Source organism: Terriglobia bacterium (assembly GCA_020072815.1).
In the GTDB taxonomy this organism is placed as follows: Bacteria; Acidobacteriota; Terriglobia; order Terriglobales; family Acidobacteriaceae; genus Angelobacter.
Genome location: JAIQGE010000006.1, coordinates 56,951 through 114,621, shown reverse-complemented (window position 1 = coordinate 114,621; position 57,671 = coordinate 56,951). Strand labels below are relative to the sequence as shown.

Below are 57,671 nucleotides of genomic sequence, written 5' to 3'. Positions count from 1 at the left end.
TGGACCACACGGAACTCCAGCCCCGCCCCAGCGGGACGGTTGGGAGTAGCCCGCCGTTTCAACGGCGGGAAAACGAAACGATTCCTTCCTCGCGCCGCAGGCCCGCGCGCAGCCGAAGGCGGAGCGGGCACAGATCTTGCGTGGGCAATCCGCGCATATGTGACAAGGGATCACGGCGCTGACGAGGATAGATCAAATGCATTGCGCGGATTCAGTGGATTCCCCGCAGCGTTCCACGTAGTCGGGGACCACGTCATAGAGGAAGAAGTAATGCACGGGATGCTCCTTCGAGAGTCGAGGGACTTAGGCTCTGTCCCTTATGAACAACCTTCAATATATGAGATAGCTCCGGCAAGGCCCGCGTAAAATCCGTCAATCTTTTTGCCATCGGTTTCAAACCTGATGCCGTACTTGCCATCGTCCGAGTAGGCCGTCAGATAGTGTCCTTCGGGGCCCGTGTAGGCATGCGGTTCAACTTTGAGTTTTCCGCCATACACCTGCAAAGCTCGCTTTTCGGTGTCACCCACCTGAATGCCTTCCGCCGTTTGGACGCCCGGTCCGGTCACGTCGACCCGCGCAACACGTCCGTGTTCAATCATGAAACCGACGTGTGGGTGCCCCTTGGGCTCCACATAAAAGCATTTCCGCTCGTCTTTGTCTTCTGGCAGGACAAACTTTTCCTGGATCGTCGTGTTGAGCTGTGCGAGGCTAATCCCAAACCTTACCGGCCCCACGCTGTTTTTGCGGACGATCCATGAGTCGCTTGCTTGACCGACGACCATGCTGGCCAGAACCACAGCCCTAAGCCCCCTTGTGCGAAGGGTGATCATGTTGACCATTCTATCTCTCGAACACGCGTTTATACTTCTGACGCCACAAGAACAGCCGGGAGAACAATCCATGACTGCATCCAGTTCCTCAAGATACATTCACCAGTTGCTCATCCTATGCTTGTTTTTCTTCTCCACGCCCGCCTTCGCCGCACCTTGTGAATCCCTAAGCATCCTCAAGCTGCCGGACACCACGATCGTCTCCGCGCAAAGCGTCCCGGCGGGCGGTCTGACCGAGCCCACCTCGCCCGCCTTCAAAGACCTGTCCGCGTTTTGCCGGGTGATCATGCGGATCAAACCCGCTGCGGATTCTGACATCAAGGTGGAAGTCTGGATGCCGCTCTCCGGATGGAACGGCCGCCTGCAGGGAACGGGCAACGGAGGTTTTGGCGGGTCCCTTGCCTATTCCGACATGGCCTTCGCTTTGCGCAGCGGCGATGCCGCGGCCGGAACCGACACCGGACACACCGGCACGCCGCCCGACGCCACCTGGGCACTGAAGCACCAGGAAAAGATCATTGACTTTGGCCATCGCGCCATCCACGAGATGACGGTCAAGGCCAAGGCCGTCGTTGCGGCGTTTTACGGCGAGGGCGCCAAGCACTCCTACTTTGTCGGCTGCTCCAACGGCGGACGCCAGGCCCTGATGGAAGCGCAACGCTACCCGTCCGATTACGACGGCATCCTGGCCGGCGCGCCCGCGAATTATTGGACGCACCTGCTCACCGCCGCCGTTTGGAACATCCAGGCCACGGAAGCGAAGCCCGCCAGCTACATTCCGGCGGCGAAAATCCCCGCGCTTAGCGCCGCCGTGCTGGCCGCTTGCGATGGCCAAGATGGACTAAAGGACGGTCTCGTCAACGACCCGCGCGCCTGTCACTTTGATCCCGCCGTGCTGTTGTGCCACAAAGAAGCCGGCGCGGACTCGAATAGTTGCTTCACTGCGCCGCAAGTCGCGGCGCTGAAGAAAATCTACGCAGGCCCGCACGATTCCAAAGGCCGCAGGATTTTTTCCGGCTTCTCTCCCGGCGGCGAAGAAGGCGGAGGCGGCTGGGGCTTGTGGCTGAGCGGCAGCGCTCCTGGAACCAGCCTGCAATTCCTGTTTGGCGCCGGGTTTTACAAGAACATGGTCTTCGATGATCCGGCATGGGACTTCAAGACCTTCAACTTCGATACCGGCGTGAAACTCGCCGACGACAAGCAGGCGCGCGTGCTCAACGCCACGGACCCAAACGTGAAAGACTTTGCCAAGCACGGCGGTAAGTTGATTCTTTATCACGGCTGGAGTGATATTGCCATCCCGCCGTTGAACACCATCGCGTATTACAACAGTGTGGTCCGCGCCATGGGCGCGCAAAGCACCGCCAGCTTTGCGCGACTGTACATGGCGCCCGGCATGCAGCACTGCGGAGGCGGGCCGGGGCCCAATGTCTTCGGACAATGGACCGACACTCGCGACAGTGACGTGCAGTATGGCGCGCTGGCGACGCTGGAACAGTGGGTGGAAAAAGGCACGGCGCCGGACAAGATCATCGCCACCAAATATGTTGTTGACCAGACCAGGGCGTCGGGCGTGAAGATGACGCGTCCGCTGTGCCCGTTCCCGCAGGTCGCCAAGTACAAAGGCGCGGGCGACACCAATGACGCTGCCAATTTTGTTTGCGCAGCGGCAAAGAAATGAACCAAAACTCATGGAATCATCAATCCGCAAATCCTCAAGGAGAAATCAAAGGATGAAACACACGTTCGCGATTGCCGTTTTGGGTTCCCTGTTGCTGGCCGCCGCCGCGGCCACCGGGCAAGACGCCGTGAAAGTCGCGCCCGACCACTACAAAATCCTGAAAGAAAACAAATACGTCCGCGTGATTGAGAACACGCTGGCGCCCGGCGAGAAGGACGGCATGCACACGCATCCTTCCGGATGGTATTACGTGACCAAGCCGGGCAGCATGAAGGTGGTCCACTCGGATGGCAAGAGCGAAATCTGGGAAGCCAAGGCGGGCGAAGCCGGCTGGCTCAACGCGGAAGGCCCGCATACATCCGAAAACGTGGGCAAGACCACCATGGGCTTCATCCTGGTGGAGCTAAAGAACGCGCCCGCCACTCCGGAAGGGGTAAAAAAAGAAGCTGCGAAGGCCGCGCCCAAGAAAAAATAAAAATCTCTCACGCGGACTCGCGGCGCTGAAAAAATCTGGGCGACCTTCGTGTCACTCGCTTGCCTGGGCTCAGGCCGCGGGCCCGAGCGCAGCGCAGCTTTCATGTTTAGAGTGAGAAAAGCAGACGTGAGAAAACCAGAGTGAGAGAATCAGAGTGAGAGAAATCGAGGGAGAAATCCGGCGTACACGCCCATTTGCACACATATGGCAACCAAGTGCACATCGCAAGCTATCCATTTTCAAGCATTTACACTGGCCTTAAGGTCTTTCACTGCTGATTAATACCCTAGTAACTCTTTAGTTCACATATCTCCACCTTAGAGGTAAAATACCTTAAACTGAGTCTAAGGTGCTTGGGGCGTGAGAGGCCGTCTTTTCAAAAGATTGCCTTGGCAAAACACCCGCAACACCGGCCCAGCAGCAGAGTAGGACCAAGGCCTCATCGTCATAAAAAGTTTTGCACGCAGGAAGTGTCAGTGACAGCCGTACCGCCGTTCAAGGAATCGTCGCGGGAAATGATCGTGGAGGTAGCGCGCGCTCTGGAGCCGTACTTCCCGGACATCACCAACAACTGGCGCGAAAAACTAGTTCGCGAATTTGGTTTTGACGGGCGCACGCTCGCCGCTCTGGAACGCCTGACGCCCGCCGCCGGATGCGGGTATTTTCTCCACAACGATTTTCCCGGCTTCCAGGAAAACCTGCACTATTTCGGCACCCGGCTGGCCAAGCTGCAAGTGGACACGCGCGCCGTGGCGCGCAGCCTGGAGCTCTACCTGCTGAGTTGCGATCCTTATCTCGCCGGACTCTTTCCCGATCGCGAAGCAGAAGCCAAAGCCACGCTGGAAATGCTGTCATCGGCGTCGTTCGTGATCATCTCCGGCGCGTACTTTGACGCGCGCACGCTGGAATCCACGGCGCTGCTCTCCGTGCTGGACGCCGAGCTTGCCGCCGGCGACCTGCCCGCGCTGCTGCAAAACGTTTTAGGCATTACCACGCGCACTTTCCAGGCTTCCATGGGCGGCGTGCTGCTGGTGGAGCCGGAAAGCACGCAGCTTCGCGTGGCGTCGTCCATGGGATTGGACGCCGAGTTGCCCGACTACTTCCGCGTGGAGATGGGCAAAGGCTTTGCCGGCAACATTGCGGCCAGCGGCGAGCCGGGCATGGTGCTGGACACCAGCGCGGAAGGCGGGCCGCTTACGCCGATGATCCGCATGAAAGCCAAATCTTTGTGGGGCGTGCCGCTGAAAGTGGAAGGCCAGACCATTGGCGTCTTGATGATTGGCTTCCCCAAACCGTACGAGTGGCTGCCCACGGAACGCGAGTTGCTGCGGGCCATCGCCGAGCGTACCGCGCTGGCCATGGAACGCGCCCGCATGACTGACGCGCTGCGCGAACGCGAACAAAAGATCGCCGACCTCTCCGCCCACTTGCTGCGCGTGCAGGAGGAAGAGCGCAAGCGCATCAGCCGCGAATTGCACGATGAAACCGGACAGGCGCTTATGGTGATCCGCCTGTATCTGGGCATGATGGAGACCGCCGCTACGCCGCGCGGAACGCGCGCCAAGATCAAGGAAACCGTGGAAGTGGTGGACCGCACCATTGACGGCATCAGGAGAATCATAGGCAAGCTCTCTCCCCTGGTGCTACAAGAACTAGGACTGGTGGCCGCGGTGCGCAAAGAGGCCAAGGACTTTGCCAAAGCCACCGGCGTGAAAGCGCGCGTGCTGATTGCGCAAGACGTGGGCCGCCTGGCGGCGGGGACCGAGCAGGCGATTTATCGCGTGGTGCAGGAGGCCCTGCACAACGTGGCCAAGCACGCCCACGCCAAGAACGTGACCGTGCAGGTGGTTCGCGAAGACGACTCGGTGCAGGTGATGGTGGCCGACGACGGCGTCGGGATCCAGGCGCGCAGCCAGGATAACGACCAGTCCTTTGGACTGGCCGGAATCAAGGAACGAATTTCCATGCTGGGCGGAGTTTCGCGCGTGGTCTCCGCTAAAGGAAAAGGAACGCGCATTGAAATAACCGTACCCGCAGGCGAGCCGGCTGCGCCGGTGGAACGTCCTGCGCCGGCACGGGCCGCAGCCCAAGCCGGGGTCCGGCCGAATTAACAAGAAGTGAGAGGAACTCCCCAATGCCGAAGATCAAATGCTTGCTCGTAGATGACCACACGCTGTTTCGCCAGGGCGTGCGGCGATTGCTGGAAACAGAGAGCGACTTCGAAGTCGTCGGCGAATCGCCCGACGGCGGCGATGCCGTGGAAAAGGCCCGCGAACTCCGCCCCGACGTGGTGCTGATGGATATCGGCATGCCCGGTCTGTCGTCCTTTGAGTCGGCGCGGCAAATCAAAAAGAACCGCCCGGAAACCAAGCTTCTCTTCCTCACCATGTATGACGACGAAGATTACCTCGTCCAGTGCCTGGAAGTGGGCGCGTCTGGCTACGTGCTGAAAGACACGCCGGCGCCGCAACTGCTCAACGCCGTGCGCGACGTGTACAAAGGCGGGAAGTATTTGAGCTCGCAGGTGCTGGGCAAACTGGTGGAAGACTTCCGCTCGCGCGCCCGCGACACCACGCGCATGCGTCCCCGCATGTCCACGCTCACCCCGCGCGAACGCGAGATCCTCAAGCTGCTGGCCGAGGGCAATTCAGTCAAGGAAATTGCCGTGATCCTGGGCCTGAGCGTGAAGACCGTGGAAGCCCACAAGTTCAACCTGATGCGCAAGCTGGACATCCACAACAAAGCCCAGCTGGTGACGTACGCCATCCAGAAAAAGATCATCAAGATTCCGGTGAACCAGTAGGCAGTAAGACCCTCCCCAAAGAAAAAGGGCGTCGATGAGGCGTCCTTTTTCTGTTCCCGCTCGACCAGCTCACTGCGGCGGAGCGGGCGTGGGCCTGGCGACCGGCACTGCGGGTGGCGAATTCTCCTGCACTTCTTTCACTCCGGGCAGAATCCGCGACGACGTGGAGAATTTCCTGAAGCCTGTCAGGATGTCCTCCTGCTCCGCCAGTTCGTTCTTGACCAACGCAATTCTGATTCCGCCTTTCACGTAAAACCGCCGCGGCAGCCAGACTTCCTTGTTCACGTGCGTCTTCTCGACCACAAAATGTGATCCGGGATGGATCCTTGCCAGGAACCACCCAAACGAAATCGTATCCAGGACTTCCCCTTCCACCTTCACCCAGTTGTAGCCTTGTTTTTCGATCCACAGTTTCCCTCGGGCCTTGGTGAGGATGTCGGCGTGCGGCTGCGTGGGATGGAAGTCCTTGCGCGGCGTGGCCTCAATCACCCAGACGTCCGCGCCGTCCACCTGATCTTCTGCCGCGATGCGGAAATCGAAGGCCGCCAGCATATCGCGCACGAACAGCCGCCCTTTTTCGCGTTCCTTCTTTTCCTTCGCCAAGCGGTGTTCGCGGTCAGAGTCGCTCTCATTGCGATACTTGGCCAGGAATTTTTCCTGCTTCTCGTCTTCCTTCTTCTGCTCTTTGTCGCTGAGCGGCTTGTCATCTTTCTGCACCAGGCGCGAATACTCCTGGCCGTAGTAAAAGTTCACGTCCCAGGTCTTGATCTCCGTGGACTTCACGTTCCCATGCTTGTCCAGGTTCTTCAGGACTTCGCGTTGCTGGCAGGTATAGCTCCTCGCCAGCTCCAGGGTGCGATGATCAATGTCAATCGCGCGCCGGATGATCTCTTTGGGATCGTTGGTCGGCGGCAGCTCCGGCTCCGCGGCTTTGGCGCTTTCTGCGGTGCTGGTCTCTGTCCCCGTTGTCTGGGCGCCCGCGGCAGGCGATGGAGAAGGGCTGTGCGATGTTGATGGCGCGGCCGTCGGCGAAGGCGTGGCTTGCGGGGTGGCCTGCGGCGCTGCTGATGGCGAAGTTGCCGACTGCGGAGTCGCTTGCGGCGCCGCCTGCGTGCTTGGCGAAGCAGGCGTTGGCTGTTGCGCCGCCAGATTCGCAGCGGTCATCGCCAACCCCAACAACACTGCTGCCAAGCTCGAACCTCTGCTCGTCATCATCCTCATGAAACCATATCCCGAGACGCGCCAAAATTCGCGGTCAATTCCTGCAAACAATTGTTACGAAGGTTCAAGCAATCGCCGCATCGCGATCAGCTGTTACTCTTTCTTCAACTCCATCCTGGACCGCAGTGCCTGCAGGATGTCCGCCCGCGCCAGCATGCCCACCAACTCGCCGTTGGCAAGCACCGGCACCTGGTTGAAGTCCTCTTTGGCCATCAACTCCAGCACGTCGTTCACCGGCGTCTCCGGCGCGACCACGCGCACCTGGTCCAGCGGCTTCATGATCTGCTGCACCGGGGTCATGGGCCAGGACGCGCGTTCCAGGGCGCGCACTTCGTGCGTGGTGATGAGTCCCGCCAGGCGGTCCTGGACCATCACCAGAAAGCAGCGCCGCCCCGTGCGCAGCAAAAACTCATCCACAAATTCCTGGACGCTGATCTGCCCCGGCACATGCGCGCAATCGCGGGACATCAGATCGCCGGCCCGCAGGCCCTCCATGGCGTGCTTGATTTGCACTTCCATGTAGTTGGCGCTGGCCGCCTGCATCAGAAACCATCCGATGAACGCGATCCACAGCCCGCTGATACCCGCGCCGTGGAAAAATTCGTAAATGCCGATGAGAATAAAAATCACCGCCACCGCCTGGCCCACGCGCGACGCCATCCGCGTGGCCCGCTCCATGCTATGGGTGGCGCCCCAGATCACGCTGCGCAGTACGCGCCCGCCATCCAGGGGAAATCCCGGCAGCATGTTGAATACGCCCAGACCAAGGTTGATGTAGCCCAGCCAGTGCATCGTGGCCTGGACGGGAGTCGGTCGCACCGCCGCCATGCCTCCCTGGAATCCGCCGCTGGCCAGGATGAGCGCGGTTCCGATCACTACGCTGGTGATGGGGCCGACAATCGCCACCAGGAACTCAGTCCAGGCGTCCTGAGCTTCTTTTTCGATAACGGAAACGCCACCCAGCGCGAACAACGTAATGCGGCTCACCGGCAACTTGTGCGCCCGCGCCACCAGCGAGTGCGAAAGCTCATGCGCCAGCAGGCACAGAAAGAACAGCAGCGCCGTAAGCGCCGCAGCCGCCCACACGGTTTGTTCGCTCCATTGTTTGTTCATGGCGCGAAATTGCGCGGCAAGAGAAAGCGTGATGAGCAGAGCAATGATGAACCAACTGTAGTGAATGCCAATTTCAATGCCGAAAATCCGCCCCAGCTTGATGTGTGATCGCATGGTCCTTTGTCTTTCCGCTTACAGACAGTAGCTTAGATGCTTTTCCCCTGAGGTCATTATAGAAAGCAGCCTAGCCCTAACCAGGTACTTTCTTTTCTGGTGGCCGACGATGAAAGGTTTGCGCGCCACCGCGTGCGTGTGAAACACTCGCCCTGAGCGATGAGTTCCCCCACCGATCTGACTCCGGCGCCCCAGGAAAACACCGGCCGCTCTTCTTTCCTGGTGGCCGCGGGAATTTTTCTCAGCCGGATCTTTGGGCTGGTGCGCGGCCGGGTATTCGCGAATTACTTCGGCCTCTCCTGGCAGGCGGACGCGTTCACCTCAGCGCTGCGTATCCCCAACTTCTTGCAAAATCTTTTGGGCGAAGGCGTAATCTCCGCTTCCTTCATTCCCGTCTACGCCAAACTGCTGGCGCAAGAGGATGAAGAAGAAGCGGGACGCGTGGCCGGCGCTATCTTTTCTTTGCTTGCGTTGCTGACCTCGGCCTTGGTGCTGGTTGGCGTGCTGGCTACGCCCCTGCTCATCGATCTCATCGCTCCCGGGTTTCATGACGAACGCCGCCCCCTGGCCATCCAACTGGTGCGCATTTTCTTTCCCGGTATCGGGCTGCTGGTGTTTTCCGCGTGGTGCCTGGGGATTCTCAACAGCCATCGCAAGTTTTTCCTGTCTTACGTTTCACCGGTCATATGGAACGTGACCATCATCGTGGCCCTGCTGGTGTGGGGACCGAGCAAAGCTCCTTCCGATCTCGCCGTCTACGCGGCCTGGGCCTACGTGGCGGGCAGCGCGCTGCAGTTCCTGGTCCAGCTTCCCACCGTTCTGCGCCTGGCGCCCGCGCTGCGATTCGCCATCACCACTCTCAGCGACAACGTTCGCGTGGTGGTCAAGAACTTTGTGCCGGTGTTTGTCAGCCGCGGCGTGAACCAGATCAGCGCCTACGTGGACACCATCATCGCCAGCTATCTTCCCGTGGGCGCGCTCGCGGCCATCGCCAACGCGCAAATCTTGTCCACCTTGCCGGTCAGCTTGTTCGGGATGGCCATTTCCGCCGCCGAGTTGCCGGCCATGTCCAGCGCGCTGGGCAACGAGCAGGAAGTGGCGGAAACTCTGCGCCGCCGCATCGCCGCCAGCACGCGACGCATCGCCTTCTTCGTGGTGCCCTCCGCCGCTGCTTTCCTCGCGCTGGGCGACGTGATCGCCGCCGCCATCTTCCAAACCGGGGTCTTCACCCACTCCAACAGCCAGTACGTCTGGGCCATTCTCGCCGGGTCAGCCGTGGGCCTGGTGGCGTCCACCACCAGCAGGCTTTACTCGTCGGCCTATTACGCTCTGCGGGACACGCGCACGCCTCTGCGTTACGCCGTGATTCGCGTTGTACTGACCACTGTGCTGGGCTACCTTTGCGCGCTGCCGCTGCCCAGGCTGATTGGCTATCCCAGTTGGGGAGCCGCCGGACTGACGGCTTCTGCCGGCTTAGCCGCCTGGCTGGAATTCACGCTGCTGCGCCGCGGGATGGAGCGCCGTATCGGACGCATTCCCTTTCCTGCTTCCTACTTCGGTAAGCTTTGGTTCGCCGCCGCGATGGCGGACGCGGTTGGGCTGGGCTTTCAGTTCTTCTTTCATCCCCGCCAGCCACTGGTCGGGGCGTTGGTGATTCTCTTGCCTTATGGGATCGCCTACCTGATTCTGACGGCGATGATGGACATTGACGAAGCGGCTGCTGTGCGAAGAAGGCTCTTTGGTTTTATCAAACGATAAGAAAACCCAGAACCTTTGAAACACGGAGGAACGGAGGAAACGGAGAGGAAGAGTAAGAATAACGCAGAGTTGAACCGAGAATCGCGCCAATGAATCTACGCGAACAAACCAAGCCTCAGATCGCAAACGCGGGGAGTCAAACCACGTTCAGGAACTACAGATTAATGATCCCTCCGCTGCCTCCGTTCCTCCGTGTTTCAAAGGTTTTCGCTTTGCTTCGCTAACAGCTTCCGCTTACGCCGTTCCTCCGTGTTTCAAGGGTTTTGGGGTTGGTTGCGTCTGCCCATCCGCATGTTGTTCCAGTCGTAATCGAACTTGCGTCCGCAATCCAGGCAGACCACGTAGTGATGCGTCACCGCGCCGGGATGGTCCCAATCGGCAGTGACGGCGCGCGCGGGAGCGGGCGCGAAAGCGGCAAACGGCTGCGACAGCTTTCTATGGGCACAGCGGATATTGAGCAATTGCAGGATCCGGTTGAACATCTTGGTCTACTTCCGTTGCCGCCGTCGGCAGAAAAAATCGGGGCGCCTCCTGGCGGAAGCACCCCGGCTGAGTATGAGGAGGCAAATGCAATTCACTTCGTCGGCGGTTTCCGCCAAAATCTTTACGCGCTGATGCTGGAGCGCGATGTTTCTGACGACGGCTCAACCTTGGTTCCGGAGTTCACTTCTTTCAGGCCAGGTTTGCCGATATCAATGCTGCCTTTGAAAAACGCGCCATCTTCAATAGAAATGCGCTGGCACACCACGTCGCCGGTGAGCGAGCCGTCATTGCGGATGTCCACGCGGTCGCTGGCCGTCACGTTGCCTTTGACTTTGCCCAGGACGACGACTTCCTTCGCCTGGATATTTGCCTGGACGTGTCCATTGCGTCCCACGGTCACGCGATGGCCGGGAAGATTCACGGCGCCTTCCACGCGGCCGTCAACATATAGGGATTCGGACCCGGTGACTTCACCTTTGATCACCAGCGATTTGCCGATGGTGGCCTGTTCCTGGCTGCTGACGTTCACCGTGCTGCGCGGCGCCGGAGCGGGCGCTGGCTCGGCGGCGGGCGCAGAGCTGGTACTCACCGCGGGTTTTACGGGTTCCGGAGTCGTGGTCTTGGGGGTTGAGCTGGGCGAACTAGCAGGCTTCCACATTTACTGATACTTCCTTTCGTGAGTCTATTTAGGTTGCTGCGCAGCCAGCATCTAGGTCGCCGTCTGCTGGTATGAATCGGCTGTAGAGAACAGGAGTAACAATGTGTCGCACGTAGATAACCAAACTCCGCGAGCGTGAGCCACATCGCGGAACTGGTGCATTACCGCTGCCTTAGCGGCCAAAAGCGCTTCGCAAGGGCGACTCGGGATCTGTCAAGCTCCGGTAATTATTCCCGCTTTTAGTGCACTTCTTATATTGCAAGGCCCTTAGCCAAAAAGTGGATTCGCGCTTAGCATAGGGTTAAGATGCGACCGACCATCCTTGCCGCTTTGTTCATCGCTCTCGCCGCTCCCACGCGACGATACGAATCCCCGCGCGTCAAGCCTGACTGTTCACCTTACCCGCGCGATGCTACCCCGCATTGCGTGGCCTCCATTCGTGGTGGCGACCTGGCAAAACCGAGCTTTTCGCCGACTGGACGCTATTTGGCTTTCGCGACCGTGACCGTCCGGCCCCCCGCAGCGGCTGCAACCGACGAATTTTCTGAACTGGATGGCACCCTCGTCGCCGATCTGCAAACCAAAGGCGTGCAAGTTCTGGTCAGTCCCGAACAGGCGCGCAAGTACGCCAGCTACTCCGCCTTTGTTGGCGGCATCAAGTGGCGTAGCGATCAGCTCCTGGTGGTCACCTACGCTGACGGCGACGTTGACTGGGACGACCTCACCATCCGCCGAACTGATGCCAAGCTCCTTGCCACGAAACACGGCTCCGCCGATGATGAACCGCTGCGGGAACCGATCAAGCCGCCTGATCCGGACTTGACTCCCGCTCAGGCGCGCAAGCTTCTCCCGCACCTCCCCGCAGAATTGCCGGTGGAGAGCGGCCGGTTGAGCAAAGACCAGAATCTCTTGGCGGTGGTGGCCGGGAAGGAACCTCATCGGCAACTCTTAATTTTCCGCTTACATCCACAAAGGAAACCGTGATCAGCGAACAACAGATCCTCCATTACGTTGCCAAACAGCCCAAGCATCTGGCGGGCTTCAAGCAGATGACCCACGACCTGGCCTTGAAGGGCCGGGACCGCCGCCTGTTGCAGGAACTTCTGCGCGCCATGACGCGCCGCCGCAAGCTGATCGCCATCGGCAAAGAGCGCTGGGGATTGCCAACCTCGGCTTCCAGCCAGGACTTGGTCACCGGACACCTGCGCATGCATCGCGACGGCTATGGGTTCGTCATCCCGGACGCCGATTCGCTCCCCGCGCGGGCCAAAGGCAAGCTGCTGGGTGACATCTTTATTCCACCGCCGGAGACCGCCAACGCCATGCACGGCGACCACGTGCTGGTGGAGATGGGCCGCATACGCCCGGACGGCAAAGGCGAAGGCCGCATCGTCCGCGTGCTGGAGCGCGAGCACGAGACGGTGGTCGGCAAGTTCCACTACGGCAATCGCTACAACTACGTCACTCCGATTGACGAAAAGGTGACCGCGGAGATCATCATCCCGCCAGGCATGGAGCGCCCGCAGGCGGAAACGGACGAAGGCGAAACGCGCGAACCGTCGGACGTCACCCATGCTCACCGGCCGGCAGTTCATGTTCATCCCCGCGTGCCGTCGCCGCATCGCGTGCTGGGTGAAGAAGTCAAACGCCACCAGTGGGACGATCTGGAGGACGTTGTTGTCGAGGTGGAAATCGTCCAGTGGCCGTCGGCCACGCAGAGTCCGCGCGGGCGCGTCCGGGAAATCCTGGGCATGGAAGACGATTTTGGCGTGGACGTGGAAATGGTCATCCGCAAGCACCACATCCGCCACACCTTTCCCGCTGAGGTGCTGGAAGAAGCGCAGGAAATCAGCGCGGTGATTCCGCATACCGAAATCGCCCGCCGAGCGGACTTCCGCGATCTGCCCATCGTGACCATTGACGGCGAAACTGCCCGTGATTTTGACGACGCCGTCCTGGTGCGCAAGCTCGACGGTGGCAACTACGAGTTGCACGTCCACATCGCCGACGTGGCACAGTATGTGGAAGACGGCTCCGCCATTCACGAAGAAGCGGCCAAGCGCGGAACGTCCGTTTACTTTCCCGACCGAGCCGTGCCCATGCTGCCCCTGGAGCTTTCCACTGACATTTGCAGCTTGCGCCCCGAGGTCGAACGCCTGGTGCTTTCCTGCGTGATGGAAATTGACCCGCAGGGCGAAATCGTTTCTTACCAGCTGGCGGAAGGCGTCATCCGTTCCGTCCACCGCATGACTTACACCGACGTGAACGCCATCGTGGAAGGCGACCAGGTCCTGCGCTCGAAGTACGGCGCGTTGTCTGCGAACTTTGATCTGATGCTGGAGCTGGCCCAGGTCCTCAACCGCAAGCGCGTCAAGCGCGGCTCCATTGACTTTGATTTGCCCGAGGCGGTGATCGAATTTGATGACTGGGGCTTGATGCAGAGCATCTCGCCCTCAGAACGCAACTGGGCGCATCGCCTGATTGAAGAATTCATGCTGGCCGCCAATGAGACCGTGGCCGGGCATCTGGAATCGCGCGGCTTGGCCAGCCTGTACCGCATCCACGAAAAGCCCGATCCCAAACGCATTTACGACTTTGAAACCATCGCGGCCAGCTTTGGGTACTCGCTCGGCGTGGGCGCGTTGCCCATCAAGCGCGTCCAAGCGCGGGCCGACAAGCGCTCTTACTACGGCAGCGGACGCCGTGCGCCGGTGATCGAATTGCCGGAAGAAGTCCACGTGACGCCGCGCATGTACCAGAAGCTGGTGCAGAAAATTGCCGGCAAGCCGGAAGAGCGCGTGCTCTCTTTCCTGATGCTGCGTTCGCTCAAGCAGGCGCGTTACTCCGAGGTCAATGAGGGCCACTTTGCCCTGGCCGCGCCCACCTACACGCATTTCACGTCGCCCATACGGCGCTACCCGGACTTGATCGTCCACCGCATTCTGAAAGCTGTTCTGCGCGAAGGCTACGGCCCGCAGCAAGGACGCCCGCCTGCGCAGAACGAACACGCATCACCCTGGTCCAAGCGGATGCCGAAGAACGCGTCCCATCACGAAGGGCGCGCCGGTGAAACAGGCGCAGGACACCATCGGCGAGAGCTACGATCTATTGCGGGGTTATCGGAAGAGGCCCTGCACGACATCGCCGTCTCCTCCAGCCAGGCGGAGCGCGCCGCCGCCGAAGCTGAGCGCGAACTGCTGGAGTGGAAGAAACTAAAATTCATGCAGGACCGCCTGGGCGACGAGTTTGACGGCCTGATCGTCAGCGTGACCAAGTACGGGTTCTTCGTGGAACTGAGCGAGCTGTTCATTGAAGGCCTGGTGCCGCTCGATTCGCTGGAAGACGATTACTACAGCTTCCACGAAAATACCCGGCAGATCGTCGGCGGACGCACGCGCCGGACGTTTTCCATCGGCGACAAAGTGCGCGTGCTGGCTGACCGCATTGACCACGCGCAGCGCAGGATCCAGTTTGCGCTGGCCGGAGAATCGGCGACGCAGCCTCGCCCCAAGCATCCGGGCAAGCCGCCACAGAAGGAACACGCAACGCACACGCAAACGCCCGCGTCGGCGGGAATCAAGCCAGCAAAGAAAAAGCCGGCATCGAAGAAAGAACGACGCCGGCAGAAGAAGAAGCGGCATTAACTTCCGCAAACCGTCTAGTACAATAAGCGAGTTGCCCGCCGATAGAAGGAGCTGTCTGTATGCCACGAATGGTGAAATGCGTAAAGCTCGGCCGCGAGCTTCCCGGCCTGGACGAACCACCCTTTGATACCCCGCTGGGCCAGAAGGTTTTTGAAAACGTCAGCGCGGAAGCCTGGCGCATGTGGAGCGAGCACTCCAAAATGCTGCTGAACGAATATCGCCTGCAGCCCTGGAAGCCCGAAGCCCAGCAGTTCCTGGTGGAACAGATGGAAGCTTTTTTCTTCGGCGCCGGATCGCAGTTGCCTAAAGAATTCGTGCCGCCCACCACGTAAGGCAAAGCCGCCCCCATCCCGCTGGTCGCAACGTCACACTTTCAGGGTAACCAAAGTCACGCCCGCCTCCCGGCAAACTGCTGCATAATGGCTTCAGTCCGTTCATTGCCCAAGGGGGAAACTGTGAATTTCAATCGCACACGCGGTCGCAAGTTGGAGATGGCAGTCCTTTGCGCCGGCCTGGTCGTCATGGTGATGCTCCCGGCGACGCTGTCTGCTCAAACCGCCGACAAAAAAGAGATCGTAAAGCAGGCGCGGCAATCTTATTACTCTTTGAAGGACGAAGGCCTGGCAGAATTCCATTGCACCATGGAGCCAAACTGGGACTCGCTGCTCGCCGACCTGAAAAAAACCGACCCTGAAGCCGCCGCCCGCGGCGTGCAAAAGCTCAATCAGCTTCGTTTCTCGGTCACGGTAACTCCCGGGAGCGATGCCAAAGTCACCCACAACGAACTGTCCGCGGAGAACGCACAGGTTGCCGAAGGCCTTAAGCAGGTCTATGGCGGCATGGAACAGATGACCGTTGGCTTTTTTCAGACGTGGACAATGTTCGTAATGACACCCAGCCTTCCTCAGGTTGAAAGCGATTACCAACTGGACGACCTGGGAACTCAACATCGCCTGACGTATAAGGACGGCACGGCGGACGTAACTACCACCATGGGCAAGGACCTGGTCATCAGCGAACTCAAAGTCAACACCGCAGAATTCAAAAGCACGCTTTGGCCGCAATTCACCAAGACCACCAAGGGCTTCCTGCTCAGCGGCTATCAGGCCACTTACCTGGGAGCAACCGCGGCAGAAACCACGGAATTAAAAGTAGACATCGCCTACCAGTTGGCGGATGGTCTGCAGGTGCCGAAAAAACTCAACATAAAAGGCAGTTACGGCGGCAGCCCTTTTGACGTGGAAGTGGCATTCACAGATTGCCATGCGACCCGACAATAACAACGTTGGCGCAAGAAAGCGCCTGGCCGGTAGGGGAGTTGGGACTTACCGTGTGCCCGTATCAGCACGCGAAAACGCATGGGGTATAGGTTGAGTATCCGTGAAGGAAAAAATGGTCGGGACGGGCAGATTTGAACGCACGCGTCACTACGTGACGGACCCCTCGCAAGGCTTCTATTCGGCGTCTCCGCTGCGCTCCGACGCTTACCTCTTGGGGTGCTCGCGATCGGCAGTTCACAACACGGCCATAGACAGAGATCTAATTTGCTGAAGTTCCGTGAAGAAAAAAATGGTCGGGACGGGCAGATTTGAACTGCCGACCCCTCGCACCCCAAGCGAGTGCTCTACCAGGCTGAGCCACGTCCCGACTTCTGCGAGGAAACCGCCGTCTTGCAGGGGGTAATCCAGCGGCGCTTAACCATTATAACATCACGCCAACCGCGTCCGAGCACGGCGGTGAAGGTCTGTCTGGTAATTAGCAATCAGCTCGTGCTTTTCAATTCCGGCGATTCTGGCAATCTCTTCTAACTCTGCCCAGTCCTCACCAGCCTTACGCTCTCCCGACAAACTCCCTGGTCTCCGTGGACACCTTGACCTTTTCACCCTCTTTAATGAACAGAGGCACGCGGATTTCCACGCCGGTTTCCAGCGTGGCGGGTTTGGTCACGCTGCCGCTGGAGGAGTCGCCGCGCACGCCCGGCTCGGTGTATTTCACAACCAGTTCCACGTGCGGCGGCAATTGCAGGCCGATGGGATTGCCGTTGTACTTGTGCACCTGGATGACCAGTCCTTCGGCAAGAAAATCCTGCGCGTCGCCAATCATCTCCTGCGATAGCGTGAGAGTTTCAAAGCTCTCCTGGTCCATGAAGTAGAAGCCGTCTGCATCGGCATACAGAAAAGATGCGGGGACCATTTCCAGGTCCGGCTCCTTGAACTTGTCGCCGGCCTTGAACGTCTTATCAAAGACCGCGCGGGTGAGAAGGTTGCGCATCTTCAGGCGGACCAGCGTCTGGCCTCCACGGGCGGTAGGAGTGTTGATCTCCACGTCCAGGCAGTGGTAGGGGACGCCGTCCAACTCAAAAAACATCTTACGCTTTACGTCAATGGCATCAATGAGTGCGGCCATGCATTCCTTTGAAAAGCCTTGCCGGAACTGGGACCTAAACAGTCCAAAGACCGGCGCGCGGAGTAGTGGAGCAGGAGCGCTCCTAGGATATCAGTTGGAAATCGTAACGATAAGCCCAGCTAGATTGCCCACCTTGTGCGTTGGAGATTTTCGTAGGAACGATCCTTCGGCTTCGCTCAGGATTTCGGCAGCAGGCTCCCGCTTCCCACCGAAGCCCGCGCAAAACGGCGCGGTCCGGGGACCCCGGCTTCCCACCCCAGCCCGCGCAAAACCGGCGCGGTCCGGGGATCCCGGCTTCGCTCACGCCTGCTGGGCGCTAGTTCCAAAATGGAACGCTGACAATCCCAGTTAGAGATTTCTCATCCTTGTTTGGCCTGGGTGTCCATTAGAATTTGGCCGCTGTCGCAAGAAGGATCAGCCGGCACGCTAGCGGACATCCAAAGACCAACAATCAAGAAAGGAAAACTTATGTCAATCTATGATGGCAGAGTGCTCGGAAGAATCGGCGCCCACGAGTTGTCGCCGGAAGAGCTGGAGGTTTTGACCGGAGATCTCCACACATCGTTGCCTTGCACCTTTGAACCGCCCAACTTTCACGACGGCGAATGCAGCCTGCTCTAACCAACACGGGGGCGCCTGCATAAGGCGTCCCTTTCGCTCTGGTCACGCAGCTGCGGCTTTAGCCGGCTTCTGCCCGGCCGGCTTCTGAAAAGTTAAAAGATGCGACTATGAAAATCGTCATTTTGGCGCGCGAAACCGACAGCCACGCTGCTTCAGCAAAGTGGGGCCTGGAGCAGGCCGGATACCAGGTGGCGTGCTGGGGCGGGCTCGGGTGGACGGAGGGCCAGCAGGCAGCCATCTCCCTGGACACAGCGACCGGGATGGTGCTCGGCGGTCAACCTGTAGACCCAGGCGACGTGGTCTGGCTGCGCCGGTCCTGGCCTGCCACACTCCATCCTCAGATCAGTGAAGCCGACAAAGCGTTCGCGGAAGAAGAATACCGCTGGTTTCACTACTCGCTGGCCTATCTTCTGGAACGGCTTCCCGTAAGGTGCATCAATCGCTATAGTGCTTCGCGGCTCATCAACAACAAGTCCGTTCAACTCCTGCTGGCAAGAAAATGCGGCTTCCATGTTCCGCGGACTCTGATGTCCAATTCACCCGCCGCGCTGAAGTCTTTTCTTGCTCCGCACGGCGGGCGGACGATCTGCAAGGCCTTTTTCCCTCATGTATGGAAGAAAGAAGGCTCCGATGCGATGGCGGTCACCGAAGCATTTGAACTCAGCCCCGAAACGCTGCCTGCCGACCAGGTGCTGACCTACGCGCCGGCCATTTATCAGGAAATGGTGGTCAAGCAGTTCGATGTGCGGACCGTACTGATGGGCCCGAACATCTATTCATTCGTCCTGCACGACCCGCAGGGGTCTCTGGACTGGCGGCAGGACGCCTGCCAAGGAAAAATCCAGGTGGAAAGCATCGCCACGCCGGTGGAAGTCGAAGCTGCGCTGCACTCGTTTGCCCGGGAGTCGGGAATCGTCTTTGGCTCCTTTGATTTCGCCGTGGACATGCAGGGTGCATGGTGGTTCCTGGAGGTCAACGAGCAAGGACAGTTCCTGTGGCTGGAAGAGTTCTTCCCCGGCGCGAAATTGCTGCAGCGGTTCCTGGCTTTTCTTACCTCGTCCCCGGATTCAATCCAAGGACTGGAAGAGCGCGCGTCGCGCTTTCCTGCACTCGATGACTACCTCCGCGCAATCCCGAAACACGAGGTGCGCAAGAAGGAGCGTCCCAGCCACCAGATTGTTGCAATCGAGCGCTAGGATAAGCGCGTCCTTATCCCAAAATGGGAACGACCCTCGGGGTTGTTAACGCGACAGCCCGGAATATATGTGTTGCCGGTCCCATTTGCCCGACTATACTTCTACTCTACTCTGCAAGGTTCTAGGGAAGGTTCTAATCATGACTCTCCGTGATGATGACATCATTACCGAACGGGCCGTTACCAGGCGTTCCTTTATATCTCGCGTGGGGGCCGCAGTGGTTGGCGCCGCGTCGCTGGTGATCGGTTCGGAAGCCGCGAGCGCCTTGGCGCTCAAGGACTCTGACACCGGCAGGCCGCCCGACAACAAGGGAAAAAGCGGTTCCGACCATGACAAGCGCGAGCCCGGTGACGCCAAAGGCAGCAAGGAGAAGCCTCCCAAGAAGTCCCATGACTCCGACACCGGCAGACCGCCCGACAACAAGGCAAAAAGCGGCTCCGACCATGACAAGCGCGAACCCGGCGACTCCAAGAGCTAGGGAGGAGCTGACCCCTGTCGCTTAAGACGGTCCTTGGCGCGGTCACGGCAGATGTGTTTTTTGCCGATTATTTCGAAACCAGGCCGCTGGTGGTCGCACGTGACGACCCGGACTATTTTCGCCGGTTACTTTCTCTCGATGACATTGACCAAATCCTTACTACCCGCACCGGCTGCTATCCCGACATATTCCTGACCAACGCAGAGCGTGAAATCAAGGCGGCGGAATACACCGGGCGTGGCGATGAAATTGATCCCGTGCGGCTATACCAGCTTCACGCCAGTGGCGCGACCATCGTTCTGAACCATCTCAATACTTCACACGCGCCGCTGGCGGAATTGTGCGCTGCCCTGGAAGCCGAGTTTAGTGCACCCTTTCAGGCCAATATCTACCTCACACCGCCTCGCGCCCGGGGATTCAAGGCCCACTTCGATACGCATGACGTTTTTATTCTCCAGGTGCATGGCTCCAAGCGTTGGCGCCTTTACGGAACACCCATCGCTTTGCCTCTTTCAGGCCAGGGAAGCGAGGCGGTCCAGGAAGAGCCGGGCCTTCCGGTCACGGAATTTGAACTGAATGCCGGCGACACGCTTTACATTCCCCGCGGACTGGTCCATGACGCTCCGTCTCTGGACTCGACTTCGATGCACATTACCGTCGGCATCCTTTCTTACACATGGACCGACCTGATGCTGGAATCGCTGGCTGATGCGGTCCTGGAAGATCCGGCGTTTCGCCGCTCGCTGCCGCCGGGAATGGCCCAGCCAGGGTTCGACCGCACGGCCGCGCGTGCAACCTTCCGCAAACTGCTCGATCTCTTCGCGCAATCCGCCAATGCTGACGCGGCGCTCGACGCTTTTGCCGGCGAATTTATCAATACGCGCCGCCCCCGGCTGCGTGGACAAATGAGGCAGATCGCAAGCATTGCGGATATTAACGTAGACAGCTTCGTTGGCCGGCACGACTACCTTGCCTACTCGCTGCAGGAAGACCAGACCGCTCTTCGGCTGCGGTGTTACGGTAACGAAATCAGCTTTCCCCCTGCCGCCGCCGCCGGCGTGCGCTTCGCGCTGACGGCGCAGCGCTTCCGCGTGGGCGAACTGCCCGGTGAACTGGATGACGCAGGCAAACTAGTGCTGGTGCGCAGGCTCGTCCGTGAAGGAATACTGGCAGTGGTCACGGCCCAATAAGGCTTCCCATCGTTACGCGCGGGAATGAGACGCGAGGATCTCGTCTTTACTAAGACGACGGCTTACCAGCCGGTCCGTCCCCTAATCACGGGTCGCGGTGACGGCGCTCACATACCGGACCGACCCCGCTGCTCTACTTTCCAATTAGTTCTACTTCTCTCGGCTCCGGCCGTACGGCCGCCGCCGTTGCACCCGTGGTTCTCTGCTCACCCCGATGTTGCAAATGTCGGGCCTTGGCGTCCACGCGCCAAACCAAAAAGGCGAGCAGATCAAAATTCCGCCGGCAACGATTCTGGAATGCCATCCGAAGACACGCTCGCGGCCATTCCGGTTGCCGGGAGAAAACAGGGTAGCCATCTCAAGTGCGGCGTTTTTCAGTGACAACCTTGCCGCACGCGGTGGCGTCCTAACGAAACGATGCTTGAAACAGAAAAAAACACGAAAGGAGACCGTTCATGCCTGACCTATTTGAGCAACTGAAGCTGAAGTATCAGCCGGTCCTCGACACCATTAAGAAAGAAGGCGCCGAGTTCTTAAATCTCAATTTGGATGGAAACCAACTTTTCATAAAAGTGGTGGCTGTCTCGGAGGCCAGCAAAGGCCGCATTTGGGACGCAATCAAAGCCGTTGATCCCACTTTTGCTGATTTGAAGCACGACATTGGAGTTCGCGCGGGTGGTCAAACCTACATCGTCAAGCCCGGCGATAATCTGTCCAAGATCAGCAAGCAGTTCTACGGCGATGCCAGCAAGTTCATGACCATCGCCAAAGCCAACGATCTTGAGGACCCGGACAAAATCAAAGTGGGACAGGAACTCCTGATTCCCGCTGCCTAGATCGTTTTCAGATTGTTTCAACCGGCGCCCTACCCGAAGAAGGTGGGCGCCTCTTCTTGTCTTTTAGTCACCTCTCCGCTCGCAGCACCTCGTCCGCCACCTTCACCGCTTCCACCGCGGGCTTCACGTCATGCACGCGAACGATGTGCGCGCCCTTCAGCACCGAAGCGGTGACCGTGGCCAGCGTTCCGCTGAGGCGCTGTTCCGCAGGAGCGTCCTTACCGTCGCGGGCCAGCGTGCGTCCGATGAACGACTTGCGTGATGTCCCCGACAGCAGCGGGAATCCCAGTTTGTGCAGTTCGTCCAGACGCGCCAGCAGCGGGTAATTTTCGTTGAAGCGCTTGCCGAAACCGAAGCCCGGATCCAGCACCAACTGGTCGCGTCCGATCCCGCAAGCCACGGCGGCCTCTGACCACGTGCGCAGTTCGGTGGTGACTTCACGCACAATGTCCGGCGAAGGCGGCAGCGCGCCCCACTCCTCCGGACGCCCGCGCGTGTGCATCAAAATCACGCCGCAATGCAACAACACCATGGCGGAGGGCATGTGCTGGTCCCAACGCAGGGCGCTAACGTCGTTCACAATCTCCGCTCCGGCCTGCACGGCGGCGCGCGCGACTTCAGATTTGTAAGTATCCACAGAAACCACCGTGCCCGGGCGTTCGCGCAGCACGTCCTCGATCACCGGCAACACGCGGCGCATTTCTTCTTCCGCAGAAACGCCGCTCTCAGCCACTTTCGCTCCGGGTCGCGTGGATTCGCCGCCAATGTCGAGAATGTCCGCGCCCTCATCGAGCATCTGCAGGGCATGGGCCACGGCGCGGTCGCGCGCCAGAAACTTGCCGCCGTCGGAAAACGAGTCCGGCGTAACGTTCAAGATGCCCATCACCAGCGTCCGCCGGCCCAGCGCCAGCGCGCGGCTGCGCAGCCGCCACTCAAAAACAGGTCGCTCCATGCCCGGATTGTATAATCTCAGCGACTCTCATGCTCCGATCACGCGCACGCGTCTTCACCGCCTGTTTCGTTGCGCTCCTGCTGTGCGTTCCCGCAGCGAGCATGTCCGCAGCCCCGGCCGCCGCCCCCGCAAAAAAGAAAGCGCGCAAGAAGCCCGTGGCGGTGCAGATCCGGGAAATGCTGGGCCAGCCGCAGCTGGCGCGCGCGCACTGGGGCGTATACGCGGTGGACCTGGCAACCGGAAAGACTCTCTTCTCGCTCAACGCCGACCAGCTTTTTCTTCCTGCATCGAACGCCAAGCTGTTCACGACGGCCGCCGTGCTTGCGGCCGCGGGGCCGGATTATCGCTTCCACACCACGGTGGAAGCTGCGGCCAAACCTGACGATCGAGGCCTGCTCCTCGGCGACCTGGTGATCGTTGGCCGGGGCGATCCCAACATTTCCGGACGCGTGATGCCCTATCAGCTCAAGACCGAGCGCGTGCCGCCGCACACCCAGGTGCTGGAAGACCTGGCCGACCAGGTTGCGCGCAGCGGCGTGAAGACCGTCAGCGGCGACCTGATCGCCGACGACACATTCTACGCGGGCGAACGTTTTGCTCCCGGCTCGGCGCAGGACGACCTGCAGTGGATTGACGGAGCTCCGGTTTCCGCGCTCACCTTCAATGACAACGTGGTGTTTGTGAACATACAGCCTGGCGCGCAAGCCGGCGACGCGGCGGTCATCTCCGTGGAACCGGACGTCGCGTACTACCAGATTGAGAGTCATATTGTGACGGTGCCGCCGGGCATCGCGCGCAAGATCGGCATTCATCGCGATATTGGTTCGAAGACGATTGTCCTTTGGGGCTCGCTGCCCGCCGACGATCACGGCATGAGAGAGCCGCTGGCCATGGAAGACCCGGCGGAGTTCACCGCGCAGCTTTTTCGCACGGTGCTGGAGCGGCGCGGCATCACCATCGCGGGAAAGGCCCGCGCGCGCCACGCGGACGTTGCCCAGTTCTTCGACCAGCCGGTGCTGCAGAACTTTGCTCCAGTAGCCCCGCAGACCGCTGCGCAAAATGCCGCGCAAAGTACTTCGGCGCCCGTGCCCTCAGTGCCCACCATCTCTGCGGCGTTCCAATCGTCCCCGCCCGTCGTGTTGGCGGAACACGTTTCGCTGCCTTTGATCGAAGACGTGCGCGTCACCAACAAGACCAGCCAGAACCTGCACGCGGAACTGGCTTTCCGCCTCGCCGGCAAGCTGGGCGGATTTACCGGATCGTTTGAAGGCGGCACTGCGGCCATGAAACAGTTTCTGCTGCAAGCCGGTTTGAAGGAAGAAGAATTTGTGCTGCTCGATGGTTCCGGCCTCTCGCGGCGCGACCTGGTCACGCCTGCGGCCGTGGTCCAGTTGCTGCACTATGCCGCGCAACAGCCCTGGGGCGCGGCCTACGAAAGCTCGCTGCCCATCAGCGGTGTGGATGGCTCGCTCTCAGAACGGTTCGTCAACACGCCGGCGGCGGGTCTCATCCACGCCAAGACCGGAACGCTCAGCCATGTCAACGCGCTTTCCGGTTACGGACAAACCCTGCGCGGCCGGCGCTTTGCGTTTTCCATTTTCTGCAACAATCACAATCTGGGTTCGGCGAAAATTCTTCCGGTGATGGATTCAATCGTGCAACTGCTGGTGACCGAAGGCCGCGCGGTGAAGCGATGAGCGCGCAGACTGCCGGCCCGCTCGCCGGCATCCGGGTAATTGATTTTGGCCGCTTCATCGCCGGGCCGTACTGCGCCATGCTGCTGGCGGACATGGGCGCGGACGTGATTCGCATTGACCGACGCCAAGGGAGCGAAGACCGCTACCTGGCTCCGGTCACCTCCGGCGGCGAAGGCGCGGGCTTCCTGTCGCTCAATCGGAACAAGCGCAGCATGACGCTAGACGCCGCCAAGCCCGGCGCGGCGAAGATCATCCAGCGGCTGATCAAATCGGCGGACGTGGTGGTCGCCAACCTGCCCATTGACGTCATGAAGAAGATGGGCCTGGACTACGACGCTCTGCGCGCCATCAAGCCGGCAATTATTCTGGCGCGCGTCTCGGCGTTTGGCCCCGACGGCCCGTATGCCAACCGCCTGGGCTTTGACACCGTGGCCCAGGCCATGTCCGGCGCCATGAGTCTCACCGGCTTTCCCGGCGCGCCGGTGCGCGCGCTGGCGCCGTTTGAAGATTTCGGTACGGCGCTGCACATCGCGTTCGGCGTGATGGTGGCGCTGTACCATCGCCAGCGGACCGGCCAGGGCCAACTGGTGGACGCGTCGCTGCTGGCCACTGGCGTTACCTTCATGCAAGGGATCTACGCGGAACATCATCTGCTCGGCGTGGAGCGCCATCAAACGGGGAATGCAAGTTTCTACGCGGCTCCGGCGGACACCTATCGCACCCGCGACGGATGGATTGTTGTTTCGGCGATTGGCCCAGAGATGTTTGCCCGCTGGGCGCGGATGGTTGGCCGCGAAGACCTGCTCAACGACTCACGCTTGGCGGACGACCTCAGCCGCGCCAACCACCGCGAGGTGATTACAGACATCATGAACGCCTGGCTGGCGACGCGCACCACCGCGGAAGCCATGGCGCAAATGGAGTCGGCGCGCATTCCCGCCGGGCCGGTCCTTGCGGCGACGAAGGTCATGGACGATCCCCAGGTCAAAGCCCGCCGGCTCTTGCAATTCGTGGATTATCCCGGCGCGCCCAAGCCGGTTCCTCTGGCCAACCCCGCTGTGCAGCTTTCAGCCACGCCACCGGCCATCCGCATGCGCGCCCCCACGCTGGGGGAACATACGGAGGAAGTCCTGCTGGAGATTGGTTACACAGAAGAAGAGATCACGGGTTTGTGGGCGGAGGAAGTGGTGTGAGCATCTAGAACACCAAAAATCTCTTCTTCTTTTTTTTCTTTTCCGGCTTGTCGGTTGCTTCTTTCGCCGCCTTGGGTCCGGCGATGCACTTGAGCGCCCCATCCTTGTTGGCGATGTCGCCGCTGCACTGGTTGGCGCTTTTCAATTCAGTGTTCACGGATTTGTCTTTGCTGTTCTTGCAACTGGCTTTGAGCGTGGTGCCTTGCAGCCGGACGTCCGTGCAACTCGTCACGTACGATCCCGGAGGCAGCAGTCCGGTCTGGCAGCTCAAGACGCCGTTCAGGTTGATTACGCCGTCAGAGCATTTCTGCGCGTCCTTCAATTTGGCGTCAACATACTTGCCGCCCGCGGCCTGGCACTGGGCGTGGAGCGTGGAGCCTTTCATCTGAATGTTCTGGCAAGTCTCGTTGTACGGACCCGGAGGCGGGGCTGCCTGGGCTGCGGCGCTGGGCGCTAGGGCTAAAGAAGAAATAATGGCTAGGGCAATCACAAAACAAACTCGCATGGCTCGGTTCCTCTCCGGCGCGCGCGGCGGCCGGACTCAATCTGCTAGGGTGCGCTTTTGCCCAGTATAGAAGACTTTTCGTAGCTGCGGGAGCGGAGATCAGAAAGGGTTGTTTTTGCTTGACTTTCGCCCAGTCTTGGTGTAATATAAGTTGTTTTATTGCAACGGTTTACGGTGACATCAAGGCAGCTGGACAACGCCGGGGACACAAGGGAGCAACTTGGCGATACCCGGCGGATGGCTGCGGGGATATCGCCGGGGATGACATGAGCTAAGTCCTTATTTTCCGGGGATGAACGGGTGCCCCGGAGGGGCACATCGCCGTGATCGCACGTGATCGCCGGCATCGCCGTGATCGGAGAACCAAAAGCAGGGTGGTAGGAAGGAATGATGGAGACCGCGGCTAATCCGGGAATCAGAATAATCAGGGCTTCCCCATTTATCATCATGCCAGTGCTGGATCTTGAGACCCCAGTTAAATACGTCAAAGGCGTGGGCCCGCGCGTGGCCGAATGGCTGGAGCAGAAGAACATATGCACCGTGGAAGACCTGCTCTACTACCTGCCGTTCCGCTATGAAGACCGGCTGAACCCGCGCGGCATCGGCGAACTGCAACCGGGCGAGATGGCCACGGTCATCGCCGAGGTGCGCAATGCCGGCATGTTCCGCACCAAGCGCATGCCGCTGTTCGAGATGGTGGCCGGGCAGGGCGCGTCCACGCTGAAGTGCCTGTGGTTCAACGGGGCGTACCTGCGCGACCGCTTCCGGCCCGGACAGCTAGTCGCGCTTTACGGCAAGGTGGAGCCGGGATGGAAAGGCCGCGGCCTGCAGATCATCCAGCCGCAGTTTGAAATACTGGACAACGGACAGGGCGAACTGGCCAGCGACGAGGCCGACGCAGCAGAAATCCAATCGCTGGAAGTCGGGCGCATTGTGCCCATCTACGAGTCGGCGGCGAACCAGAAGCTCACGTCGCGCTGGTTCCGGCGCATCGTGCATGGCGCGCTCAAGAACCTGAAACCGGAAATTGCCGATGGCCTGCCGCTCGCGCTGTGCCGCCGCCTGGACCTGATGGACCGTCGCCAGGCCTTTGAGCAAGTGCATTTTCCCAAGGCCGGCGAAGTTTTTGCCGACCTGAGCGAGCAGCGCACGCCGGCGCATCGCCGCCTGATCTTTGAAGAGCTGTTTTTTCTGGAAGTGGGACTGGAACTCAAGCGCCGCCGCATGCGCCAGCGCGTGGGCATCGCCTTTGAGCTGAGTCCCAAAGTGCGCGAAGCCATTAAGAAGATCCTTCCGTTCCATCCCACCAACGCTCAGAAGCGCGTGCTGGGCGAAATTGCCGAAGACATGCGCCAGCCTTCACCCATGCGCCGCCTGCTGCAGGGCGACGTGGGCTCGGGCAAGACGATCGTCGCGCTGCAGGCCGCGGTCATCGCCATGGAGAACGGCTATCAGGCCGCGCTCATGGCGCCTACGGAAATCCTTGCTACGCAGCATTATTTTTCCGCCCGCCGCGTGCTGGAGCCTGCCGGGTATCGCGTGGCGCTGCTCACCGGGTCGCAGGAAGATGACCGCAAGCGCAGCACGCGCCGGCACATCGCGCAGGGCAACGCGCACCTGGTCATCGGCACGCATGCGCTGATCCAGGAAAAAGTGGAGTTCCACAATCTTGGCCTGGTGATTGTGGACGAACAACACCGCTTTGGCGTGATGCAGCGCTTCAAGCTCATGAAGAAAGGCGAAGCCGAGCCGGACACCCTGGTCATGACCGCCACGCCCATCCCGCGCACTCTGGCGCTGACGCTGTACGGCGACCTGGACACCAGCATTCTGGACGAGCTTCCGCCGGGCCGCACGCCCATCACCACCAAGAGAGTGTCCGACGAAAAGGCTGACGAAGTCTGGGCGTTTGTGCGCAAACAAGTGAAAGCCGGGCGGCAGGCTTACGTTGTCTATCCCGTCATTGAGGGCGTGGCGACGGACTCTCCTGGGAATGATCTGCTGGGAGACGCCCAGCCGGAGATCGAATTCTCCGGCACTCCCGCAACGTCCAAGTCCGGCCTGAAAGCCGCCATGCATATGTACGAAGAGCTGAGCAAAAAACTCTTTCCTGATTTGCGCGTGGGTCTGCTGCACGGCCGGCTTGATGCGGACGAAAAAGAGCAGACCATGCGCCGCTTCCAACAGGGGGAGATTGACGTGCTGGTTTCCACCACGGTGATTGAAGTCGGCGTGGACGTGGCCAACGCCACGGTGATGGTGGTGGAGCACGCCGAACGTTTCGGCCTGTCGCAACTGCACCAGCTTCGCGGACGCATCGGGCGCGGCGCGGCCAAGTCCTATTGCGTCCTGATGACCGGCGGCAAAGTCTCGCCCGAAGGCGACGAGCGTCTCAAGACCAGGGACGAAACAGGCCGGCATGCCGGGATTGCGCGTCGCCAACATTCTTCGCGATCGCAAATTGCTGGAGCTGGCCAAGATCGAGGCCCGCGCCATCGTGGAGCACACCAATCCCGAGATCACCCAGCTGGACCGCGACCGCATCCTGCAGCATCTGCGCCAGCACTGGCAGAGAAGGTATGGTCTGGTGGAGGTGGGGTAACCACAAGGATTAGACTGGTTATGGGACCGCCGCGGCAAGACCGATTCCCCCTTCGGCCAGGCGGCGCGAAGGAGGCAATATGAAGAGATTAATAACTTGCCTGGCGTTCGTCTTGGCTATGGGCGTTTTGGCACAGGCGCAGTGCAACCCGACGATTACGGATTTTGTGAAGAAATCCGGCTACAAGTTCGAAGCCGACCCAAAGTGCGCGTTTTGGGTCAGTACCGATGCTCTTACCATCCCGCATGATGATATGCAGGGATCGCTCATGATCGCTGAGCGAGGCGATATCGTCATGGTGGTGGCAGTGATCAAGCTGAAAGGGAATCTCGATCACACCCCTGCGACGCTGGCAAAACTGATGCGGTTGAACAACGACATGCTTTTTGTGAAGATCGGCATTGACCCTGATGGCGATTTGTTTCTCCGCGCCGAATTGCACAAAAAGTCGCTGGATGCAGAAACGCTCAAAGACGCCTTTGACCGCGTGAAGAATGGAAGTCAAAAGGTCTACGACGCAACTCAATAAATTGTTTGTATGGGGAGGCAACACGTGAAGAGATGGATAACCTGCGTGGCATTCGTCATGTTCCTTGGCAGCCTGGCACAGGCACAGTGCAACCCAAAGATCGAGGCGTTTACAAAACAATCCGGCTTCACGTTCAAAAGCGACCCGAAGTGCAAGTTTTGGGTCACCTTTGAAGCGCTCAGCATACCCCGTGACGGCATGCAGGGAGCAGTCCTGATTGGCGAGCAGGAAGACGTCATTGTTCTAGGCGCGGTGGTCAAGCTGAAAGCAAACCTCAATCTCTCTTCCGCAACGCTGGCCAAGCTGCTGCACTTGAACCACGAGCTGGACTTTGTGAAAGTGGGAATTGACAACGACGGTGATCTGTTTCTCCGGGCGGAACTGCACAAAGCGTCACTCGACGTCGCAGCGCTCAAAGACGCTTTTGAACGCGTGCAGGAAGGAAGCCAGAAAGTTTACGATGCAACCCAATAGAGCCGCGTGCCCAGGACAAGCCGTTGTTCCGGGGCGGCTGCGTTTGGCTGCGACGGAAGGAGTCACGTAGCCGTGAAAACCACTTCCAAATCCGAGCTCTACCGCCTGCTGCCTTCCGTGGACGAGCTTCTGCAAAGCCCGGAACTGACGCCGTTGTTGGCGCGCGAAGGCCAACCGGCGCTGGCTGACGCTGTACGCGCGGTGCTCGACCAGTTGCGCAATGAGATTGCCGCCGGGAACCTGGCTACGGACGCAGCCGTCCAGATCGCCGTGGCCGGTCTGCCGGACGCCATCACCCGCCAGTTGCGTTCAGCCATGGAGTTTTCGCTCAAGCCGGTGATCAACGCCACGGGCGTGATCCTGCATACCAACCTGGGCCGCGCGCCGCTGGCGCAGGCGGCCATCAAGCGCATCGCGGAAGTTGCCGGCGGATATTCCAATCTTGAATTCGACATCGCGGAAGGCCAGCGCGGCAAACGCGACGTCCACGTGGAGCGGCTCTTCGCGCGCTTGCTGAACCAAGATGGAGTCACGGGCGTTCGTACCGTGGTCGTGAACAACTGTGCTGCCGCGGTGATGCTGGCGCTGAACACGCTGGCTGAAGGCGGAGAAGTGATCGTTTCGCGCGGTGAGCTGGTGGAGATCGGCGGATCGTTTAGAGTCCCGGACGTCATGAGCAAATCCGGCGCGGTGCTGCGCGAAGTGGGCACCACCAACCGCACACGGATTCAGGACTACGAACAGGCCATCAACGAAAAGACCCGGCTGCTGTTGCGGGTGCATCGCTCCAATTTTGCGATTATCGGATTCACCGAGCAGCCGTCGCTGGAAGAGCTTTGCGCACTCGGCCGCAAACACAAGATCCCTGTCATGGAAGACCTGGGCGGCGGGGCCCTGGTGCCGCTGCGCAGCCTGGGCGTGAATGAAAGCAGCCTGGCGGACAGCCTGCGCGCCGGCGCCGACCTGGTCACCTACAGCGGCGACAAGATGCTGGGCGGCCCGCAAGCCGGCATGCTCAGCGGGCGCGACGACCTGATCAAGCGCGTGCGCTCCAATCCGCTGTTCCGCGCCCTGCGCGTGGACAAGCTGACTTACGCCGCGCTGGAAGCAACTTTGATGGAATACGTCCGGCAGAACCACGAAGCAATCCCGTTCCTGCGCATGATGCGCATTCCCGCCGATGAAATCCGCAAACGCGCCTGGATGCTGCAGGAAAAACTTTCGTCGGCCCGCCTGCTGAGCTCGGAGATCGTCGGCGGCGAATCGCTGGTGGGCGGCGGTTCCGCGCCTACGTCCACGCTGCCGACTTTTCTGCTGGCGCTGACCGCGCAATCCCTCAGCGCGGACGAGCTCTCCGCTCGACTGCGCCTGGGCACGCCGGCGGTGATTGCTCGCGTGGAAGAAGGCCGCGTCCTGCTGGACCTGCGAACGGTTTTGGGAAATGAAGAACGGGAGTTGTTGCAGGCGTTGATGGAAATTGGGGGATAAACCAGTATTTAGTGTTTAGTACTTGGTATTTGGTATGTGTTATCTCATTCCAAGTTCTGGGCTGTTGGCCAAATTTCAAATACTCAGTATCAATGACCCCGGCTGTTGGCCAAGTACCAAATACTAGTACCAATGACCTGCATCTTCACCATCGGCCACTCCACGCGCGATCTTGCTGAATTCTCCCGCGTCTTGCAGGCGCATGAGATTCGGCTGCTGGTGGATGTCCGCGCGTTTCCCGCTTCGCGCCGCCATCCCCACTTCAGCCGCGAATACCTGGAGTTGTGGCTGCCGGAGATCGGCCTGGACTATGTGTGGGAAAAAGATTTGGGCGGCATGCGCAAGCAGCAGATGCCGCCGGACAAGTCGCCCAACTTTGCGCTTCGGGAAGACGCCTTCCGCAATTACGCCGATTACATGCTTTCGCCGGCGTTCCAGAACACCATTGACCGATTGGTGGAGCGGTCCGTGAAGCAGCGCACGGCGATCATGTGTGCGGAATACCTGTATTTTCGCTGCCATCGCATGCTGGTATCAGATTATCTGGTGAGCCGCGGCCACCAAGTGCTGCACATTGTGGACGAGAATCCTCCCGGCGAACATAGATTGACCAAAGAAGCGCGGATCATTGAAGATAGGTTGGTTTACCGGGGCGACTATCTTCTTTGAATAGCTGTGCTGCCCTCGTCCTTAGCTAGCGGGAAGGACCTGATGTGGACTATACCAAGCGGTTTATGGTCGTTGCCTGATCAGCGTGCAGGCCGCCGCGACTATGTGTCGGGCAAAGTAAACTGAGTACTTGCATGGACACTCGAGCTGTAATACGCGTGACTTTGAGCATGCTGATGACCGCCAACCTGGCCAGGACAGTCAGCGCCCAGGGCCGCTACCCTGATCCCGGAGACACCACCAGCGCAGTGAGCCTTTCCAAAATTACATCTCCAGGCAGTGTTCCATTTCATCTGAAAGCAATGATCAGTGAACCTGGAAAAAAGAACTCTTCTTACCGGGCCCGGATCGAAGAGTTCTGGGTTGCCCCTGACAAATGGCGCCGTTCGATTGAATCACCGCAGTTCTCCCAGACGATGATTGTCAACGGCGACAAGGTGTTCGAACAGCACACCGGAGACTATTACCCGTTTTGGCTTCGCGATCTGGTCACCGCCATGATTGATCTTCTCCCGGAAGACTTCAGCCGGAAAAAGTCCAACGCGAAGAAGCCCGAAGCAGCCGAAGACCCGCTGACTGTCCCAATGGACCGCGGAACGGCTCCCGCCAGTGGACCATTGATCGGGGCTACCCCGATGACTCCCGGCAAGATTTACCGGTCTGGTTGTTCCACTTGGGAAGAACCAGTGGGAACGCCACCTTTACGCAATTCGGTAGTGCACTCCATCTGCGTAGAAGCCAGTCAGCAACTGCTCATGTCAGTCAGCAACCCGACTTTTTCCGCCGAATTCCTGGACTACGCGGCGTTTGGGCAAAAAATTGTGCCTCGCCGCATCGTGCTTTCTTCCGGGCCAGAGACACATATTGAAGCCCAGATCAAAGAGCTGTCCCAGATTCGGCAGCCCAATGAGGCCCTGTTTTCTGTTGCGCAGCCTACCGCGGAAGTAGAGCGCGTGCAATCACTTCGCTTGAGCGAAACCGAAGCGCGCAAGCTGCTGTTAAATTCTCCAGAAATCGCCTGGAATCCTGTACACGAGGGAAAGACCAACGGCGTGATCAGCGTGATGGTTTACGCTGACAAAGAGGGACGCGTTCGCGAAACCTGGCCGCTGAAGTCGGACAATACTTTCGTGCGCGACCAGGCGCGCCAGGAGATGTTGAAATGGCGGTTCGAGCCGGTTAAGCGCGACGGCGCTCCCGTCCAAACGGAGTTCACCATGACGTTGCCCTTTCAGACGACGATCGTGAACCCCATCCCGCTGCTATCGAATGCGGAGGCCCGCAAAATAGCGATAGGACAATCAGATCCGCGTTTCCTGACCACTACATTCCCAAAAGGCACCGAGTTTAAGGTGCGTATCACCGTAAATGAGCATGGGCGCGTTGAGCGCATAGAAAATGAGTACAAAATTGATCTTGGCCTCTTCTACGGAGCGGAAGCTGCCCTCCGCTTATGGTTGTTCACGCCCTACAAGGTCAACGGAAGGCCGCAACGTTTCAATGCTGACATCGTGTTTCACGTGCAGTAGTGGCGGTCAACGGCCACTACTTCACCTGAATCGCCCGCTTGAGCGTGAACGAAAGCGAAGACTCCACCGGCAATACGATTTCTTTGTTGCCGGTCATTCCAGCGCCAGCGGTGCCTGCGCCGCCGCCGGCCACCGCGCCAATCGCCGCGCCTTTGCCGCCGCCGGCCAGTGCGCCAATAACGGCTCCGGCTCCAGCGCCGCCGGCAATCAGTCCGGTAGAGCGCTTGCCTTTGCCTTTAAGTTCGCGTGACACCACGCCGGTCACAATGGCATGCTCACGTCCGTGGATGCTTACCGAATTGAGACGCACCTGCAGCAACGCTCCTCCTTTGAAATGGCCCATGGCTTTGGCCGCCACCACCATCCCGCGGGCCGAAGCGCCCTTTTCAATCACGGTTTCGCCGTTGACTCGCACCGGAACGGCCACGGTCGCGGAGAAGCTCTGGCCGTCCTGGCTTTCCTTGGAACTCAGAGTCTCGCCCAGGCGGACGGTGATCGTCTTGCCCACCGGAATCACGATAGGTTCCGGAGGCGACGTGGGTTCAGGAGCAGGTTGGCTCGCCGCCGATCCGCCACTGGCAGTGCTGCCCGCACTGGGCGCATTGCCACCGCTTGGCGCACTTCCGCCACTGGGCGCACCTCCGCTTTGGGCGGCGCCCGGCGACGCACTCGTGTTTGGACTGGAGCTGTTGGGGGCCGGCGGCGCAGATTTGCCACACCCAAGAAGAAAAGCCAGCACCAACAACGCCGCAAAATTCATCAATCTTAAAGCTTTCATCATCAGTACCCCTTTTCGTACGGCCAGATGGTTTCAGTTCTACCAATCATTCTTCTTCTCAGCAATGCACGAGGGCGCGTGCACTCTTGGACGAAATGGTAATGATTCAAAAAGGCTGAAACGGAGGCCGTTCCCGGCTGAGCCACTGCGAATAGAAAACCTGGGCGCTTGCTGCGCAGGCTACGGCTCTTCGCCCGATGTTTCGTCCGCAGGCGAAGCTTGGCCCTTGTCGGCTTCCGGCGGCGCCGGCGGCTCCTGGGCTTCGCCACCACCCGCTTTCAGTCTGTCCAGCAATCTCTTGGAATTCAGCAGCGGACGCTCCAGGCTGGGGTTGTAAGCCGTCCAGTCGGCGCCGGGCTCGCGTTGGAAGTGGGCGCGCATGGCTTCCATTTTGGAATCCAGGTCGTCCAGGTAGTGAAGCATGAGCGCTTCAGGAAACATAGGCAGCTTGGGGCTGCCGAACTCGTATTTGCCGTGATGGCTGATGATCAGGTGCTCGATCAGTGTCTTGTATTCCTCCGGGAACCCTGGCACCAGCGCGACTTTTCCATGCAGCATTTCCAGCTCGATCACCATATGGCCCAGCAACTGGCCGCGCGTGGTGTAGCTGAACGAACGCGCAAACGCCAGCTCATGCACTTTGCCGATGTCATGCAGAAACGCGCCGGTCAGCAGCAGGTCGCGATTGATCTGCTCCGGGTAGTTGCGGCAGGCCAGGTCGCAGAGCTGGAACAGTGAAACCACGTGGTCCAGCAGCCCGCCGATGAACGCGTGATGCAATGACTTTGCCGCCGGCGCGGTCTTGTACGCCTGCTCAATCTGCGGATCAGCCATGAACGCCTGCAGCAGCGCTTTCAGATGCGGGTCCGTGATGCTGGCCACGAACTCGCCCAAAGTGCGCCACAAGCCATCAATGTCCTTGGTGGTGCGCGGCAGGTAGTCTTGCACGTCCACTTCAGCTTCCGGCATGGAACGCAATTTATGGACGGTGAGCTGGAAGCGGCCGTTGAACTTGTTGATCAGGCCGCGGACTTTTACAAAGTCGTTCTGCTCGAAGATGGAGATGTGGTCGCTGACGTTGTCCCACATCTTGGCGTCAATATGCCCGGTGCGGTCCGCCAGCGTGAGCGCCAGGTACAGGTCTCCGCTCTTCTTGGGCTTGGCTTGTTTCGTGACCACCACAAAAGAAGATGTAATGACCTGGTTTTCAAAGCGGGCCGAATCGGCAATATAGAAGTCTTTCATGCGTGTTCGTTCTGCAATCCATCTTACTGCACTTTGTCATGAAAAGCGCGAACGTCGGAAGGGTGGTGCTCAATACGCGCGCGCTTCAACTTTCCAGCTCTGGTAGATCTTCGCGGCCTTGAAGATGCCGAACAGGTGGGGATCAATCTCATTGTCTTGCACAGCCAGGTCCAGAATTTCGAGCGCGCGCTCCACGGAAACAGCTTTCTTGTAAGGACGGTCAGCCGCTGCCAGCGCGTCAAAAATGTCAGCGATGGTCATCATGCGCGTCTGCACTGGAATCTCTGGCGCGGAAAGCTTGTACGGATACCCGGTGCCGTTCAGCTTTTCATGGTGCCCGCGGGCGATCTCGGTCACGTTGCGCAGCTCGCTGGTCCACGGAATCTGCTGCAGGAAGTTCACGGTATGAAGCACGTGGGCTTCAATCTGCACGCGCTCGCCTTCGTCCAGCGATCCCCGGCGAATGGAGAGCAGGCGCACCTCCTCCGGCGTGAGCAGCGGGCGGACAGCCCCGTCCAGGTCCCTGTAAGCGATGCGGGCAATTTGCTCCAGGTCTTCAAAGCTGCCTTCCGGCAGCACCGTGGGCTCGTTGGCCCAGATCACGGCTTCCAGGTACTGGTCCACTTCGCGCAGCGCGCCGCCGAGTTTGCAGTCGAAGTCCTTCCGCGCGGCCAGGAATTCTTCGCGGCCTTTTTCCAGAAGGTATTTCATCTGCGACTGCAGCACTTCATTTTCCAACGTGCGTCGCACAAACCCGAAGCGCTGTTTGATCAGCTCCAGTTGTTCGGGATAAAGCTTCTTGGCTTTTACCAGGACTTCTTCGCGCACGCCGACCTTGCCAAAATCATGCAGCAGGCTTGCGTAGCGGATCTCCCGCATCTGGTCGCGAGAAAAATTCACCCCAGCATAAAGGCCGCTGTCCTCGCGGTCTACTGCCTCCGCCAGCGCCAGCGTCAGGTTGGCTACGCGGAAGGAATGCCCGGAAGTGGCCGGATCGCGGGTTTCAATCGCGGTGACCGACGCGCGCACAAAGCCTTCAAACAAGCGCTGGATGTCCTCATACAGCCGGCTGTTTTCAAACGCCACCGCGGCCTGGCTGGCGAGCGAAAGCACAATTTCCTGCTGGCGGGCGCTGTAAGGGACCACGTACGCGTCCACTGCTTCCAACGAATCCAGCCGGGCGCCAAAGGCGCGCTTGGCGTTGATGAGTTGCAACACGCCCAACACTTGCTCTTTCTGGTTGCGGATGGGCACCGCCAGAATCGAGCGCGTGCGATAACCTGAATCCTGGTCGAACCTGCTGTTGATGCTGTACGGCACGCCCGCCGGCAACTGGTACGCGTCTTCAATGTTGACGATTTCCCCGGTCAATGCCACATAGCCGGCGATGGAGTGCTCGTCAATCTCCATGGTGATTTCGCGGAAAGGCACTTCCACCGTGTCATTCTGTGCCAGCTTAAAGCGCAGTTGCTGGCCCACGGTCTCGTCCAGCGCGTGAACTCCCGGGACCTGGTTCTGCGGGCTGCCTCCGAACAACAGCGACTGTTGTACCCGCCCGGAGGCAACATTCTCCACAATGTAGATGGAGCCTGCGTCGCTGCCGGTAAGCTCGCGCGCCTTGGTCAGGATCAACTCCAGCAGCTTCTCCGGATCATGTTCCGCGGAAAGCGCCACCCCAATCTGGTTCAGCTCATGAATTTCCTGGCTGGCTCCGGCCAGGCGCTGGTTTACCAGGTGACGGGTGTGGACCAGATGAATGTGGTCCAGCGCGTTGTCCACCATGCGTTCCAGCAAGGTCTCCGGCACGTCGGCGGGAAAGTACGCGTACACCGCTCCGTCATTGCGCGGATCTTTGAAGCGATGGTTGGTAAGCGCCAGCACCCGGGTGTTGGGGACGCGGAGCTGGTTGTAATAGCGCTCGACCAGATCTTCCTTGGAAACCAAGACAATCCGCTCCAGGTCCGCGCCTTCCCGTCGCATATTCTCAAACGACACGCGGCGGAACCGCTGCACGCCGACGAAATACCGGCTGGCCACCGGATCGTCCTCAAAGTAGGCGATGATCGGCAGCGGGCGGGTGCCCGGCGTTTCGTATCGTTTTGAAAAGACGGCTGTGCTCATTCCGGGGGACTCGCGGCGCAAGAAATTAAGAGATCAGTCCTGGTCACAATTACGTAGGGATTTGGTCAGTATTACTCAAACCTGCCGGTTTGGGAACAGGGACACGTACCAGAGTAACGTTCAGGCGAATTCACACTGATTCCTGGCGGATTCCCGCGAAAATTGATTCCATTCCGGCAAAATGCGGCAGGAGCGCTCTTCGCCTTAGAAAGTGACTGCCTTCCTGGCCGCAATCCGGAAAACATTGTGCAACCGGGCCAATAGGCCTTGCAGAGGTGGGTGCGGGACGGCAGTCCCCGCTGGGACGCCGATGAAAACCAAACCTTTCGTAACTCCGCCGATAAGCTGATTCAAAAAGCTTTTTCAGAATCCACCAGGATGGTCACCGGCCCGGCGTTCACCAGTTCCACGTCCATCATCGCCTGGAACTGGCCGGTTTCGCAGCGCAGGCCGGCGGCGCGCACCTCGCCGACAAAGTATTCATACAGCCGCTTGGCTTCTTCCGGGCGGGCCGCGTCGTCAAACGACGGCCTCTTGCCGCGCCGCACATCGCCATAGAGCGTGAACTGGCTGACCACCAGGACTTCGCCCGGCCGGTCCTGCCCGGCAATGTCCTGGACGGAAAGATTCATCTTGCCGGCATCGTCTTCAAAGATCCGCAAGCCCAGGATTTTCTCAACCAGATAGTCCGCGGCAGCTTCGTTGTCAGTCTTTCCCACTCCCAGCAGCACCAGCAGGCCCAGTCCAATCTGGCCTACGGTTTCGCCTTGCACCTGCACGCGGCAACGCGCTACTCGCTGGACGACCGCCCTCATGAAACGCCCGCCTCTTCGCCGGTGACGGCCTCATCGAAAGCAACGGCCCGGACGGCGCTCCAATTCTCCGCTGTCATTTCCTCCATCGCTACGTCTGATAGGTTGTTCCTCGACATGGGCTGATTATAGCTTCGTCCGAACTGGCGTTCCCTGGCGTGGAGATCGCGGCCCTAAATCTCTGGCCGCAAGTGGCACGGAAGAAAACTCAATCAGGTTGACTCCAGCAGCAGCCGCATTGACGGGAGCAAAGCAGCACTCATAGAATCGGTTTCCTATTTCTCTCATCAAGGAGTTTGCAATATGGCGCGTCGCTCTGTTGTGTTGTGTCGGGTGATGCTGTTCACGGCTTTTCTTCTGTCCGGCAGGTTCTTGCCGGCGCAGAGTGCCGCGCAGCCTTCCCCAACAGCAAAAAATTCAGTTGATTCTGTAAGCAAGGATTCCGGCTCTACCGCTACGCCGCCGGCCGCTCACCACGACGTGGTCATCAAAGGCGCCACGTTGCTCACCGTGACGCACGGCCGCATCGAGAATGGCAGCCTTTACATCCATGACGGCAAGATCGCTGCCGTGGGCAAGACCGTGGACGCCCCCTCCAGCGCCACGGTGATTGACGCCGCCGGCAAATGGGTGATGCCCGGCATCATTGACTCCCACTCGCACATCGCGCTGGATGATGACGTGAACGAGCCCACCAGCCCCATCACCCCGCACATGATGATGAAGGACGCCTTTGACTATGACGATAAGGGCATCTATCGCGCGCTGGCCGGCGGTGTTACCACCTCGCTGCTGCTGCATGGCTCGGCCAACATGATTGGCGGGCAGTCCATTGTCATCAAGCACAAGTACGGCATGGGCAAGGACGATTTGCTCTTCCCCGGCGCGCCCCAGTCCATCAAGTTCGCCAGCGGCGAAAACCCCAAGCGCGTGTACGGCTCGCGCAACCAGCTTCCTGCCACCCGCATGGGCAACTTTGAAGTGATGCGCGCGGCCTTTATTGAAGCCCGCGAATACATGCGCACCTGGGACGACTATGACGCTAAAGTCAAGAAAGGCGACAAGGACGCCACGCCGCCCAAGAGAGATTTGAAACTGGAGGCCCTCGCCGACATCCTTCGCGGCAAGCTGCTGGTGCAGATCCACTGCTATCGCGCCGACGAGTTCCTCACCGAAATGGCCCTGGCCAAGGAATTTGGCTACAAGATCCGCGCGTTCCATCACGCGCTGGAAGCCTACAAAGTTGCCGACAAGATTGCCGCCAACGGCGTCGCCGTGGCCACCTGGCCGGACTGGTGGGGCTTCAAGTATGAAGCCTGGGACGGCATTCCTTGGAACGCCGTCATCAACTTGCACAACGGTGTGCGTGTGGCCATCAAGAGCGATTCCGGCGACGTAACGCGCCGCTTGAACACAGAAGCCGGCAAGATCATGCACTACGGCAACGTCAGCGAAGAAGACGCGCTCAAGATGATCACCTTGAACCCGGCGTGGATCATCGGCGTGGAAGACCGCGTGGGCTCGCTGGACGTGGGCAAAGACGCCGACATCACCATCTGGAACAACTATCCGCTGGGCTCCAATGCTCTGGTGGACAAAGTATTGATTGACGGCGACGTGTTCTTCGATCGCTCACTGCCCGGACTGGGCCTGACCCACACCAAGGAGGGCCAATAACCATGCTGAAGAAAATCCTCATCCCTCTTTTGTTCCTCGCAACCGCGGCCTGCGCCCAGTCAGAAAAAGCCCAGTCCGACAAGAGCGAGACCATCGCCTTGAAGGGCGGCAAGCTGCTCACCATTTCCCACGGCGTCATCGAGAACGGTGTGGTGATCATGCACAACGGCCGCATCACAGCCGTTGGCGGCGCGAACACGGCGATTCCCAAGGGCGCCAAGATCATTGACGTCACCGGCATGACCGTCTATCCCGGCCTGATTGATTCGGAAACGCACCTCGGCCTGACGGAAGTCCAGGCCGACCGCATGACCAACGACACGCTGGAACCCAGCGACGAAATCATGCCCCACATGCACGTCTACGACGCGTTTCACGCGGAAACCGCGCTGATTCCCGTGGCGCGCATCAACGGCATCACCAACGCCATCGTCGCGCCGGCCAATGGCGATACTCTTCCCGGTCAGGATTCGTTCATCCAGCTCGCCGGCAAGTCGGCGGAAGAGATGCTCACGGTGCGCGACATCGCCATGCCGCTGAACTTTACCGGCACGCAACGCCGCAACCAGAATTTTGACCAGGCCAAATTTCCTTTTACCCGCATGGGACTCATCGCCCAGCTGCGCCAAGCTTTCATTGACGCGCAGGACTACGAGCAGAAGATCGGCGCCTACGACAAAAAGAAAGCCGCCGATCCCGACAAAGCCGGTGCTCCGCCCAAGCGCGACCTGAAGTTCGAAGCTCTGCTGCCTTACCTGCACGGACAGAAGCCGGTGGTGCTGGCTGCGGAACAATCCAACGATCTGCAGACCGCCATGGGACTGGCCAAGGAATTTCATCTCAAAATAATTCTGAACCATCTCTCGCACTCTTCCGCGGTGCTGGACCAGGTCGCGGCCAGCGGCTTTCCCGTGATTGTCGGCCCCATCTACGAAGAGCCCAAGGAAAACGAGCGCTATGACGCGGTTTACAGGATGCCGGCGGAGATGGCCAAGCGCGGCATCAAGATCGCGTTTGCGTCCTATGAAGCGCACAACGTCCGCAACTTGCCGTACGCGGCTGGGTACGCCTCGGCTTTCGGCCTGCCTTGGGAAGAAGCCCTCAAGGCCCTGACCCTGAACCCCGCGCAGATGTGGGGCGTGGACAAAAACCTGGGCTCGTTGGACGCGGGCAAGATGGCCAACGTGGTCGTGGCCAACGGCGATCCCCTGGACGTGAAGACTGACGTGAAGCACGTCTTCATTGCCGGCGAAGAGATTCCGCTGGTGAACAAGCAAACACAGTTGCGCGACCAGTACTGGAAGTAAGACAACCCGCAGCCGCGAATCAACGCGAACAACACGAATCAGGAACTAGCTTTTCTGATTCGGGTCTATTTCGCGTAATTCGCGGCTTCGTTTCGTCGCTGTGCTCCACACCGCTTGCGATTTTCCTTCTTGCCGCGATTCTTCTGCTTTACCGCAGGCGGCTCGGCGCGCGAGTCGGCCTCGCCGCTCGTCCTACGGTCTAAAATAATTCTGTATGACCGAACTGGGTAAACTCCTGCTGATTCTTGGCGGCGTGATCTTCGCCATTGGCGCTGTGCTCTTGCTGGCAGGAAAGTTCAACCTGCCCCTGGGACGCCTGCCCGGCGACTTCGTTTATCGCGGCAAGCACACAATATTTTATTTTCCGCTGGCCACCTGCATCATCGTGAGCGTGGTTCTTTCTCTGATTCTGTGGCTGGTCAACCGCAGAGGTCATTGAGCGCAGGCGGGCCAGATGGCAGGCGGCCGGTGCTGGGTGCCTGCTTTGCGGCAAGCGCCCTGATCAAATCAGACTACTGTGTGAGGTCGGGAGGAGGCGGCGGCGGCCCTTCCGGCTGGCAATAACCTGCGGTACCGCTCACGACGAAGCAATAACAGGGCTTTGCACAGGTTGTTGTTGTCTTTTCGCAGGGGCTCCCGCAAGCGGTCACGCCCGTGGAGCTAGCTCGTAGTTGGCGAACCGAGAGCGCGCCGGCTGAGAGCACGGTCATGAACATTGCCGCAGTCACAAGCTTTTTCACCATCGTTCGTCCTCCTTGTTTTGTTGACTCATTTTGTGGGTGCAGGCGCCGGGCCTTCCGGCTGGCACACGCCGTTGGGATTTGTGTCAGTCAGGCCAAAGCAATAACACGGCTTTTGACAGTTGAGGTTGGAGCGACTGCAAGCGCTTCCGCAGGCGAGACCCGCATACGTGCTTTTTCTCAATTGGCGCGCGGACAGGGCGCCTGCAGAGAGAGTTGCCGCCAGCATTGCGGCTAACAATACTTTTCTGAGCATGGTGCTGCTCCTTTCAGGTAAGAGGCCGGGAAGTACTTGCAATGCTCGCCGGTTCGGCACCTCCAAGTCTTACAAATCGTATCTCTGGAGATCGCGGATTGTGCCTCTTATTTTGATCGGACGCCTCGAGTCCGGCCCATTTTGGAACAGCTATCTTTTAACTGTTAAACTGCAACGGGAATGGATATCGAAAACCAACTCGGCTTCACCTTCACCCAAGCGCCGTCACGCAGCATATGGCGCGTAGCAGACCTGGTGAGCGCCGTGCGCACCACGGTGGAACGCGGCTTCACCGATATTTGGGTGGAAGGCGAAGTCTCCAATTATCGTCCCGCCGAGTCCGGCCACCTTTATTTCACCCTCAAAGACGGTGACGCTCAGCTTCGCGTCGTGATGTTCCGCAGCCAGGCGCGCTTGCTGCGCTTCCGCCCGGACAACGGCATGCAGATCGTGGCCCGCGGCCGCATCACGATCTACGACGCGCGCGGCGAGCTGCAACTCTCCGCCGAATTCCTGGAGCCGCTGGGCGCGGGCGCTCTGCAACTGGCATTTGAGCAGTTGAAAGCCAGGCTGGCACAGGAAGGACTGTTTGAAGCGTCGCGGAAGAAAGCAATTCCGCAGTTGCCGCGCCGCATTGGCGTGGTGACCTCGCCGCGCGGTGCGGCCCTGCAGGACATTCTCAACATTCTGGCGCGCCGGCATGAGAATGTCAGCGTCCTGATCTATCCCGCGCAGGTGCAGGGCGACGCTGCGGCGGAAGAAGTCGCCGCAGGTTTGAAGTACTTCAACCGCGCCAAGAACGTTGACGTCATCATCATCGCGCGCGGCGGCGGCTCGGTGGAAGATCTGGCGGCGTTCAACGATGAGGCCCTGGCCCGGACCATCGCCGCGTCCACGCTGCCGGTGATTTCAGCGGTGGGCCATGAGACGGATTTCACCGTCGCGGACTTCGTCGCTGACCTGCGCGCGCCCACGCCGTCCGCTGCCGCAGAGCTGGTGATTGATTCCAAGCGCCAGTTGGCCGAACACCTGGAGCATCTGCGCCAGCGCCTGGCCCGGGCCGCGCGCTACCGCCTGCTGATGGCGCGCAGCCGTCTCACGGAGTTGGCCCAGAACGGCGCCTTCGCTCGCACACAGGATTTGCTGGGTCGCCGCGCGCAGCGGCTGGATGAACTGGTCTTCCGCCTGGCTACGGCCTTTACTGAAGGCCTGCGCGAATATCATCGCCGCCTGGAGGTTGCGTCGTCTCGCGTGCTGCATTTTGATTTTCGCCGCGCGCTCACCTTGACCCGCACGCGCCTGGACGCCAGCTCCCGCGCGCTGCTTCGCGCCATGTCGGCGCGGCAGGCGGAAGATCGCGCCAAACTGAATGAGCTTTCCGTCAAGCTGGACGCGCTCTCCCCCATGAAGATCCTGGATCGCGGCTACGCGTTGGTGTTTGACGCGCAAGGCCAGTTGGTCAGCGACGCCTCCAAGCTCAGGCCCGGCGACCAGGTTTCAGCCCGCGTCTCCAAGGGGACCTTCACCGCGGAGATCAAAGAAACCAAAAAACACTAACCCAGAGGACACAAAGAACACGAAGGTGAAGCAGGCTTTCCCGGTCACCCGTTGCTATGTTGGCACGCGTTCTCAGCCTTGTTCTTGCTCCCTCTGCGTCCTCTCTGCCCTCTGTGGTAAAAAGAGACGGGTGACGAATTTGAGAAGACTTTTTGGCACAGACGGAATCCGCAGCGTCGCCGGTGAATACCCACTCGACCAGGCCACCATCTTTGCCGTGGGCCGCGCCTTGGGCGACCATCTGCCGTCCGGGCCGCGCCGCGTGGTGATCGGCCAGGACACGCGCGAATCGAGCGCCTGGATCGCCGGCGTTCTCTCCGCCGGATTGCGCCAGGCCGGAGTGGAAGTGAAGTCTGCCGGCGTTATCACCACACCGGGCGTCGCTTACGTCACGCATACCCGAGATTTCTCCGCGGGCGTAGTGATCTCGGCGTCGCACAATCCCTGGCAGGACAACGGCATCAAAGTGTTTGGCGGCGACGGCTACAAGCTCCCTGACGCCACCGAACTGGAGATCGAAACCGAGATTTTTTCGCTGTTGAATTCCTCCAGCAAAGACGACGCGGCAGCTTCAGCAAACGCCGCGGTCACTGAAGATCCCAGCTTGCGTTCTGCTTACATCAACTGGCTGGCTGCCCATCCCATTCCCCGCGCGGAGAAGCTCAAGGCGGTGGTGGATTGCGCCAACGGGGCGGTCAGTGCGATTGCCCCGGAGGTCTTCCGCCGCTGTGGACTGCAAGCGGAGTACACCCACAGCTCGCCCAACGGCCGCAACATCAATGAAAATTGCGGGGCTTTGCATCCGGAAGTCGTTGCCCGCGAAGTGGTGGCGCGCAAAGCGGACCTGGGCATCTGCTTTGATGGCGACGCCGACCGCGCGCTCTTCGCCGACGCTGCCGGCACCATCGTCAATGGCGACGCCGTCATGCTGCTCCTGGCGCAAGAACTGAAGTCACGCAACGAGTTGGCGCATGACACTGTAGTCGCCACAACGATGTCCAACATGGGGCTGGAAATTGCGCTGCGTGCTTCCGGTATCACGATGCTGCGCGCGCCCGTGGGCGATAAGTATGTGCTGGAAGTAATGCAGAAGACCGGCGCCGTGCTGGGCGGCGAGCAGTCCGGCCACATTATTCTTTCGCGCGAAGCCACCACCGGAGACGGTTTGCTTACCGCTCTGCGCGTGTTGCAGGTAGTCTGCCGCAGCGGCAAGTCTCTGGCCGAGTTGGTAAGCAGCTTGAAAGTTTTCCCGCAAACCATCAAGAATGTGCACGTGCGGGAAAAGCGTCCGTTGGAACAAATTCCGGAAGTCATGGCCGCGATTCGCCAGGCTGAGGGCGAACTGAACGGCGACGGGCGCATCAATGTGCGCTACTCCGGCACTGAGGCTCTGGCGCGCGTCATGGTCGAAGCCGCGGACGAAGCAACGGTGCATCGGCTGGCGAACAGGATTGCCGCTGCGCTGGAAGCCGCTCTGGGGACCGGCGTTGTCTCGGCGTGAGTACATTGTGCGCTTCTTTTCTCGATTTAGCCGGTGCGTGATCTTTCGTCCCCTCACTCTGCTTGTATGTCTCGCCTTGGTATGCGATATTCCGGTTACTTGAGTCCTGCGACCACAATCTGGTTGAAGCGGTCAGCGCTCGTGCTGGTCCTATCCGGCGCGGCGTTGTTTATGCTGCCCCAGTTCGTCAGAGCAACTTTAGGCGTGGCGATTACAACGGTGGCCCTGTTGGGCTACGTGGCCATCTTTGCCGGACTGCCGTTCCTGGCGTGGATTGTATTCGGCGCCTTCTACAAGATATTTCTCAAGCCATACGTGCGTGCCTGGCACATCAACCGCATCCGCAATGTCCGCTATCTCAAGGAAGCTGTTGAACGCGGCGAACACGGCAATTGAATCAAAGCTCTTTTGCCTTTGCACACCGGTAGCGCATTCACATGTGGCACCACGCGGAGCGCTAATTGCCAAGTGCTAATTGCCAATTGCTGTTCTACTCCACGTCCCTCCAGTTCGGCCCCACGCCAATCTCCACCAGCAACGGCACCTTCAACTCGTAGACCTTTTCCATCTTCTCGCGGACAAACTCGCGCATGGTCTCCACTTCGGCTTCCGGCACTTCGAACAGGAGTTCGTCATGCACCTGCAGCAGCATGCGGGAGCGCAGCTTGCGCGCGCGGAGTTCTTCGTCAATCTGGATCATGGCCAGCTTGATCAGGTCGGCGGCCGTGCCCTGCAGCGGCGTGTTGACGGCCGTCCGCTCGGCAAAGCCGCGGGCGTTGGCGTTCTTGCTGTTGATGTCCGGGATGGGACGAACGCGCCCGAACAGCGTTTTTACCTGCTGCTCGCGCCGGGTCTCCGCCAGCACATGATCAATGAAGGTCCGCACGCCTTTGTACTTTTCAAAGTACGCGTCAATAAACTTCTTGGCTTCGCGCTGTTCAATGCCGATCTGCTGCGACAAGCCGAAGGCCGAAAGCCCGTACACGATGCCGAAGTTCACGGCCTTGGCGCGGCGGCGATGTTCGGCGTCAATCATCAGCGGCGGCACGCCGAACACCTGTGACGCCGTCAGCGTGTGTATGTCATCGCCGCGGCGGTAAGCTTCCAGCAACAGCGGATCTTCTGAGAAATGCGCCAGCAGCCGCAGCTCAATTTGCGAGTAGTCGGCCGCCAGCAGGACGTGGCCAGGCTCGGCGATGAACGCCGCGCGGATCTCGCGTCCCAGTTCGGTGCGAATGGGAATGTTCTGCAAATTCGGATTCGTCGAAGACAAGCGCCCCGTTGCTGTGCCGGTCTGATTGAACGTTGTGTGCAGGCGATGCGTTTGCGGGCTCAGTAAAGCGGGAAGCGTGTCCACGTATGTGCTTTTCAGCTTGGAGAGCTGGCGATACTCCAGCACCAGCCGTGGGACTTCGTGCTGCTCAGAGAGCTCTTCCAGAACGTCCACCGCGGTGGAGATGGTCTTGCCCCGTCCGTACTTCACCGGCTTGGGCAGGTTCATCTTGTTGAACAGCACGTCGCCCAGTTGCTTGGGAGAATTGATGTTGAATTCGTGCCCGGCCTTCTGATGGATCTCAGCGGCCTTGGCGTAGCTTTCTTTTTCCAGGCGCGTGGAAAGTTCGCTGAGAATCGCCGTATCAATCTTGACGCCGACTTCTTCCATGCGCGCCAGCACCGGAACCAGCGGCAGGTCCATCTGCTGGTAAAGCGGCATCAGATTGTGAGTTTCCACTTCCTTCCGCAGGACGGCGGCAGCGCGCCCGGTTACGTCGGCGGCCTCCGCCAGCGAGCCGGCCAGCGTCTGGTTCAAGCTGCGCAGAGTTATCTCCGCCAGTGAATGCCGGGCATACGTGGGATTGAGCAGATAGGAGTAGAGCATGGGCTCGTCGCGGACGCCGGCCAGTTCCATGCCACGCGAACGTAGCTCGCGCAACGCTGCCTTGTAGTCGTGGACGGCTTTGGGGATTTTGTCGTCGCTCAGAAGCCGCTTCAACGCCGTGGCGATCTCGCTGTGATCCAAGGCCGCAGTCAAAGCCGAGCCGGCTTTCACTGAGATTCCCAGCCTCAGCGGCTTGTCGCCGCTTTCTTCCGCGACTAGCCACGACTGCTGCGAACCGAACAAGTCGCCCGGCTTATGTGACGGCCCTTCGTCTTCCGCTTCTGCGTCCTCTTCCGCGTCAGCCTCTGCAGCGGTGTGGACCTCAAACGCCAGGGCGACGATGCTTTGCGCTTTGATCAGCGCCTTGATCTCCTCGGCGGACTGCGCCTCGCCATACTGGGTCTCTTTCAGCTCCTGCGTCGGGGTTAGCTCCTTGAGCAGCGTGGTGAATTCCAGCTCGCTGAACAAGTGGCGCAGCGCGTCCACGTCCGGCTCGCCTGCCACCATCTGATTCAGATGCAGATCAACGTGCACGTTCTGATCAATGGTGACCAACTGCTTGCTCCACAGAATCATGTCGCGGTTAGTTTGCAGCGACTCGCGGTAAGTTTTGCGCTCGACCTCGTCCGCGTGGTTCAGCGCGTTGTCCAGCGTGCCGAAGCGCTTGATCAGGTCCACCGACCCCTTGTCGCCGATGCCCGGCGCGCCGGGAATGTTGTCCACCGAATCGCCGCGCAAGGCCATCACGTCAATCACCTGGTCAGGACGCACGCCCAAGACCTCTTCCACCTTGGGTGCGTCGTAGATCAAATTGTCTTTGGGCGGATTCAGCACGTGGACTTTGTCCGTCACCAACTGCAGCATGTCTTTGTCGCTGGAGACCACCAGCACTTGGTGCGACTGCTCAGCCGCCTTGCGCGCCAGCGTGCCGATCACGTCGTCAGCCTCAAAGCCTTCCTGCTCCAGAATGGGAATGCGGTAGGCTTCCAGCGCGCGCCGTATGTAGGGAACCTGCTGGACCAAGTCCAGCGGCATCTCCGACCGTTGGGCCTTGTAGCCGTGGTAAGCAGTGTCCTGAAAAGTTTGTGTCTTGAGGTCAAACTTTTTGACCGACGTAACCGCCTTGGCCTGTTCATCGCGAAACGTTGGCCCGGCAACGTCAAACACCGCCGCCAGATATTCCGGATTGAAGTCCGCGCGCAGCTTGCGCAGCATGTTCACAAACACAAACGTGGCCGCGGTGGGTACGCCGCTTCGCGTGGACATGGGCCGCTGCCGCGCCATGGCGTGATACGCGCGAAAGATGAAGGACATGGTGTCCAGGAGGAAGACACGGCCCTTCGGCGAAGTTGTGCTGGCTGTAACCATCGCTGTCATTCTTCATCATGCCCGGGAGAGCTTTTTCCGAAGTCTCGAGCGCAGCGAGAGACCCCTATCTCCACGATACTAGCCAGGGTACCTACCCCCTGTGTTCATCCCAATGTCTAAAAGACTTACGCGTCGCATCCCAATTTGGCGTGGGTTTGAGCGATGTCGCGGCGACCTCACGGTTTTCAATTACCCGATTTTGGCAATTTCGGCGATTTTGGCAATCTCCCTGCCCCACCCCGGGTACCTCAACTAGGATTCCAAAAGGCTTATGCGACGCATCCCAATGGGCCCCAGCCGCGCGGCTTTCGCGAGGCTGGGTAGAGTTTGGCGTGGGTTTGGGAGTAACGGGCGCACCACAAGCGCCATGCCAAGCACTCCATAATACTTACAAGCTACTGTAAATAAAAGGCTTATGTTAGCACAAGTCATGGCGAAATACAAGCGAAAAATGGGGCTGATCCCTTTGTAAGGTTCGTCTTCCGCAAGAGGTGCTTCGGATGGATCTTAATCGGAAGGAAGCGTTGGCTCACAGAATTGAGCTTCTTAGGACTTCCCCCTGAGGCAGGCAAATCCGCTTACTTCGGCTCAGCGTGATAAAAGTAGACAAATCCATCGCTCTTCGTGTTGGCAAAGATGAAGCCAGGTGGAACATAGCAGGTCAGTGCCCCGCCACCCCAAAGGCTGTTCAGAAGGTAGTTGGCAACTGAATTCCCTTGGAGATCGACGACTCGCACTATTCCGTCCGCTTGGGTGGCGCCTCGGCCCTTATGAAATACGAGCGCAAGTCTTCCCGGGGATGCCTTCATTCCTGTCGGAAACAGCGCCGGGTCACCAGAATCAACATTTACCGTACGGACTATTTCCCCCGCCGGAGAGATCGCATAGACAACGGCCGGTGAACTGGATCGCAGAAGATAGACATTGCCATCAGACCCCGCGACCGCCTCGCCCAACTCGACGGAGGCGTTACCAGTGCCGCCGGTGCTCTGCGAAATGCTATTCGAGTCGCCGGTTTCTGCGCTTTTCTTGAACCCTTCGTCTTCCGGCGAAGATAACTTCTTCACCATTCTGCCGCTGGCATCAAAAACAGCAGTAAAGGGTTCGTGCTGGTCTTGGCCTTGAGTTCCGCTCACCAGGAATTCGCCCGATTTAAAGACAGCAAACTGGTAAGCCATAAAAAAGGGCGCTTCTAGCTTGGTTTTTGACCTAATCGCTCCATCATCCCCAAAAGCAAGAACATAGACTTCCTTCTTTGGCGTCCAGCCGAGCTCATACATCTCACCCTTTGCGCCTACAAAAAAATCCGCAATGGATAAATCTTTTAATTGGCTCTCAGCGGTAGTAAACAGCCGTCCCAGACTGCCGTCAGCTTTGACTTGTTGGATCGGAACTTGAAACAACGTGCCGTCAATGGCCTTTTCGTGCACATAAAGACGGGTATAGACATTCCCGTCCTCGTCGCATGTCACTTTTGCCATCGGCCGTCCCTGTAGTTGGGTTTTGGTTATGGTTCCCGCGTTCAGCACGAGGGGACTCTCATTGGTCCCTGCAGCGCCAGATGGCGCTGCAGGCTCCTTCTGCGCCGCTGCGATTTGAGCAAGCAGAAGGCCGACGATCATAACAGGCCAACCGTTGGTCATCGGCCCCCTCCGATCTGGCGGGTCTCATGGATGGGGAGTTCAGAACTTGCGTCTTTCAGCCCTGGCAAAATGACGCCTTCGCCTGTCCGCAGGGATCCGCTACAGCTACTCGCCAAAAAGACTCGCGGATGAAATTGCATCACTCGGTGATCGACTGTGCATCTATCATTGTTATGAGAGCCCCCACCGCCCTGAGTACAACCGCCATCGGGTGCTGTGTTAGCTGTAGTGTATTCCGTTCCACAGCAATCTCCAAAGCCATTGAAACAATAACTCCCTGCATCTCCTCCAGCCACGCAAACGCCACCTACCTGCGTTCCACATCCCTCACCGCAAACGACAGTAATAGGTCTGGCAGCAAGCCCACAGCCTGCGGCTGATGCTTGAGAGGCAAGCACAACTACCAAGAGCAAACAAAGCAGTCCGCCGAACAACAAGTTGATCAGTTTCATTGTCATAGCTCTCCCTTGTAGATTTGTAACAACTGTAGCTGTCCGAGTCATGTTTGTGTATATCAAGCCAGCGAGCTAATTTACAACTAGTATTTCAGGCAATAGTAAGTGCCTTAGTAGCTAGATCGTCCAAGGGGTAGTTTCTTGCATGGTAGCTCTAAGAACAATAGCTTTCCATCGGTTCCATTTTGGAACTGCGGACTAAGGATTTTCTTAGGTCTGGAGCTTGTCGCTCAAGGTAATCAGCACAATCTCCGGTCGTGTCCCCAGTCGCATCGGAGGACCCCAGGTCCCGGCGCCGTAGGAAGTAAAGATCTGCAAGTTTCCCAGCCGCTGCAAGCCGTAAATGAACCTGCCCCAGACGCGCCCGGCGATCCATGTATAGGGAAAGAACTGGCCGCCGTGGGTGTGTCCGGAAAGCTGAAGCGAAATTCCTTCATCCAGGCTGATGGGCAATTGCACCGGCGCATGCAACAGCAGGATGCTCGCGCGCTCCTTGTCCAGTTGGGCGTGGCGAAGCACAGCGCGATAGTTTTCCGGATGCCCGGCATCGCTGTAGTTCACGCCGACGAGCTGCAGGCCCTCGACTTCAACTTTCTCGTTGTGCAAGAAATGCACGCCGGCCCGGACCAACGGCGCCAGATATTCCGTATAGCGATAAAACTCTTCATGGTTGCCGGGAATGGCGAAAACGCCCAGAAAGGATTTGGCGTGCGGCGATGCTTTGGCCTGTGCGGCGATGAACTCTGCCCACGGCTGAGCCAGCTTTTCAAAATCTGCGGACATACCGTCATACAAATCGCCGGCGATAAGAACGATGTCCGGCTGCAACTCCGCCAGCTTGCTCACCACGCGCCGGACGAACCTTCCGTTGCGCACGTGGCCCAGATGGAGGTCGCTGACCATGCCGGCGGTGCGTCCGCGCCACTGCGGCGGCAGGTTGGGCAGCTCAACCTTGATGCGAGTCACCCGCAGCCAGGACGCGTTGACCACGGCAAAGGCCGAAGTAAGAATCGCCGCGCCGAAAAGCGCGTCAGCAATGTAAGCGCGCGGCCACCCCAGCCCGGCCAGCCGGGCAGCGCCATACACCATCCAGCACAACAGTGACGCCCATAGAAAATAACTGGCCACGCCCAGCCACAGCGCGGCGAGCCGGTAGAACCAGCGCACAAGAAAGCTGTGGGAGTACCATCCGCGCAGCGAAGCCAGCACAAAGCTGATGGAAAGCAGTCCCAGAGTGATCTTCATGGCCGTGGAAGACGCGGCCCCGCCCCAAAATCGAGACCACGTTAGGTACAGAAAAAAATGGCCAAGGAAAAGTATGGATTGCACAATGCTGATGAAGACCGTGAGCTGGACACGCACCCTGGATAATTCCTTAAGACGAGAATCTATGATTGCCTACAGCATTCAGCCTACCATGCCACCATCCACGAGCCGGTCGCGGACGGCCAATCAGTGGTTCAGGGCGTACGCGGCCACTTGTTCGAGCATCTTGTCCAAATCGGTTCGCGTCAGCAAGCGGCCATCCAGCACGACGGCCCAAATTTTGCGGATATTTTTGATGTCGGCCAGGGGATAGGCGTCCAGCAGGCAAGGCGGTCAGTATAACGGGCGTCACTCCACAAACATGCAGTCGCCGTAAGAAAAGAACCTGTAGCGCTCACGCACTGCGTGTTCGTAAGCGCGCAAAATGTTTTCCTTTCCCGCAAATGCTGAAACCAGCATCAGCAGTGTGGACTTGGGCAGATGGAAGTTGGTGAGCATCGCTCCCACCACGCGAAATTGAAAGCCGGGATAGATAAAGATGCCGGCTTCGCCGGAACCGGGCGCGATGCGGACGGGCGCTTTGCTTTCTGCGGACGACGTGGCCGGGCCGCCACGAACATTCGCTGCGGGACTTCGCTCCGCGGCGGTTTGCTGCTGCAAAGCAGCAAATTCTAAAGCCCGAACCGTGGTGGTTCCCACGGCCACCACCCGGCGCTTCTCTTCCAACGCGCGGTTGATCTGTGCCGCCACAGCTTCTGAGATATGAAAACTCTCGCCATGCATCTTGTGGTCTTCCACGCGCTCAACATGTACGGGCTGAAACGTGCCCAGGCCCACGTGCAGGGTGATCTCCGCGATCTCCACGCCGCGATTGCGGATGCGCGCCAGTATCTCCGGCGTGAAGTGCAAGCCGGCGGTGGGTGCGGCCACGCTGCCGGTCTCGGCGCGGCCGGCGTAAACGGTCTGGTAGCGCTCCCGGTCTGCGGGCTGGTCCGGCGCCTGATCTGGCCGGTGGATGTAAGGCGGCAGCGGCACATGGCCGAGCTTTTCAACCACGGCAAAGAAGTCCGCGACCGGACCAAAGCGCAGGGTGCGTTCGCCGAACTCGCCGCGCGCCGTGATCTCGGCGGCCAGTTCAGCGCCTTCTCCCGCAGCCGGCGAACTCGCAGCCGGCGCGGCCGTCCCACCGAAGTAGATTTTCTCGCCCACGTCAATCTTTCTTCCGGGACGCACCAGGGCCTGCCATTCGAACGGCCCGACTTGCCGCGTCAACAGGACTTCCACGCGTCCCTGCAGAAACTCCTTGGCAGCCGGGTTCCGCGGACTCACCGGCTGGGCGTGGGCGCCGGCGCGCCGGCCAAAAAGCCGCGCCGGAAAAACCCGGCTGTTGTTGACCACCAGCAGGTCGTCGGGACGGAGGAGATCAGGGAAGTCGGCGAACTTGCGGTCTTCATACCGGCCCGACTCGCGCCACAGGTGCAGCATGCGCGACTGGCTGCGCTCAGGCAGAGGCTCCTGCGCGATGAGTTCTTCGGGGAGATGGAAGTCAAAGTCGGAAACCAGCACGAGGAAATTATAGGACTCGAGAAAGCCTTAACCACAAAGGGCACGAAGGAACACAAAGGAAGCATTCATGCGAAGGCCAGAGAGCCGCCGCGACTTGGCTTTCCTTCGTGCCCTTTGTGGTGAAATTGCCTTCCCTAGCGCCCACAAAAATAAAGGGCAGCCCGCAGGCCGCCCTTGTTAAGAAACTCTTGAAGCTTTACAGCAACTGCACGTTTTCTGCTTGCCAGCCTTTGGGGCCTTTGACGACACTGAACTGCACGGGTTGTCCCTCTTTCAGGCTTCTGAAGCCGTTCGCCTGAATAGCGGAAAAGTGGACGAAAACGTCCTCGCCGTTTTCCCGGGAGATAAAGCCATAGCCCTTAGCGTCATTGAACCACTTAACTGTTCCTTGTTCCATTGTGTTACACGCATTCCTTGATCTGAATTTGCGCTTTTCTTAAGGTAGTGCAGGCAGGTCGCAGTTGAGGTGCAGTACCGCTGTACAACGCTTCTGAAAAACCGCAGGCGTATTATACCCGCCCATTCGGCCATTGTCTGCATGAAACATCTCTCATCGTAGGCATGCCGTTGGACCTTGTGCTAATGTAACTGAGGACACGCAAATGATTGTAGGGACAGGAGTTGACATCACCGAGGTACCTCGAATCCAGGCCGCTGTGGACCGCTTTGGTGACCGCTTCCTGCGGCGTGTATTCACCCCAGATGAGGTCCGTTACTGCCTTTCCAAGGCCAATTCCGCCGAACGCCTGGCCGCCCGCTTCGCCGCCAAAGAGGCTGGAATGAAGGCCATTGGCACCGGGTTAAGGCATGGAGTGACCTGGCAGGACGTGGAAGTTGTCCACCTGCCGGGTGGGCGACCTTCGCTGCGCTTCTCCGGCGTAGCGGCCAAGTTCGCGGAGCGTCTGGGATGCAAACAGGCCAGCCTGTCGCTGACGCACACCAAGGAACAGGCCATGGCCTTTGTGATTCTGGAAGGGGAATAGCTCAAAGCACGCTCGTCGCAAGTAGTACACTCTTTCGTTCCCGGAAAACCGATCCTCAATGACCCAGACCTCTTCGTCCCCTGACACCGAGCGCCTTCCCGCGCCCAACTCAGCCCAAACCGCTCCCCGCTCCGTGCTGCTGGCGGTGGCGCTGGTCAGCTTTGCCAGCCTGCTGCTGGAGCTGGCCATGACCCGGCTGTTCAGCGTGGTGCTGTTCTATCATTTTGCCTTCTTTGCCATCTCGGTAGCTTTGCTGGGGCTGGGTTCCGGCGGGGTCTTTGCCCACGTCCGGCGCGGATGGCTGGGCCGGTTCGCGACCGGAAACCTGGGGACCGCCCTCTGCATCCTGAACTCGCTGTGCATTCCTGCGGTGGTCTGGGTGGTGCTGCACACGCCGGTGTCATTGCAGGTGAATTGGACGAACTTCGGCAAGCTCACCATCATCTACCTGGCCACAGCCGTTCCTTTCTTTTTTACCGGACTGTTGTTTTCGGTCTTGTTTGCGCGCTCACAACAGTCCATTTCCATTCTCTATGGCGCCGACCTGGCTGGGGGCGCGGTCGCTTGCTTGGCCGTGGTCCCGATGCTCAACAGCATTGGCGCGCCCACCGTCCTGCTCTGCTGCTCCGTAGCCATGGCCCTGGCCGGCTGCTTGTGGGCGGGCGACCGGAAAATGGGCCTCGCCGCGCGCGGGTTGGTTGTCCTGGCTGCGGCCCTGGCCGGCTGGTCGCACTACAGCGGAAAGTTTGACGTGATCTACGCCAAGGGCGTGCTGCGCGATCCCCAGTGGGTGGAGTTCGCCAAGTGGAATGCGATTTCCCGCATTGAGGTCAATAACCAGAATGGCGCGCGCTACGTGGTGATTGATGCCGACGCCACCACGGCCATCATGAACGTGGACCCCGCTAAATGGGGTGAAGACCAGACGTCGACTTTGCCGTCCGGTACCGGGATTCCGGCCGTCGGCGGCTTCAACTGCGCAGCCGGGCAAGGCTGCTTTAATTGGAAGAAGAACCTGATGGCGGCGGCGCCAGCGGTTGCCAACGTGCTGCGCCCGCAGGGAGCATTCGCCATCATCGGCCCTGGCGGCGGCGTGGACGTGCTTCGCGCCGTGGCCAACGGCAGTCCCAGCGTGACCGGCATTGAGATCAATCCCACCATCGTGAACTCCGTGATGCGTGGCCGCTACACGGATTACTCTTATCATCTTTATGACCGGCCGCAAGTGCATATCCACGTGCAGGACGGCCGCTCGTTCATTCGCAGTTCGCGCGAGCAATATGACGTGGTGCAGATGACGCTGGTGGATACATGGGCGTCCACCGCAGCCGGCGCCTTCGCGCTCAGCGAAAACAATCTGTACACGCTGGAAGCCTTCCGCGAGTACTTTGACCATCTCAAGCCCGATGGCATGATCGCCATCACCCGCTGGGAATTCCGCCAGCCGCGTGAAGCCCTGCGCGTGGTCTCCCAGGCCATGGAAGCCCTGCACCAAATGGGCATGTCGGACCTGAGCAAGCATTTCATCATCGTCGCCGACGGCAACCTGGACGAAGACGGCCGTCCCGTGCTGGTGCTGGCCAAAAAGTCTGAGTTCACTCCTCTTGAATATGGCCTGGTGAACCAGCACCTGAACAAGAATCCAAACCTGGTGTGGCTCAATCCTCCTGACGCCGGGCTGACGGCATTGCCGCCGGCCGCAGAAGCTTTCCGCAAGCTCATTGCCTCCAACGACCCTCGCGCCTTCGCCCGCGACTACGCCTACAACGTGGCGCCTGTAGATGACAGCGCCCCGTTTTTCTTTTTTACCCTGAAAACCAGCCATGTGCTGCATAACATCGCCGCCGGCACCGGCAAAGGCATGGACTGGCGGATCAACCTGGGCGTGGTGGTGCTGGGGATGCTGTTCGTGATCTCCTTGATCGCCGTCGCCGCGTTCCTGATTCTTCCCCTCGCGCTGCATCAGCGCGAATCCGCCGGCAGGACCAGCATCGCGGCTCTGCTCTACTTTATTGCCGTGGGCTTTGGGTTCATTCTGGTGGAAGTCTCGCTGATCCAGCGCTTCGTCTTGTTTCTGGGTCATCCCACTTACGCGCTGACCGTAGTGGTTTTCCTGCTGCTTCTGTTCAGCGGCGCGGGCAGCGTGGCGGCCAAGCGCTGGATCTCCAGCAGCGCGCGGCTGCTGCCTTTACTGGGGATGATCGCCGTGCTGGTCGGCTTGCTCTTGTTTCTGCTGCCTGCTCTTTTGTCGGCGACCATCGGCCTGCCTTTCTTCGCCAAACTTCTCATCAGCGGCGTGGTGCTGGCTCCGCTGGGATTCCTGATGGGCATGCCCTTCCCCAGCGGGCTGCGGCTGGTGGCGACCGTGGAGTGGGCCTGGGCCTTGAACGCCGCCGCCAGCGTCCTGGGGTCGGTGCTGGCCATGATCATCGCCATCCATTTTGGTCTCACCGCCACCCTGGCCTGCGCCGCCGCGGCGTATCTGCTGGCCGCCGGATTCTCACGGACGTGGACAACTGCGCGCATCAGCTAGCTGCTCTCCCGCGACCATTCGATGCCGGAACACAACGGTAAACTGATCTGCTTATGGACTTTACTCGCCTTCTGTTATGATTTTTTGCTTAGGACAACACGCCATTGCCTAGCCAAAAACAGCTCAGGTGGTCTGAACTCAAGGTCGGCATCACCGTGATCGTCGCGGCGATAACGCTGGCGTTCTTGATCTTCCTGATGAGCGGGACCAAGGACCTCTTCTCCACCAAGATCACCCTGCTGACCTATTTTGACAATGCTGAAGGCCTGCGTTCTGGACAACCCGTGGACTTGCAGGGCGTGCCCGTGGGCAATGTGACTGCGGTCCGCATCGTAGGCGACCACCCCCAGGCCCCGGTGCAGGTGACCATGAAGATCGCCAAGCGCTACCAGCCGCTGGTCCGCAAAGACACCACCGCTACCGTAAAGACTGCCGGAGTGCTGGGCGAATCCTTCATTGACCTGGACAGCAAAGCGGCCAAAAGACCTGCAGTCGCTAACGGTGATGAGCTGCCCTCCACCAATGCGCCTGATTTGGAAGACGTGGTCCGCAGCAGCCAGGGAACCTTGCAGAACGTTGACATCCTGGTGAAGAGGCTGGACCGCATCCTGGTCCAGGTGGAGTCCGGCAAGGGCACTCTGGGGCAGGTGATCAGCGACCCCACTTTGATGAACAAGCTGAACGCGATCCTGAACCAGGTCCAGGACCTGCTGAACGATGTCAACAACGGCCAAGGAACCATCGGAAAGCTTTTTAAAGACAAGGAACTTTACAGCAAGCTGGATGACACAGTAACCAAGCTCAATCGCATCGCCGACGACGCGGAAGCCGGCAAGGGC

At 59.5% G+C, this 57,671-nt stretch carries 47 protein-coding genes, 1 tRNA gene and 1 pseudogene (1 of these 49 cut by a window edge); 31 read left to right on the top strand and 18 right to left on the bottom strand.

Annotated elements, in window-relative coordinates; all coding sequences use genetic code 11:
• Positions 1 to 317: 317 nt before the first annotated feature.
• Positions 318 to 839, bottom strand: coding sequence for a hypothetical protein (locus LAO20_09480; protein ID MBZ5531649.1), 522 nt, complete (start codon positions 837 to 839; stop codon positions 318 to 320).
• Between the two features lie 61 nt (positions 840 to 900).
• On the opposite strand from LAO20_09480, the gene LAO20_09475 reads away from it, so the two are divergent.
• The 4 genes from LAO20_09475 (at position 901) to LAO20_09460 (ending at position 5,789) form a co-directional block, all read left to right on the top strand.
• Complete coding sequence (locus LAO20_09475) at positions 901 to 2,511, top strand: tannase/feruloyl esterase family alpha/beta hydrolase (protein MBZ5531648.1); 1,611 nt, start codon at positions 901 to 903, stop codon at positions 2,509 to 2,511.
• 52 nt (positions 2,512 to 2,563) lie between these two features.
• Positions 2,564 to 2,986, top strand: coding sequence for a hypothetical protein (locus LAO20_09470; GenBank protein ID MBZ5531647.1), 423 nt, complete (start codon positions 2,564 to 2,566; stop codon positions 2,984 to 2,986).
• 476 nt (positions 2,987 to 3,462) lie between these two features.
• Positions 3,463 to 5,097: a GAF domain-containing sensor histidine kinase gene (locus tag LAO20_09465; GenBank protein ID MBZ5531646.1), complete on the top strand. Its 1,635-nt coding sequence runs from the start codon at positions 3,463 to 3,465 to the stop codon at positions 5,095 to 5,097.
• A 32-nt stretch (positions 5,098 to 5,129) separates the two neighbouring features.
• Entirely contained in the window at positions 5,130 to 5,789 is a 660-nt protein-coding gene (locus tag LAO20_09460) for a response regulator transcription factor (protein ID MBZ5531645.1), read from the top strand.
• A 69-nt stretch (positions 5,790 to 5,858) separates the two neighbouring features.
• Here LAO20_09460 and LAO20_09455 read toward each other — a convergent pair whose 3' ends face one another.
• Complete coding sequence (locus LAO20_09455) at positions 5,859 to 6,953, bottom strand: hypothetical protein (GenBank protein MBZ5531644.1); 1,095 nt, start codon at positions 6,951 to 6,953, stop codon at positions 5,859 to 5,861.
• Positions 6,954 to 7,103: 150 nt separating this feature from the next.
• Positions 7,104 to 8,237: a site-2 protease family protein gene (locus LAO20_09450; protein MBZ5531643.1), complete on the bottom strand. Its 1,134-nt coding sequence runs from the start codon at positions 8,235 to 8,237 to the stop codon at positions 7,104 to 7,106.
• A gap of 159 nt (positions 8,238 to 8,396) precedes the next feature.
• Between LAO20_09450 and murJ the strand changes: the two genes are divergently transcribed.
• Positions 8,397 to 9,995 carry a murein biosynthesis integral membrane protein MurJ gene (murJ, locus tag LAO20_09445; GenBank protein ID MBZ5531642.1) on the top strand — a complete coding sequence of 533 codons (1,599 nt, stop codon included), beginning with the start codon at positions 8,397 to 8,399 and terminating at the stop codon, positions 9,993 to 9,995.
• A 254-nt stretch (positions 9,996 to 10,249) separates the two neighbouring features.
• Here murJ and LAO20_09440 read toward each other — a convergent pair whose 3' ends face one another.
• Both LAO20_09440 and LAO20_09435 read right to left on the bottom strand, forming a co-directional pair.
• On the bottom strand, positions 10,250 to 10,477 hold the full coding sequence (locus LAO20_09440; protein ID MBZ5531641.1) for a hypothetical protein: 228 nt from the start codon (positions 10,475 to 10,477) through the stop codon (positions 10,250 to 10,252).
• 122 nt (positions 10,478 to 10,599) lie between these two features.
• On the bottom strand, positions 10,600 to 11,136 hold the full coding sequence (locus tag LAO20_09435; GenBank protein MBZ5531640.1) for a polymer-forming cytoskeletal protein: 537 nt from the start codon (positions 11,134 to 11,136) through the stop codon (positions 10,600 to 10,602).
• Between the two features lie 306 nt (positions 11,137 to 11,442).
• Between LAO20_09435 and LAO20_09430 the strand changes: the two genes are divergently transcribed.
• The 4 genes from LAO20_09430 (at position 11,443) to LAO20_09415 (ending at position 16,060) form a co-directional block, all read left to right on the top strand.
• Positions 11,443 to 12,120 carry a hypothetical protein gene (locus LAO20_09430; GenBank protein MBZ5531639.1) on the top strand — a complete coding sequence of 226 codons (678 nt, stop codon included), beginning with the start codon at positions 11,443 to 11,445 and terminating at the stop codon, positions 12,118 to 12,120.
• 65 nt (positions 12,121 to 12,185) lie between these two features.
• On the top strand, positions 12,186 to 14,780 hold the full coding sequence (locus tag LAO20_09425) for an RNB domain-containing ribonuclease (protein ID MBZ5531638.1): 2,595 nt from the start codon (positions 12,186 to 12,188) through the stop codon (positions 14,778 to 14,780).
• 59 nt (positions 14,781 to 14,839) lie between these two features.
• Positions 14,840 to 15,112: an oxidative damage protection protein gene (locus LAO20_09420; GenBank protein ID MBZ5531637.1), complete on the top strand. Its 273-nt coding sequence runs from the start codon at positions 14,840 to 14,842 to the stop codon at positions 15,110 to 15,112.
• A gap of 159 nt (positions 15,113 to 15,271) precedes the next feature.
• Positions 15,272 to 16,060, top strand: coding sequence for a hypothetical protein (locus LAO20_09415; protein ID MBZ5531636.1), 789 nt, complete (start codon positions 15,272 to 15,274; stop codon positions 16,058 to 16,060).
• Between the two features lie 290 nt (positions 16,061 to 16,350).
• On the opposite strand, the gene LAO20_09410 is transcribed toward LAO20_09415, so the two are convergent.
• Together LAO20_09410 and efp are read right to left on the bottom strand one after the other, a co-directional pair.
• A tRNA-Pro gene (locus LAO20_09410) sits at positions 16,351 to 16,427 on the bottom strand.
• A 183-nt stretch (positions 16,428 to 16,610) separates the two neighbouring features.
• Complete coding sequence (efp, locus tag LAO20_09405) at positions 16,611 to 17,186, bottom strand: elongation factor P (protein ID MBZ5531635.1); 576 nt, start codon at positions 17,184 to 17,186, stop codon at positions 16,611 to 16,613.
• A gap of 468 nt (positions 17,187 to 17,654) precedes the next feature.
• Between efp and LAO20_09400 the strand changes: the two genes are divergently transcribed.
• The 5 genes from LAO20_09400 (at position 17,655) to LAO20_09380 (ending at position 21,507) form a co-directional block, all read left to right on the top strand.
• Positions 17,655 to 17,807, top strand: coding sequence for a hypothetical protein (locus tag LAO20_09400; GenBank protein ID MBZ5531634.1), 153 nt, complete (start codon positions 17,655 to 17,657; stop codon positions 17,805 to 17,807).
• Positions 17,808 to 17,914: 107 nt separating this feature from the next.
• Entirely contained in the window at positions 17,915 to 19,003 is a 1,089-nt protein-coding gene (locus LAO20_09395) for a hypothetical protein (GenBank protein ID MBZ5531633.1), read from the top strand.
• Between the two features lie 139 nt (positions 19,004 to 19,142).
• Positions 19,143 to 19,481 carry a hypothetical protein gene (locus LAO20_09390; GenBank protein MBZ5531632.1) on the top strand — a complete coding sequence of 113 codons (339 nt, stop codon included), beginning with the start codon at positions 19,143 to 19,145 and terminating at the stop codon, positions 19,479 to 19,481.
• Positions 19,482 to 19,534: 53 nt separating this feature from the next.
• Positions 19,535 to 20,671 carry a cupin domain-containing protein gene (locus LAO20_09385; GenBank protein ID MBZ5531631.1) on the top strand — a complete coding sequence of 379 codons (1,137 nt, stop codon included), beginning with the start codon at positions 19,535 to 19,537 and terminating at the stop codon, positions 20,669 to 20,671.
• Positions 20,672 to 21,126: 455 nt separating this feature from the next.
• Positions 21,127 to 21,507, top strand: a complete 381-nt coding sequence (locus tag LAO20_09380; protein ID MBZ5531630.1) for a LysM peptidoglycan-binding domain-containing protein — start codon at positions 21,127 to 21,129, stop codon at positions 21,505 to 21,507.
• A gap of 67 nt (positions 21,508 to 21,574) precedes the next feature.
• On the opposite strand, the gene folP is transcribed toward LAO20_09380, so the two are convergent.
• Positions 21,575 to 22,390, bottom strand: coding sequence for a dihydropteroate synthase (gene folP / locus LAO20_09375; GenBank protein MBZ5531629.1), 816 nt, complete (start codon positions 22,388 to 22,390; stop codon positions 21,575 to 21,577).
• A 170-nt stretch (positions 22,391 to 22,560) separates the two neighbouring features.
• Between folP and dacB the strand changes: the two genes are divergently transcribed.
• Complete coding sequence (gene dacB / locus LAO20_09370; protein ID MBZ5531628.1) at positions 22,561 to 24,156, top strand: D-alanyl-D-alanine carboxypeptidase/D-alanyl-D-alanine-endopeptidase; 1,596 nt, start codon at positions 22,561 to 22,563, stop codon at positions 24,154 to 24,156.
• Positions 24,153 to 25,349, top strand: a complete 1,197-nt coding sequence (locus LAO20_09365) for a CoA transferase (GenBank protein MBZ5531627.1) — start codon at positions 24,153 to 24,155, stop codon at positions 25,347 to 25,349. Before dacB ends, LAO20_09365 begins: the two co-directional genes overlap by 4 nt.
• Positions 25,350 to 25,353: 4 nt before the next feature.
• On the opposite strand, the gene LAO20_09360 is transcribed toward LAO20_09365, so the two are convergent.
• Positions 25,354 to 25,854, bottom strand: coding sequence for a CVNH domain-containing protein (locus tag LAO20_09360; GenBank protein MBZ5531626.1), 501 nt, complete (start codon positions 25,852 to 25,854; stop codon positions 25,354 to 25,356).
• Positions 25,855 to 26,301: 447 nt separating this feature from the next.
• Here LAO20_09360 and recG point away from each other — a divergent pair.
• The 6 genes and pseudogenes from recG to LAO20_09330 all read left to right on the top strand — a co-directional run bounded on the left by recG (position 26,302) and on the right by LAO20_09330 (position 33,145).
• A pseudogene (gene recG, locus LAO20_09355) lies at positions 26,302 to 28,456 on the top strand (ATP-dependent DNA helicase RecG).
• 112 nt (positions 28,457 to 28,568) lie between these two features.
• Complete coding sequence (locus LAO20_09350; GenBank protein ID MBZ5531625.1) at positions 28,569 to 28,985, top strand: YbjN domain-containing protein; 417 nt, start codon at positions 28,569 to 28,571, stop codon at positions 28,983 to 28,985.
• Positions 28,986 to 29,009: 24 nt separating this feature from the next.
• Positions 29,010 to 29,459: a YbjN domain-containing protein gene (locus tag LAO20_09345; GenBank protein ID MBZ5531624.1), complete on the top strand. Its 450-nt coding sequence runs from the start codon at positions 29,010 to 29,012 to the stop codon at positions 29,457 to 29,459.
• A gap of 72 nt (positions 29,460 to 29,531) precedes the next feature.
• A complete protein-coding gene (gene selA, locus LAO20_09340) occupies positions 29,532 to 30,947 on the top strand; it encodes an L-seryl-tRNA(Sec) selenium transferase (protein ID MBZ5531623.1) in 1,416 nt (471 codons plus the stop codon).
• A gap of 132 nt (positions 30,948 to 31,079) precedes the next feature.
• On the top strand, positions 31,080 to 31,616 hold the full coding sequence (locus LAO20_09335) for a DUF488 domain-containing protein (protein MBZ5531622.1): 537 nt from the start codon (positions 31,080 to 31,082) through the stop codon (positions 31,614 to 31,616).
• A gap of 134 nt (positions 31,617 to 31,750) precedes the next feature.
• Positions 31,751 to 33,145, top strand: a complete 1,395-nt coding sequence (locus tag LAO20_09330) for a hypothetical protein (protein ID MBZ5531621.1) — start codon at positions 31,751 to 31,753, stop codon at positions 33,143 to 33,145.
• A gap of 16 nt (positions 33,146 to 33,161) precedes the next feature.
• Here the strand turns inward: LAO20_09330 and LAO20_09325 are convergent, their stop codons facing one another.
• The 4 genes from LAO20_09325 to dtd all read right to left on the bottom strand — a co-directional run bounded on the left by LAO20_09325 (position 33,162) and on the right by dtd (position 38,104).
• Positions 33,162 to 33,926, bottom strand: a complete 765-nt coding sequence (locus tag LAO20_09325) for a hypothetical protein (GenBank protein ID MBZ5531620.1) — start codon at positions 33,924 to 33,926, stop codon at positions 33,162 to 33,164.
• A 177-nt stretch (positions 33,927 to 34,103) separates the two neighbouring features.
• Positions 34,104 to 35,168 (bottom strand): HD domain-containing protein, encoded by a 1,065-nt coding sequence (locus LAO20_09320; GenBank protein ID MBZ5531619.1) that lies wholly within the window; start codon positions 35,166 to 35,168, stop codon positions 34,104 to 34,106.
• Between the two features lie 69 nt (positions 35,169 to 35,237).
• A complete protein-coding gene (locus LAO20_09315) occupies positions 35,238 to 36,950 on the bottom strand; it encodes a GAF domain-containing protein (protein MBZ5531618.1) in 1,713 nt (570 codons plus the stop codon).
• Positions 36,951 to 37,639: 689 nt separating this feature from the next.
• The gene (dtd, locus tag LAO20_09310) at positions 37,640 to 38,104 is read right to left on the bottom strand and encodes a D-tyrosyl-tRNA(Tyr) deacylase (protein MBZ5531617.1); all 465 of its coding nucleotides are present in this window, start codon (positions 38,102 to 38,104) and stop codon (positions 37,640 to 37,642) included.
• Positions 38,105 to 38,437: 333 nt separating this feature from the next.
• Between dtd and LAO20_09305 the strand changes: the two genes are divergently transcribed.
• The 6 genes from LAO20_09305 to LAO20_09280 all read left to right on the top strand — a co-directional run bounded on the left by LAO20_09305 (position 38,438) and on the right by LAO20_09280 (position 45,535).
• On the top strand, positions 38,438 to 39,778 hold the full coding sequence (locus LAO20_09305; protein ID MBZ5531616.1) for an amidohydrolase: 1,341 nt from the start codon (positions 38,438 to 38,440) through the stop codon (positions 39,776 to 39,778).
• A gap of 2 nt (positions 39,779 to 39,780) precedes the next feature.
• Entirely contained in the window at positions 39,781 to 41,085 is a 1,305-nt protein-coding gene (locus LAO20_09300; protein MBZ5531615.1) for an amidohydrolase family protein, read from the top strand.
• Positions 41,086 to 41,299: 214 nt separating this feature from the next.
• Entirely contained in the window at positions 41,300 to 41,524 is a 225-nt protein-coding gene (locus tag LAO20_09295) for a DUF2905 domain-containing protein (GenBank protein MBZ5531614.1), read from the top strand.
• 737 nt (positions 41,525 to 42,261) lie between these two features.
• Complete coding sequence (gene xseA, locus LAO20_09290; GenBank protein ID MBZ5531613.1) at positions 42,262 to 43,638, top strand: exodeoxyribonuclease VII large subunit; 1,377 nt, start codon at positions 42,262 to 42,264, stop codon at positions 43,636 to 43,638.
• 139 nt (positions 43,639 to 43,777) lie between these two features.
• Positions 43,778 to 45,139, top strand: a complete 1,362-nt coding sequence (gene glmM, locus LAO20_09285; protein MBZ5531612.1) for a phosphoglucosamine mutase — start codon at positions 43,778 to 43,780, stop codon at positions 45,137 to 45,139.
• Positions 45,140 to 45,280: 141 nt separating this feature from the next.
• Positions 45,281 to 45,535, top strand: coding sequence for a hypothetical protein (locus tag LAO20_09280; protein ID MBZ5531611.1), 255 nt, complete (start codon positions 45,281 to 45,283; stop codon positions 45,533 to 45,535).
• A gap of 94 nt (positions 45,536 to 45,629) precedes the next feature.
• Here LAO20_09280 and polA read toward each other — a convergent pair whose 3' ends face one another.
• The 5 genes from polA to LAO20_09255 form a co-directional block, all read right to left on the bottom strand.
• Positions 45,630 to 48,386 (bottom strand): DNA polymerase I, encoded by a 2,757-nt coding sequence (polA, locus tag LAO20_09275; GenBank protein ID MBZ5531610.1) that lies wholly within the window; start codon positions 48,384 to 48,386, stop codon positions 45,630 to 45,632.
• A gap of 578 nt (positions 48,387 to 48,964) precedes the next feature.
• A complete protein-coding gene (locus LAO20_09270; GenBank protein MBZ5531609.1) occupies positions 48,965 to 50,029 on the bottom strand; it encodes a hypothetical protein in 1,065 nt (354 codons plus the stop codon).
• 665 nt (positions 50,030 to 50,694) lie between these two features.
• Complete coding sequence (locus LAO20_09265) at positions 50,695 to 51,846, bottom strand: metallophosphoesterase (protein MBZ5531608.1); 1,152 nt, start codon at positions 51,844 to 51,846, stop codon at positions 50,695 to 50,697.
• Positions 51,847 to 52,098: 252 nt separating this feature from the next.
• Complete coding sequence (gene queA, locus LAO20_09260) at positions 52,099 to 53,316, bottom strand: tRNA preQ1(34) S-adenosylmethionine ribosyltransferase-isomerase QueA (GenBank protein ID MBZ5531607.1); 1,218 nt, start codon at positions 53,314 to 53,316, stop codon at positions 52,099 to 52,101.
• Between the two features lie 196 nt (positions 53,317 to 53,512).
• A complete protein-coding gene (locus LAO20_09255; protein MBZ5531606.1) occupies positions 53,513 to 53,713 on the bottom strand; it encodes a cold-shock protein in 201 nt (66 codons plus the stop codon).
• 205 nt (positions 53,714 to 53,918) lie between these two features.
• On the opposite strand from LAO20_09255, the gene LAO20_09250 reads away from it, so the two are divergent.
• The 3 genes from LAO20_09250 to LAO20_09240 form a co-directional block, all read left to right on the top strand.
• Positions 53,919 to 54,299: a holo-[acyl-carrier-protein] synthase gene (locus LAO20_09250; GenBank protein ID MBZ5531605.1), complete on the top strand. Its 381-nt coding sequence runs from the start codon at positions 53,919 to 53,921 to the stop codon at positions 54,297 to 54,299.
• A gap of 58 nt (positions 54,300 to 54,357) precedes the next feature.
• Positions 54,358 to 56,832, top strand: a complete 2,475-nt coding sequence (locus LAO20_09245) for a hypothetical protein (GenBank protein ID MBZ5531604.1) — start codon at positions 54,358 to 54,360, stop codon at positions 56,830 to 56,832.
• Between the two features lie 104 nt (positions 56,833 to 56,936).
• Positions 56,937 to 57,671: the 5' portion of an MlaD family protein gene (locus tag LAO20_09240; GenBank protein ID MBZ5531603.1), read on the top strand. It continues 339 nt past the right edge of the window; only the first 735 of its 1,074 coding nucleotides appear in the window; its start codon is at positions 56,937 to 56,939; its stop codon lies off the right edge, out of view.

Coding starts and splice junctions, on each gene's coding strand:
- LAO20_09480 (MBZ5531649.1), bottom strand. CDS start 839: ATGGTCAACATGATCACCCTTCGCACAAGGGGGCTTAGGGCTGTGGTT.
- LAO20_09475 (MBZ5531648.1), top strand. CDS start 901: ATGACTGCATCCAGTTCCTCAAGATACATTCACCAGTTGCTCATCCTA.
- LAO20_09470 (MBZ5531647.1), top strand. CDS start 2,564: ATGAAACACACGTTCGCGATTGCCGTTTTGGGTTCCCTGTTGCTGGCC.
- LAO20_09455 (MBZ5531644.1), bottom strand. CDS start 6,953: ATGACCGCTGCGAATCTGGCGGCGCAACAGCCAACGCCTGCTTCGCCA.
- LAO20_09450 (MBZ5531643.1), bottom strand. CDS start 8,237: ATGCGATCACACATCAAGCTGGGGCGGATTTTCGGCATTGAAATTGGC.
- murJ (MBZ5531642.1), top strand. CDS start 8,397: ATGAGTTCCCCCACCGATCTGACTCCGGCGCCCCAGGAAAACACCGGC.
- LAO20_09440 (MBZ5531641.1), bottom strand. CDS start 10,477: ATGTTCAACCGGATCCTGCAATTGCTCAATATCCGCTGTGCCCATAGA.
- LAO20_09435 (MBZ5531640.1), bottom strand. CDS start 11,136: ATGTGGAAGCCTGCTAGTTCGCCCAGCTCAACCCCCAAGACCACGACT.
- LAO20_09430 (MBZ5531639.1), top strand. CDS start 11,443: ATGCGACCGACCATCCTTGCCGCTTTGTTCATCGCTCTCGCCGCTCCC.
- LAO20_09425 (MBZ5531638.1), top strand. CDS start 12,186: ATGACCCACGACCTGGCCTTGAAGGGCCGGGACCGCCGCCTGTTGCAG.
- LAO20_09420 (MBZ5531637.1), top strand. CDS start 14,840: ATGCCACGAATGGTGAAATGCGTAAAGCTCGGCCGCGAGCTTCCCGGC.
- LAO20_09415 (MBZ5531636.1), top strand. CDS start 15,272: ATGGCAGTCCTTTGCGCCGGCCTGGTCGTCATGGTGATGCTCCCGGCG.
- efp (MBZ5531635.1), bottom strand. CDS start 17,186: ATGGCCGCACTCATTGATGCCATTGACGTAAAGCGTAAGATGTTTTTT.
- LAO20_09400 (MBZ5531634.1), top strand. CDS start 17,655: ATGTCAATCTATGATGGCAGAGTGCTCGGAAGAATCGGCGCCCACGAG.
- LAO20_09395 (MBZ5531633.1), top strand. CDS start 17,915: ATGAAAATCGTCATTTTGGCGCGCGAAACCGACAGCCACGCTGCTTCA.
- LAO20_09390 (MBZ5531632.1), top strand. CDS start 19,143: ATGACTCTCCGTGATGATGACATCATTACCGAACGGGCCGTTACCAGG.
- LAO20_09380 (MBZ5531630.1), top strand. CDS start 21,127: ATGCCTGACCTATTTGAGCAACTGAAGCTGAAGTATCAGCCGGTCCTC.
- folP (MBZ5531629.1), bottom strand. CDS start 22,390: ATGGGCATCTTGAACGTTACGCCGGACTCGTTTTCCGACGGCGGCAAG.
- dacB (MBZ5531628.1), top strand. CDS start 22,561: ATGTCCGCAGCCCCGGCCGCCGCCCCCGCAAAAAAGAAAGCGCGCAAG.
- LAO20_09365 (MBZ5531627.1), top strand. CDS start 24,153: ATGAGCGCGCAGACTGCCGGCCCGCTCGCCGGCATCCGGGTAATTGAT.
- LAO20_09360 (MBZ5531626.1), bottom strand. CDS start 25,854: ATGCGAGTTTGTTTTGTGATTGCCCTAGCCATTATTTCTTCTTTAGCC.
- LAO20_09335 (MBZ5531622.1), top strand. CDS start 31,080: ATGACCTGCATCTTCACCATCGGCCACTCCACGCGCGATCTTGCTGAA.
- LAO20_09330 (MBZ5531621.1), top strand. CDS start 31,751: ATGGACACTCGAGCTGTAATACGCGTGACTTTGAGCATGCTGATGACC.
- LAO20_09325 (MBZ5531620.1), bottom strand. CDS start 33,926: ATGATGAAAGCTTTAAGATTGATGAATTTTGCGGCGTTGTTGGTGCTG.
- LAO20_09320 (MBZ5531619.1), bottom strand. CDS start 35,168: ATGAAAGACTTCTATATTGCCGATTCGGCCCGCTTTGAAAACCAGGTC.
- LAO20_09315 (MBZ5531618.1), bottom strand. CDS start 36,950: ATGGTGGACAACGCGCTGGACCACATTCATCTGGTCCACACCCGTCAC.
- dtd (MBZ5531617.1), bottom strand. CDS start 38,104: ATGAGGGCGGTCGTCCAGCGAGTAGCGCGTTGCCGCGTGCAGGTGCAA.
- LAO20_09305 (MBZ5531616.1), top strand. CDS start 38,438: ATGCTGTTCACGGCTTTTCTTCTGTCCGGCAGGTTCTTGCCGGCGCAG.
- LAO20_09300 (MBZ5531615.1), top strand. CDS start 39,781: ATGCTGAAGAAAATCCTCATCCCTCTTTTGTTCCTCGCAACCGCGGCC.
- LAO20_09295 (MBZ5531614.1), top strand. CDS start 41,300: ATGACCGAACTGGGTAAACTCCTGCTGATTCTTGGCGGCGTGATCTTC.
- xseA (MBZ5531613.1), top strand. CDS start 42,262: ATGGATATCGAAAACCAACTCGGCTTCACCTTCACCCAAGCGCCGTCA.
- polA (MBZ5531610.1), bottom strand. CDS start 48,386: ATGGTTACAGCCAGCACAACTTCGCCGAAGGGCCGTGTCTTCCTCCTG.
- LAO20_09270 (MBZ5531609.1), bottom strand. CDS start 50,029: ATGACCAACGGTTGGCCTGTTATGATCGTCGGCCTTCTGCTTGCTCAA.
- LAO20_09255 (MBZ5531606.1), bottom strand. CDS start 53,713: ATGGAACAAGGAACAGTTAAGTGGTTCAATGACGCTAAGGGCTATGGC.
- LAO20_09250 (MBZ5531605.1), top strand. CDS start 53,919: ATGATTGTAGGGACAGGAGTTGACATCACCGAGGTACCTCGAATCCAG.
- LAO20_09245 (MBZ5531604.1), top strand. CDS start 54,358: ATGACCCAGACCTCTTCGTCCCCTGACACCGAGCGCCTTCCCGCGCCC.